The organism is Streptomyces sp. NPDC016562, assembly GCF_043076955.1.
In the GTDB taxonomy this organism is placed as follows: domain Bacteria; phylum Actinomycetota; class Actinomycetes; order Streptomycetales; family Streptomycetaceae; genus Streptomyces.
This window is the reverse complement of sequence record NZ_JBIBRZ010000008.1, coordinates 57,672-111,388: the sequence shown is the minus strand read 5'-3', so window position 1 is coordinate 111,388 and position 53,717 is coordinate 57,672. Positions and strand designations below refer to the sequence as shown.

The following is a 53,717-nucleotide window of genomic DNA, read 5'->3' as shown; positions in this document are numbered from 1 at the left end:
ACATCGCCGAGGTTCGCGCCGAGAACGCTGCGGCCCGTGCGGGTAACCGCCCGGCCCGTGGCGCGCAGGGCGCAGGCGACCGTCCCGCCGGCCGTGGTGGCCGTGGTGGCGAGCGCGGCGGCCGTGGTGGCCGCAAGCCGCAGCAGGCTGCTGGTGCCGAGGCCCCCAAGGCCGACGCTCCCGCCGCCGCTCCGGCTGAGAGCACCGGAACGGAGGCCTGACCGACATGCTGATCCCTCGTAGGGTCAAGCACCGCAAGCAGCACCACCCCAAGCGCAGTGGTATGGCGAAGGGCGGTACTGAGGTCACGTTCGGCGAGTACGGCATCCAGGCGCTGACCCCGGCGTACGTGACGAACCGCCAGATCGAGGCGGCTCGTATTGCGATGACCCGCCACATCAAGCGTGGCGGCAAGGTCTGGATCAACATCTACCCGGACCGCCCGCTGACGAAGAAGCCTGCCGAGACCCGCATGGGTTCCGGTAAGGGTTCTCCCGAGTGGTGGATCGCCAACGTGCACCCGGGTCGGGTCATGTTCGAGCTGTCCTACCCGAACGAGAAGATTGCTCGTGAGGCGCTCACCCGCGCTGCTCACAAGCTTCCGATGAAGTGCCGGATTGTTCGGCGCGAGGCAGGTGAGTCGTGATGGCGACGGGAACCAAGGCGTCCGAGCTGCGTGAGCTCGGCAACGAGGAGCTCGTTGGCAAGCTGCGCGAGGCCAAGGAGGAGCTGTTCAAGCTCCGCTTCCAGGCGGCCACGGGTCAGCTGGAGAACAACGGCCGGCTCAAGTCCGTCCGTAAGGACATCGCTCGCATCTACACCCTGATGCACGAGCGTGAGCTCGGTATCGAGACGGTGGAGAGCGCCTGATGAGCGAGAACAACGTGACTGAGAAGACCGAGCGCGGCTTCCGCAAGACCCGTGAGGGTCTGGTCGTCAGCGACAAGATGGACAAGACCGTCGTCGTCGCCGTCGAGGACCGCGTCAAGCACGCCCTGTACGGCAAGGTCATCCGCCGTACGAACAAGCTCAAGGCGCACGACGAGCAGAACGCTGCCGGCGTCGGCGACCGCGTCCTCATCATGGAGACGCGTCCGCTGTCGGCGAGCAAGCGCTGGCGCATCGTCGAGATCCTCGAGAAGGCCAAGTAAGCACCTGAGGGGTTTCCCTTAGGTTCGTTCCGCCAGGCTCGGTGGGGGCCCAGCTCCTCGGAGTGAAGCCCCCGCCGGGAACCGGCAGACAAACAGGAGATACACGTGATCCAGCAGGAGTCGCGACTGCGTATCGCCGACAACACTGGTGCAAAGGAGATCCTTTGCATCCGTGTTCTCGGTGGTTCCGGTCGCCGCTACGCGGGCATCGGTGACGTCATCGTCGCCACCGTCAAGGATGCGATCCCCGGTGGCAACGTGAAGAAGGGTGACGTCGTCAAGGCGGTCATCGTTCGCACCGTCAAGGAGCGCCGCCGCCAGGACGGCTCGTACATCCGCTTTGACGAGAACGCCGCCGTCATTCTCAAGAACGACGGCGACCCTCGCGGCACCCGTATCTTCGGCCCGGTGGGCCGTGAGCTGCGCGAGAAGAAGTTCATGAAGATCATCTCGCTCGCGCCGGAGGTGCTGTAAGCATGAAGATCAAGAAGGGCGACCTGGTTCAGGTCATCACCGGTAAGGACAAGGGCAAGCAGGGCAAGGTCATCGTTGCCTTCCCCGCTGAGAACCGCGTCCTCGTCGAGGGTGTCAACCGGGTCAAGAAGCACACCAAGGCCGGCCAGACCGCTGGTGGCTCGCAGACCGGTGGCATTGTGATCACCGAGGCGCCGATCCACGTCAGCAACGTTCAGCTGGTTGTGGAGAAGGACGGCCAGAAGGTCGTTACCCGCGTCGGTTTCCGCTTCGACGACGAGGGCAACAAGATCCGCGTTGCCAAGCGGACGGGTGAGGACATCTGATGGCTACCACTCCGCGTCTCAAGACGAAGTACCGCGAGGACATCGCGGGCAAGCTGCGTGAGGAGTTCTCCTACGAGAACGTCATGCAGATCCCCGGTCTCGTGAAGATCGTGGTCAACATGGGTGTGGGCGACGCCGCCCGCGACTCCAAGCTGATCGACGGCGCCATCAAGGACCTGACGACGATCACCGGTCAGAAGCCGGCCGTCACGAAGGCCCGGAAGTCCATCGCGCAGTTCAAGCTGCGCGAGGGTCAGCCGATCGGCTGCCACGTCACCCTCCGTGGTGACCGCATGTGGGAGTTCCTGGACCGTACGCTGTCGCTCGCGCTGCCGCGTATCCGTGACTTCCGTGGTCTGTCGCCGAAGCAGTTCGACGGCCGTGGCAACTACACCTTCGGTCTCACGGAGCAGGTCATGTTCCACGAGATCGACCAGGACAAGATCGACCGTACCCGGGGTATGGACATCACCGTGGTCACCACGGCGACCAACGACGACGAGGGCCGTGCCCTCCTTCGTCACCTCGGCTTCCCCTTCAAGGAGGCGTAAGCGAGATGGCGAAGAAGGCTCTCATCGCGAAGGCTGCCCGTAAGCCCAAGTTCGGTGTGCGTGCGTACACCCGCTGCCAGCGCTGCGGTCGCCCCCACTCCGTGTACCGCAAGTTCGGCCTGTGCCGCGTGTGCCTTCGTGAGATGGCTCACCGTGGCGAGCTGCCGGGCGTGACCAAGAGCTCCTGGTAATTCCCTTCCGTCCGTAAGGACTTGGGAAGTTCCAGAGACTCTCGGTAAGCATCTGGCCGGTGGGTGCCCTGCTCCGCATGCCGTAGGCTTGTGGGGTTGGGCGTCCGCCGTCCATAACGACTTACTACGCCGTAGGTCCCCGCACCGCACCCGTCCCGCCACTGAGTGGGGAGAGGGATGGCGCATACAGGAAACCCCGGCGAGAGAGGCCGAAGGCCACTTCATGACCATGACTGACCCGATCGCAGACATGCTCACGCGTCTGCGTAACGCCAACTCGGCGTACCACGACACCGTCGTGATGCCGCACAGCAAGATCAAGTCGCACATCGCAGAGATCCTCAAGCAGGAGGGTTTCATCACCGGCTGGAAGGTCGAGGACGCCGAGGTCGGCAAGAACCTCGTCCTCGAGCTGAAGTTCGGGCCGAACCGCGAGCGCTCCATTGCGGGCATCAAGCGGATCTCGAAGCCCGGTCTGCGCGTGTACGCGAAGTCCACCAACCTGCCCAAGGTGCTCGGCGGCCTGGGCGTGGCGATCATCTCCACGTCCCACGGTCTCCTCACCGGCCAGCAGGCAGGCAAGAAGGGCGTAGGTGGGGAAGTCCTCGCCTACGTCTGGTAGTCGGGAACGGAGGAAAAGCAATGTCGCGAATCGGCAAGCTCCCCATCCAGGTTCCCGCCGGTGTGGACGTCACCATCGATGGCAGCACGGTCGCGGTGAAGGGCCCCAAGGGTTCCCTCTCCCACACCGTCAAGGCTCCCATCGCCGTCGTGAAGGGTGAGGACGGCGTTCTGAACGTCACCCGCCCGAACGACGAGCGTCAGAACAAGGCCCTGCACGGCCTGTCCCGCACGCTGGTGGCGAACATGATCACCGGTGTGACCACGGGATACGTCAAGGCTCTCGAGATCAGCGGTGTCGGTTACCGTGTCCTGGCGAAGGGCTCCGACCTGGAGTTCCAGCTGGGTTACAGCCACCCGATCCTGGTGGAGGCGCCCGAGGGCATCTCCTTCAAGGTCGAGTCGCCGACCAAGTTCACGGTCGAGGGCATCGACAAGCAGAAGGTCGGCGAGGTCGCCGCCAACATCCGCAAGCTGCGGAAGCCCGACCCGTACAAGGCCAAGGGTGTCAAGTACGCCGGCGAAGTCATCCGCCGCAAGGTCGGAAAGGCTGGTAAGTAGCCATGGCATACGGTGTGAAGATCGCCAAGGGCGACGCGTACAAGCGCGCTGCCAAGGCTCGCCGCCACATCCGCATCCGCAAGAACGTCTCGGGTACGGCGGAGCGTCCGCGCCTCGTCGTGACGCGTTCCAACCGCAACATCGTTGCTCAGGTCATCGACGACCTCCAGGGTCACACCCTGGCGTCCGCGTCGACCCTGGACGCTTCGATCCGCGGTGGCGAAGGCGACAAGAGCTCGCAGGCCCAGGCTGTCGGCGCGCTCGTCGCCGAGCGTGCCAAGGCTGCGGGTGTCGAGACCGTCGTGTTCGACCGCGGTGGCAACCGATACGCCGGGCGCATTGCCGCTCTGGCTGACGCCGCCCGCGAAGCCGGGCTGAAGTTCTAAGCCCCGGTTCCGGGACTCACGGACGTAACAGAGAGAGGTAATCCAATGGCTGGACCCCAGCGCCGCGGAAGCGGTGCCGGTGGCGGCGAGCGGCGGGACCGGAAGGGTCGCGACGGTGGCCCTGCCGCCGAGAAGACCGCTTACGTTGAGCGCGTTGTCGCGATCAACCGCGTCGCCAAGGTTGTCAAGGGTGGTCGCCGCTTCAGCTTCACCGCGCTGGTCGTGGTGGGCGACGGTGACGGCACGGTAGGTGTCGGTTACGGCAAGGCCAAGGAAGTTCCCGCGGCCATCGCCAAGGGTGTCGAGGAAGCCAAGAAGAACTTCTTCAAGGTTCCGCGCATCCAGGGCACCATCCCTCACCCGATCCAGGGCGAGAAGGCGGCGGGCGTCGTCATGCTGAAGCCGGCTTCCCCGGGTACCGGCGTTATCGCCGGTGGTCCGGTGCGTGCCGTGCTGGAGTGCGCCGGCGTTCACGACATCCTGTCGAAGTCGCTCGGCTCTTCCAACGCGATCAACATCGTGCACGCGACCGTGGCGGCCCTCCAGGGCCTGCAGCGTCCCGAGGAGATCGCGGCTCGCCGTGGTCTGCCCCTCGAGGACGTCGCCCCCGCGGCTCTGCTTCGTGCACGTGCTGGGGCGGGTGCGTAATGGCTCGCCTCAAGATCACGCAGACGAAGTCGTACATCGGCAGCAAGCAGAACCACCGCGACACGCTGCGTTCGCTCGGGCTCAAGCGCCTGAACGACGTGGTCGTCAAGGAGGACCGCCCCGAGTTCCGCGGAATGGTGCAGACCGTCCGCCACCTCGTGACGGTTGAGGAGGTTGACTAACATGGCTGAGAACAGCCCGCTGAAGGCCCACAACCTCCGTCCCGCCCCCGGTGCCAAGACCGCGAAGACCCGTGTCGGTCGTGGTGAGGCGTCGAAGGGTAAGACGGCCGGTCGTGGTACGAAGGGCCAGAAGGCCCGCTACCAGATCCCGCAGCGCTTCGAGGGCGGGCAGATGCCCCTCCACATGCGTCTGCCGAAGCTCAAGGGCTTCAAGAACCCGTTCCGCACCGAGTTCCAGGTCGTGAACCTGGACAAGCTCGGCGCTCTCTACCCCGAGGGTGGAGAGGTCACGGTGGCCGACCTGGTCGCCAAGGGCGCGGTTCGCAAGAACAGCCTCGTCAAGGTCCTGGGCCAGGGCGAGCTCTCCGTGGCGCTGCAGGTTTCGGTTGACGCCGTCTCCGCTTCCGCCAAGGAAAAGATCGCCGCTGCCGGCGGCACTGTCACCGAACTCGTCTAAGACGGATCAAGTGACTAAATAGCTCGAAACCCGACCGGGGATGCCTCACATATGGGGCATCCCCGGTTGGTCGTTCCACGGAAGGCACACTCGCCGGTAAGGTGGCGTGCACCTTTGCTTTGTCGTATACGTCGATCCCTCAGACCGTCACCCTTGACGCAGTAGCGCGGGGGTCGCAGGAGGCACCGTGCTCACCGCGTTCGCCCGGGCGTTCAAGACGCCCGACCTGCGCAAGAAGCTGCTTTTCACGCTCGGCATCATCGTGCTGTTCCGGCTCGGGTCCCACATCCCCGTCCCCGGCGTGAGCTACAAGAACGTTCAGATCTGTGTCGACCAGGCAGGCAGCAGCAACGGGCTGTTCGGTCTCGTCAACATGTTCAGCGGCGGTGCGCTGCTGCAGATCACGATCTTCGCGCTCGGCATCATGCCGTACATCACGGCGAGCATCATTCTGCAGCTGCTGACCGTGGTCATCCCGAAGCTGGAGACCCTCAAAAAAGAGGGCCAGTCCGGCACGGCGAAGATCACTCAGTACACGCGCTATCTGACGGTCGCGCTCGCGATCCTGCAGGGCACCGGCCTCGTCGCCACCGCCCGCACCGGCGCCCTGTTCCAGGGTTGCCAGGTCGCCAGCCAGATCGTCCCCGACCGGTCGATCTTCACCACGGTCGTCATGGTGATCACCATGACCGCTGGTACCTGCGTCGTCATGTGGCTCGGTGAGCTCGTCACCGACCGCGGCATCGGCAACGGCATGTCGATCCTCATGTTCATCTCGATCGCCGCCGGCTTCATCGGCGCCATGTGGCAGATCAAGCTCCAGGGCAAGATCGCCGACGGCTGGGTCGAGTTCGGCGTCGTCATCCTGGTCGGCCTCGCGATGGTGTGCCTGGTGGTCTTCGTCGAGCAGGCGCAGCGCCGGATCCCGGTCCAGTACGCGAAGCGCATGATCGGCCGCCGTGCCTACGGCGGTACCTCGACCTACATCCCGCTCAAGGTGAACCAGGCGGGCATCATCCCCGTCATCTTCGCCTCGTCGCTGCTCTACATCCCGGCGCTGGTCGTACAGTTCAGCGGTTCCACCGCCGGCTGGGCCACCTGGATCCAGAAGCACTTCGTCAAGGGCGACCACCCGTACTACATCGCGACCTACTTCCTCCTGATCGTCTTCTTCGCGTTCTTCTACGTGGCGATCTCGTTCAACCCCGAGGAAGTTGCAGACAACATGAAGAAGTATGGTGGGTTCATCCCGGGCATCCGCGCCGGTCGGCCCACCGCCGAGTACCTCAGCTACGTACTCAACCGGATCACCTGGCCGGGGTCGCTGTACCTGGGTCTCATCGCTCTTGTGCCGACGATGGCGTTGGCGGGCTTCGGAGCGAACCAGAACTTCCCGTTCGGCGGGACGAGCATCCTGATCATCGTGGGTGTGGGTCTGGAAACCGTGAAGCAGATCGAGAGCCAGCTCCAGCAGCGTAATTACGAAGGGTTCCTCCGCTGATGCGTATCGTCCTCGTCGGACCGCCCGGTGCGGGCAAGGGAACGCAGGCGGCGTTCCTTGCCAAGAACCTGTCGATCCCGCACATCTCCACGGGCGACCTGTTCCGGGCCAACATCAGCCAGGGCACCGAGCTGGGCAAGCAGGCGAAGGCGTACATGGACGCCGGCGACCTGGTCCCCGACGAGGTGACCATCGGCATGGCCAAGGACCGGATGGAGCAGCCCGACGCCGTGGGCGGCTTCCTGCTCGACGGCTTCCCGCGCAACGTCTCGCAGGCCGAGGCGCTCGACGTGATGCTCCAGGCGGAGGGCATGAAGCTCGACGCCGTCCTCGACCTGGAGGTCGAGGAGGACGAGGTCGTCAAGCGGATCGCCGGCCGCCGGATCTGCCGCAACGACTCCGCGCACGTCTTCCACGTGACGTACGCCCCGCCGAAGGCCGAGGGCGTTTGCGACACCTGCGGCGGCGAGCTGTACCAGCGCGGCGACGACTCCGAGGCGACGGTCCGCAACCGGCTGGAGGTCTACCACACGCAGACCGAGCCGATCATCGACTACTACAAGGCCCAGGGCCTGCTGGTGACCATCCCCGCCCTCGGCGAGGTCAAGGACGTCACCAAGCGTGCGATGGACGCCCTCAAGAAGTAGTGCCCCCTGTTGTGCAAGGTACGGCCGCGGTGTCCCCAGGGCACCGCGGCCGTACTGTTGAGAAGACTTGCAAGATCCCGGTTCCGAAGGTGGAAGGTTCGTCATGGTCCAGATCAAGACCCCCGAGCAGATCGCGAAGATGCGCGAGGCGGGGCTGGTCGTCGCCGCGATCCACGCGGCGACCCGTGAGGCGGCCGTGCCGGGCGCCACGACGCGGGATCTGGACATGGTCGCCCGCAAGGTCATCGCGGACGCGGGGGCCAAGTCGAACTTCCTGGGCTACGGCGGCTTCCCCGCGACGATCTGCACCTCGGTGAACGAGGTCGTGGTCCACGGCATCCCGGACGACAAGACGGTCCTCAAGGACGGCGACATCATCTCGATCGACGCCGGCGCGATCGTGGACGGCTGGCACGGCGACGCCGCGTACACGGCCTTCGTGGGCACCGGGCACGCCCCTGAGCTCCTGGAGCTGTCCCGGGTGACCGAGGAGTCCATGTGGGCCGGTATCGCCGCCATGAAGCTCGGCAACCGCCTCGTGGACATCTCCAAGGCCATCGAGACGTACATCAAGCGCCAGCCGCGCCCGTCGACCGGTGAGCACAGCCTCGGGAAGTTCGGGATCATCGAGGACTACGGCGGCCACGGCATCGGGTCCGAGATGCACATGGACCCCCACCTGCTGAACTACGTCTCGCGCAAGCGGGGCAAGGGGATCAAGCTCGTCCCGGGCGTCTGCCTGGCGATCGAGCCGATGGTCTCCCTGGGCACCGCCCAGACGGAGGTCCTGGCGGACGACTGGACGGTCATCACCACGGACGGCACCTGGTCCTCGCACTGGGAGCACTCCATCGCCCTGACGGAGGACGGGCCCATCGTCCTGACCAGCCCGGACTGCGGCAAGGCGAAGCTGGCGGAGTACGGGGTCACCACGGCCCCGGACCCTCTGGCGTAATGATCTACACTCTGGGGCAAACTTTCCGGATTCGTCTTTCTGGGTGCCCTGACGTAGACTGACTCGTCGGCTCTCGTGCACTTCCATGCCTGCATGGCGCACGGGGCCGATCAAGGTAGCCGATTCGAAAGGCGAAGCGTGGCCAAGAAGCAAGGTGCCATCGAAATCGAGGGCACCGTGATCGAGTCCCTCCCGAACGCGATGTTCAAGGTGGAACTCCAGAACGGTCACAAAGTCCTCGCGCACATCAGCGGCAAGATGCGCATGCACTACATCCGCATCCTCCCTGATGACCGGGTCGTCGTGGAGCTGTCTCCGTACGACCTGACGCGTGGCCGGATCGTCTACCGATACAAGTAGATCTTGTCCTCACTCCTGCCTGGGCGTCCGTCCCGGTGCGGGTGGTGGCACTGACCCGGAGAACCTCACCAACATGAAGGTCAAGCCGAGCGTCAAGAAGATCTGCGACAAGTGCAAGGTGATCCGCCGTCACGGTCGGGTCATGGTCATCTGCGACAACCTGCGCCACAAGCAGCGCCAGGGCTGACGCACGCCGACCGACCTGCCTTCCGCAGTTCTTCGCGCGACGTAAGAAAACGTACATACGCAGAACCCGCCCAGCCCTGAGAGGGGCCGGCGGTACCTCCGGCGGGGGCCGGGGACCCGGACGTACCACCACCCATCAAGGGTGGTCGGCGGTCGGGAGTGGTTCTGCGGAAGACCCCCGAACACACAGGAGCCATTTGTGGCACGCGTTTCCGGTGTTGACATCCCGCGCGAAAAGCGCGTGGAGATCGCACTCACCTACGTCTTCGGTATCGGGCGCACCCGGTCCAAGGAGATCCTCGCCTCCACCGGCGTGAACCCGAACACCCGCGTTCGTGACCTGGCCGAAGAGGACCTCGTCAAGATCCGCGAGTACGTGGACGCCAACCTCCGTACCGAGGGTGACCTCCGCCGCGAGATCCAGGGCGACATCCGTCGCAAGATCGAGATCCAGTGCTACCAGGGCATCCGCCACCGTCGTGGCCTGCCGGTGCACGGTCAGCGCACCAGCACGAACGCGCGTACCCGCAAGGGCCCGCGTCGCGCGATCGCCGGTAAGAAGAAGCCGGGCAAGAAGTAGTCCTGTTCAGCGGTCTTGCGCTGTAGGACCGACCACCTCCCGTAGGAGATTTAGATGCCCCCCAAGGGTCGTCAGGGCGCTGCCAAGAAGGTGCGCCGCAAGGAAAAGAAGAACGTCGCTCACGGGCACGCCCACATCAAGAGCACGTTCAACAACACCATCGTTTCGATCACCGACCCCTCGGGCAACGTGATCTCCTGGGCCTCCGCCGGCCACGTCGGCTTCAAGGGCTCGCGCAAGTCCACCCCCTTCGCCGCGCAGATGGCCGCTGAGTCGGCCGCCCGCCGCGCGCAGGAGCACGGCATGCGCAAGGTCGACGTCTTCGTCAAGGGTCCGGGCTCCGGCCGCGAGACCGCGATCCGCTCCCTCCAGGCCACCGGCCTCGAGGTCGGCTCGATCCAGGACGTCACCCCCACCCCGCACAACGGCTGCCGCCCGCCGAAGCGCCGCCGCGTCTGACGCAGCGGACGCACCTGTGCGTTCTTGAGTGTCCGGGCGGTACGACCCCTTCGGGGGACGTGCCGCCCGTACCCTTGCAGTAGCCGTACTCCGGTACGGCATCCCGTCGGGCGTCAAATAGTGGGCGTCCACGAATGAAGGAACACAGACATGCTGATCGCTCAGCGTCCCTCGCTGACCGAAGAGGTCGTCGACGAGTACCGCTCGCGGTTCGTGATCGAGCCGCTGGAGCCGGGCTTCGGCTACACCCTCGGTAACTCCCTGCGCCGTACGCTCCTGTCCTCGATCCCGGGTGCCGCTGTCACCAGCATCCGCGTGGACGGCGTCCTGCACGAGTTCACCACCGTGCCGGGTGTCAAGGAAGACGTCACCGACATCATCCTGAACATCAAGCAGCTGGTCGTCTCCTCGGAGCACGACGAGCCGGTCGTGATGTACCTGCGCAAGCAGGGTCCCGGCCTGGTCACCGCCGCCGACATCGCGCCCCCGGCCGGTGTCGAGGTGCACAACCCGGACCTGGTCCTCGCCACGCTCAACGGCAAGGGCAAGCTGGAGATGGAGCTGACCGTCGAGCGCGGTCGCGGCTACGTCTCCGCCGTCCAGAACAAGCAGCTGGGCCAGGAGATCGGCCGCATCCCGGTCGACTCCATCTACAGCCCGGTCCTCAAGGTCACCTACAAGGTCGAGGCGACCCGAGTCGAGCAGCGCACCGACTTCGACAAGCTGATCGTCGACGTCGAGACCAAGCAGGCCATGCGCCCGCGCGACGCCATGGCGTCCGCCGGCAAGACCCTGGTCGAGCTGTTCGGTCTGGCGCGCGAGCTCAACATCGACGCCGAGGGCATCGACATGGGCCCCTCGCCGACGGACGCGGCCCTGGCCGCCGACCTGGCGCTGCCGATCGAGGAGCTGGAGCTCACCGTTCGGTCGTACAACTGCCTCAAGCGCGAGGGCATCCACTCCGTGGGTGAGCTCGTCGCCCGCTCCGAGGCCGACCTGCTCGACATCCGCAACTTCGGTGCGAAGTCGATCGACGAGGTCAAGGCGAAGCTGGCCGGCATGGGCCTGGCCCTCAAGGACAGCCCGCCCGGATTCGACCCGACCGCCGCCGCCGACGCCTTCGGCGCCGACGACGACGCGGACGCCGGTTTCGTCGAGACCGAGCAGTACTAGAAAGCTTGTGGGGGGCTCGCGCCCCCCACACCCCCTCTCGCGACCGCCTGAGGGAACTGACTCCGGTACCTGACACGGCCGGTGCAGATTTGAAGGAGTAACAATGCCGCGTCCCGCAAAGGGTGCCCGCCTGGGCGGCTCTGCCGCGCACGAGAAGCACCTCCTCGCGAACCTCGCGAAGGCGCTCTTCGAGCACGGCCGCATCACCACCACCGAGGCCAAGGCCCGCCGCCTGCGTCCCTACGCCGAGCGTCTGGTCACCAAGGCCAAGAAGGGCGACATCCACAACCGTCGCCTGGTGCTGCAGACGATCACGGACAAGAGCATCGTGCACACGCTGTTCACCGAGATCGCCCCGCGCTACGAGAACCGCCCCGGTGGTTACACGCGCATCACCAAGATCGGCAACCGTCGTGGCGACAACGCCCCGATGGCCGTGATCGAGCTGGTCGAGGCCCTTACGGTCGCCCAGCAGGCCACCGGTGAGGCCGAGGCCGCCACCAAGCGCGCGGTCAAGGAGGCGGAGGCTGTCGAGACCCCCGCCGAGGAGACCAAGGAGGCCTGATCCCGTTCCGGGATCGAGCCCGCTTGATCGGCTCTGAACGGGCCCGCCCCCTTCCGGGGCGGGCCCGTTCTGCATGTCCGCACGTCTGAGAGGATCTGTCACGTGAGTGACGAGGTGGAGCCCGGGCACGTCCGGGTGCGGCTGGACCTGAGTTACGACGGCAAGGACTTCTCGGGCTGGGCGAAGCAGCGCGTGCTGCGGACCGTGCAGGGCGAGCTGGAATCGGCCCTGCAGACCGTGATGCGGCTGCCCGAGCCCGTCGAGCTGACCGTGGCCGGGCGGACCGACGCCGGGGTGCACGCCCGCGGGCAGGTCGCGCAGTTCGACCTCGCCGAGGAGGTGTGGGCCGAACACCACGACAAGCTCCTGCGCCGTCTCGCCGGACGGCTGCCGCACGACATCCGGGTCTGGAAGGCCGCCGAGGCCCCCCCGGGCTTCAACGCGCGCTTCTCGGCCGTCTGGCGCCGCTACGCCTACCGCGTCGGCGACCACCAGGGCGGCGTCGACCCGCTGCGCCGCGGGCACGTGCTGTGGCACCAGTGGCCGCTCGACGTGGACGCCATGAACGAGGCCGCCGCCCCGCTGCTGGGCGAGCACGACTTCGCCGCGTACTGCAAGAAGCGCGAGGGCGCCACGACCATCCGTACGCTCCAGCAGCTCAGCTGGGAGCGGGCCGAGGACGGGATCATCACCGCGACCGTCCGCGCCGACGCCTTCTGCCACAACATGGTCCGCTCGCTGGTGGGCGCCCTGCTGCACGTGGGGGACGGGCACCGGCCCACCGACTGGCCCGGCAAGGTGCTGGAGGCCGCCGTACGGGACTCCTCGGTGCACGTCGTCAAGCCGCACGGGCTGACCCTGGAGGAGGTCGGCTACCCGGCCGACGAGCTGCTGGCCGCGCGCAGCAAGGAGGCCCGCAACATGCGGACCCTCCCCGGAGCCGGCTGCTGCTGACCCACCGGGCACCCCCTAATCCGTTTGGGCGGATCGGCCGCGGACCTGGACAATGCCCGGCATGGGACATCTCGAAGCCAGCCACCTGGAGTACTACCTTCCCGACGGGCGGGTCCTGCTCCCTGACGTCTCCTTCCGGGTGGGGGAGGGGTCGGTCGTCGCCCTGGTCGGGGCGAACGGGGCCGGCAAGACCACACTGCTGAAGATGATCTCCGGCGAGCTCCAGCCGCACGGGGGCGCCGTCACCGTCAGCGGCGGGCTCGGCGTCATGTCGCAGTTCGTGGGCTCGGTGCGCGACGAGACGACCGTGCGCGACCTGCTCGTGTCGGTGGCGCAGCCGCGGATCCGGGAGGCGGCCCAGGCCGTGGACCGGGCCGAGCAGCTGATCCTGACGGTCGACGACGAGGCCGCGCAGATGGCGTACGCGCAGGCGCTGAGCGACTGGGCCGACGTCCAGGGGTACGAGGCGGAGACCCTGTGGGACGTCTGCACCATGGCCGCGCTGGCCATCCCGTACGACTCCGCGCAGTTCCGCGAGGTGCGCACGCTGTCGGGCGGTGAGCAGAAGCGGCTGGTGCTGGAGGCGCTGCTGCGCGGGCCGGACGAGGTGCTGCTGCTCGACGAGCCGGACAACTACCTCGACGTCCCGGGCAAGCGGTGGCTGGAGGAGCAGCTGAAGGCCACCCGCAAGACCGTGCTGTTCGTGTCGCACGACCGGGAACTGCTGTCCCGGGCCGCCGAGAAGATCATCAGCCTGGAGCCGAGCCCGATGGGCACGGACGTGTGGGTGCACGGCGCGGGTTTCGACACCTACCACCAGGCCCGCAAGGAGCGCTTCGCCCGCTTCGAGGAGCTGAAGCGGCGCTGGGACGAGGAGCACGCCCGGCTCAAGGCCCTGGTGCTGCGGCTGCGCAACCAGGCCGCGAGCAGCCCCGACATGGCCTCGCGCTACAAGGCGATGCAGACCCGCTTCCAGAAGTTCGAGGAGGCCGGCCCGCCGCCGGAGCCGCCGCGCGAGCAGGACATCCGGATGCGGCTGAAGGGCGGCCGTACCGGGGTGCGCGCGCTCACCGTGGAGAACCTGGAGCTCACCGGCCTGATGAAGCCCTTCTCGCTGGAGGTCTTCTACGGCGAGCGGGTCGCGGTGCTCGGCTCGAACGGCTCCGGCAAGTCGCACTTCCTGCGGCTGCTGGCGGGCGAGGACGTCCGGCACACGGGCACCTGGAAGCTGGGCGCCCGGGTGGTCCCCGGGCACTTCGCGCAGACGCACGCCCATCCGGAGCTCTTCGGGCGCACCCTCGTCGACATCCTGTGGACGGAGGCCGCCAAGCCCCTGGGCGCGGCGATGGGGGTGCTGCGCCGCTACGAGCTGGAGCGCCAGGGCGAGCAGCCGTTCGAGAAGCTCTCGGGCGGCCAGCAGGCGCGGTTCCAGATCCTCCTGCTGGAGCTGGCCGGCACCACGGCGCTGCTGCTGGACGAGCCGACGGACAACCTGGACCTGGAATCGGCGGAGGCGCTCCAGGACGGCCTGGAGGCGTACGAGGGCACTGTGCTGTGCGTCACGCACGACCGCTGGTTCGCGCGCACATTTGACCGCTACCTGGTCTTCGGTTCGGACGGTGTTGTGCGGGAGACTCAGGAACCCGTCTGGGACGAACGTAGAGTCGAGCGCAAGCGCTAGGACCGAAGGAGAGGCGACGTGGGCCTGAGGCCTGGCATCTGGCTCATGAAGCAGGAGGACAACGGCTCCGGATCAGGGGACCGGCTGGTCCGGTGGCTGCTGCGGCCGGCCTCACGGCCCTGGCAGGTCGTCTCCCTCGCGGTGCTCCTCGGGGTCTGCGTCTCCACGAGCCTGCGGGCGAACTGGGGCTCGGACAACGCCTTCGTGGTCAAGGCCGCGCAGACGCTGCTGGCGGGCGGGTCGCCGTACGAGGACAAGCGCTTCCTGTACCTGCCCAGCGCCGTGATCATGGCGATTCCGGAGGCGCTGCTGCCGCGCGGGGTGCTGCGGTGGCTGCTGCCGGTCGGGATGTCGGGGATGCTCGGCATCGGCTGGCTGGCCGCGCTGCGCATGTTCGCGGTGCCGCTGCGCTCCCGCTTCGCCTTCGGCGGTTTCGCGGTGTTCGCCCTCGCCTACAAGCCGTACGTGAACCTGGTGCTGATCGGCAACTGGACCGCGATCTCCGCGGCCGCGCTGCCGGTGGCGCTGCTGCTCGCGCAGCGGCGCTCGTGGGTCGCGGCCGGTGTGGTGGTCGGGGTGGCGATCGCGTGCAAGCCGATGCTGGTGCCGATCGGGCTGCTCTTCCTGATCGCCCGGCAGTGGCGGGGGCTGGCCGCGGCCGTGCTGGTGCCGCTGGGGCTGTCGCTGGCCGGCGCGCTGGTGATGCCGAGCCCGATGCTGTTCTTCACCAAGACCCTGCCGTTCCTGTTCCAGGGGCAGGACGCCTACGCGCTGCCCTGGGACGCCTCGCCGATCGCGGTGCTGCCGCGGCTGGGGGTGCCGGAGCCGCTGGCCGTACTGGTCGCCTTCGCGGGGGCCGGGGCGGGGCTGTGGGCGGCCTGGACGCGGTGGCGGCGCGCGGACGACGCCGACGGGGGCGAGCTGCGGCTCGTGGAGACGGCCTGCATGGTGATGCTCGCCGCATTCCTGGTCTCCCGGCCGTCCTTCGACCACTACCTGCTGGTGGTGCTGCCGCTGCTGCTGGCCTCGGCGGTGCGAGCGGGTTCGATGCCGCGCTCGCCCTGGTTCTGGCTGGCCCTGACGCCCCAGGTGGCCCTGCTCCCGTGGCCCTCGGAGCTGGCCCACAAGCGGCGCGCGTACAAGGACATGGCGACCCTGTGCGGGCTCGCTTTTCTGCTGGCGCGTCGTGGGCTGCGCTCCGGTCGGGTTACCCTGGATCCAGTAACAACTGCGGGGTCCCCACCCAGGACCGAACCGGAGTGCGCCGCGACGCCAGCAGAATCGGCATCGCGGACCGCGTTTTGACCCGTACGGGTCCTCTTGGGTACTCTGCTGGTTTGTTATGCGTATTGGCTTTCTCATTCTCACGTGAAAGGGCCTTACGCCGGTCCACCGGGCCGATGACCAGCGGTTCACACGGGTTGCGTCCCCGTTGTGGAGTAAGGGCTGTCGTGATCGTCCGTGGTGACCCTGTCAGGACCCGTCCCTGGGGCTCGCGCCTCGTGGGATGACCCACCACTGAAGAAGCGAAGGCATACGCGTGCGTACGTTCAGCCCCAAGCCCGGCGACATCTCGCGCCAGTGGCTCGTCATCGACGCCCAGGACGTTGTCCTCGGCCGTCTGGCGACCCAGGCCGCTGCCCTCCTGCGGGGTAAGCACAAGCCGACTTACGCCCCCCACATGGACATGGGCGACTTCGTCATCATCGTCAACGCCGACAAGGTTCACCTGTCCGGCAACAAGGCGACCCAGAAGATGGCGTACCGCCACTCCGGCTACCCGGGCGGTCTCCGCTCCGTGCGCTACGACGACCTCCTCGCGAACAACCCGGAGAAGGCCGTCGAGAAGGCCATCAAGGGCATGCTCCCCAAGAACACCCTGGGCCGTCAGATGCTCTCGAAGCTGAAGGTCTACTCGGGCGACCAGCACCCCCACGCTGCCCAGCAGCCGGTGCCGTTCGAGATCACCCAGGTCGCGCAGTAGTTCCGGCCACCCCCTAAGACGTAGAAAATTCTGAGGAGCATCGTGGCCGAGACCACCGCCGAGACGACCCCCGTCGACGAGTTCGAGGGCAACGTCGAGGAGTACACCAGCGAGTCTGAGGTCGTCGTCGAGGGCGACTACACCTCCGAGTCCCTTGCCGGTCGCTTCGGCGACCCCCAGCCGGCCGCCGGCCTGGGCCGTCGCAAGAACGCCATCGCCCGCGTCCGGATCGTTCCGGGCACCGGCAAGTGGAAGATCAACGGTCGCACCCTTGAGGACTACTTCCCCAACAAGGTGCACCAGCAGGAAGTCAACGAGCCCTTCAAGCTCCTCGAGCTTGACGGCCGCTACGACGTCATCGCCCGCATCTCGGGTGGCGGCGTGTCCGGCCAGGCCGGCGCCCTGCGCCTCGGTGTGGCTCGTGCGCTGAACGAGGCGGACGTGGACAACAACCGCCCGGCGCTGAAGAAGGCCGGCTTCCTCTCCCGCGACGACCGTGCGGTCGAGCGCAAGAAGGCCGGTCTCAAGAAGGCCCGTAAGGCTCCGCAGTACAGCAAGCGTTAATCTGCGCCTGCTGTTCTGCAACGAAACCGCCCCGGCAGCACTCTCTGTGCTGCCGGGGCGGTTCGTTTACCGCCACAAGCGGCACATACATGTCACAAGCGGTCACAAGCGAAGCGCAACACTCGGGAGGACAACAGTGGGACGACTCTTCGGGACGGACGGTGTACGCGGCGTCGCCAACGCGGATCTGACGGCGGAGCTCGCGCTCGGCCTCTCCGTGGCGGCTGCCCACGTACTGGCCGAGGCGGGCACCTTCGCGGGCCACCGGGCGACCGCCGTGGTCGGCCGGGATCCCCGCGCCTCCGGCGAATTCCTGGAAGCCGCGGTCGTGGCCGGGCTCGCGAGCGCGGGCGTGGACGTCCTGCGCGTCGGTGTGCTGCCCACCCCCGCGGTGGCGTATCTCACCGGTGCGCTGGGTGCCGACCTCGGCGTGATGCTCTCGGCCAGCCACAACGCCATGCCCGACAACGGCATCAAGTTCTTCGCGCGCGGCGGCCACAAGCTCGCCGACGAGCTGGAGGACCGCATCGAGTCCGTCTACGAGGAGCACCGCACCGGCGCTCCCTGGGACCGGCCCACCGGCGCGGGCGTCGGCCGGGTCTCCGACTACACCGAGGGCTCCGAGAAGTACGTCGCCCACCTGATCAGCGCGCTGCCCAACCGCATCGACGGCCTGAAGATCGTCCTGGACGAGGCGCACGGCGCGGCCGCGTACGTGTCGCCCGTCGCCTTCGCCCGGGCCGGTGCGGAGATCGTCACCATCGGCGCCGAGCCCGACGGCCTGAACATCAACGACGGCTGCGGCTCCACCCACCTGGACCTGCTCAAGGCCGCCGTCGTCGCGCACGGTGCCGACTTCGGCATCGCCCACGACGGTGACGCGGACCGCTGCCTGGCCGTGGACGGCACCGGCGCGGAGGTCGACGGCGACCAGATCCTCGCGGTGCTGGCGCTGGCCATGCGCGAGGCCGGACAGCTGCGCGAGAACACCGTGGTCGGCACCGTGATGTCCAACCTGGGCTTCAAGCTGGCCATGGAGGGCGAGGGCATCCAGGTCGTGCAGACCGGGGTCGGCGACCGGTACGTGCTGGAGGCGATGAAGGAGCACGGCTACGCGCTGGGCGGCGAGCAGTCCGGCCACGTGATCATCCTCGACCACGCGACGACCGGGGACGGCACGCTCACCGGCCTGCTGCTCGCGGCGCGCGTCGCGGCCACCGGCCGGTCCCTCGCCGAGCTGGCGGGGGTCATGCAGCGGCTGCCCCAGGTGCTGATCAACGTTCCCGACGTGGACAAGTCCCGCGTCACCACCTCGGCCGAGCTGGCCGCGGCCGTGACCGACGCCGAGCGCGAGCTGGGCGCCACCGGCCGGGTGCTGCTGCGTTCCTCCGGTACGGAGCCGCTCGTACGGGTGATGGTCGAGGCCGCCGACATCGAGCAGGCCCGCGCGATCGCCGGGCGGCTCGCGGACGTCGTGAAGTCGGCGCTCGGCTAGACCGGCTCCTCGCCTGCGTTCATGCCTGTGGCGCACCCGGCTTCCGGATCATCCGGTCGTGCTGGGTGCGCCACAGCAGTTTCCAGGCGATGAGGGTCAGCGTCCCGGCGAGGATGATGCCGCCCAGGTTGACCGCCAGCTGGACGGCCGAGCCCCACATCTGGGCGAAGCCCCCGTAGCTGAGCGCCACGGCGGCGTTGGCGCCCGCCGGGACGGTGGTGACGGAGATCGCCACGCCGACCAGCGCCCCGGCCTTCGCCGACGTCAGCGACAGCATGCCGGCGACGCCGGCGAGCAGCGCCACCACGAAGGAGAACGGGTCCGGCTGCCAGATGAAGCTGGTGTTCGGGCGCGGGTCGTCGAGCATGCCCTCGTGGAAGAGGTCGAGGGCGTCCATCCCGAGGCTGAAGAGCGTCGTCGCCACGATCGCCGCCGTGAAGCCGACCACCAGCGCCACCAGGGAACGGCCGGCGAGCCTCGGCCGGCGCTGGACCAGTCCCGTGCAGATGCCGGCGAGCGGGCCGAACTCCGGGCCGACCGCCATGGCGCCCACGATCAGGATCGCGTTGTCGAGGACCACGCCGCAGGCCGCGATCATCGTCGCCAGGATCATGAAGGCGCTGTAGGTGATCGTGAGGGTGGACTCCTCGTGGGTCGCCTCGGCGAGCTGTTCCCAAACCACCGCGTCGGCGGCCTCGCCCGGTGCCTCCTCCTCCGCTTCGTCGGCGCGCCGGGAGATCGACAAGTCGATGTTCTCGACGGCGATCGAGCCGGTCTTGTCGACGCCGAGCGTGCGCATCTCCTGGAGGAGCTCGTCCGCCGCCTCGCGGGCGACGTCGCACAGCACGAGGTCGCCCTCGGGGTCGCGCGCCGCGCCGGGCAGCACGACCAGGTGGGTGGTCCCGACCGTTTGGTCGATCAGCTCCACCACCCGGTCCGTGAGGTGGTGCGGGGTGATCATCCGCAGATGCAGCATGCCCGCACCATAGCCACTGACGGGCCGCCCGGCCCCCTGCCCTACAGCTTGCGCAGGCTCAGTTTCTGCACCTTGTGGTCCGGACCCTTGCGCACGACGAGGGTGGCGCGGCCGCGGGTGGGCGCCACGTTCTCCAGAAGGTTGGGCTTGTTGATGGTCCGCCACATCGTCTGCGCGTACTCCATGGCCTCCTCCTCGGAGACCTGGGTGTACTTGCGGAAGTAGGAGAAGGGGTTCTGGAACGCGGTCGCGCGCAGCTTGCGGAAGCGGCCCAGGTACCAGCGCTCGATGTCCTCGGGGCGCGCGTCCACGTACACGCTGAAGTCGAAGTAGTCGGCGAGCGCGACGCGGGTGCGGCCGTCCGTGCCGGGCAGCGCCGGCTGGAGCACGTTGAGGCCCTCGACGATCAGGATGTCCGGGCGGCGCACGACGAGCTCCTCGCCCGGCACGATGTCGTAGATCAGGTGCGAGTAGACCGGGGCCCGGACCTCGTCCTTGCCGGCCTTGATGTCGGCGACGAAGCGGGTGAGCGCGCGGCGGTCGTAGGACTCGGGGAAGCCCTTGCGGGAGGTCAGCCCCCGGCGCTGGAGCTCCTTCATCGGGTAGAGGAACCCGTCGGTGGTGACCAGTTCCACACGCGGGTGCTCGGGCCAGCGGGCGAGGAGCGCCTGGAGCAGGCGCGCCACGGTGGACTTGCCGACGGCGACCGATCCGGCGACCCCTATGACGAAGGGGGTGCCCTGCTGGGCGCCGTGGCCGTTGCCCGCGTCGCCGAGGAAGGTGTTGAGGGTGCCGCGCAGGTTGCTGGTGGCGCCGACGTAGAGGTTCAGGAGGCGGGAGAGCGGCAGGTAGACGTCGCGGACCTCGTCGAGGTCGATGACGTCGCCGAGCCCGCGCAGCCGCTCCACCTCCTCGGCGGTCAGCGGCAGCGGGGTGCGCTCGCGCAGGGCGCTCCACTCGGCGCGCGTGAGGTCGACGTACGGCGAGGCGTCGGGACTGCGGCGGGGGGCGGGGCGCACGGGGTGCCCCTCCCCGCCGGCGCGCTCCGTTGCGTCGTCCGGCGTGCTGCTTCGTGGCGGCGAAGTGATCACACCGCCATTGTCGGCGCTCGGGGGCGGTTGTGGGTGGTGTGGTCGGTCACGTGGCCGGTCACCCGGGAGCGCCCCGGCCCCGGTCCCGGCCCCGTATCGGCCAGGGCCTGGCCGGGACGGGCGCGGTTGTACGGCGGTCGGTTTCGATTGGAGGCTCATGAGGTCTCACCCCGGTCACGATTCGCCCCGGGGGCGGGCTGAGGCGGGCCGGTGATCCATCTGCCCGTAGATTGTTCCGATCACCGCGGCTCGGACCTGCGCCCCCTTCCGGGGTGCCGTCCGGGCTGCCCTGCTGTTTTTTCCGCTCCATGGGGGAGATCTTTCGTGCGTACCGCTCTTGTCCGTCGTGCCGTCCTGACCGCGTCCGCGGTGTCCCTGTCCCTGCTGGCCACCGCGTGCGGCTCCGACAAGGCCGACACGAAGACGGACGCCAAGACGTCCGCCCCGGCGACCTCCGCGGCCCCGGCCGCCAAGGGGAAGACCGCCGCCGAGCTGACCCCGCTGCTGGTCACCCAGGCGGAGCTGCCGGACTTCAAGGTGGAGGCCGACGAGGCCGCCGCCGCGGCCGCCAAGGGCCCGGCCGCCGAGAGCGACAAGCCCGAGTGCAAGCCGCTGGTCCAGCTCCAGTCGTACGTGGCGCAGGGCAAGCCCGTCGGCACCGCGCAGGTGGCCGCCACCTCCAAGCCGAAGCCGGCCGCCGAGGGCGCCACCGCGGAGGAGAAGGTGGAGGCGGCCTTGAAGGGCTTCAGCGTGACGCGGACCTCCGTCGCCCTGAACTCCTACGACGGCAAGGGCGCCGAGGAGGCCTTCACCGCGCTGAAGACCGCGGTCACGGCCTGCGCCGGCGGCTACACGGTCAGCGCCGAGGGCGAGAAGACGAAGATCGAGAAGGTCACGCCCGGCGCCCCGGCCGCGGGCGGCGACGAGTCCCTCACCTTCGCCCTGGTCCTGGACCTGAAGGACGGCGACAAGGCCACCTGGCAGTACGCCGTGGTGCGCAAGGCCGACACGCTGGCCACCTTCAGCAGCATGAACCTCACCGGTGACGCCGAGCAGCCGAAGCCGGTCATCGAGGCTCAGGTCAAGAAGCTCGGCTGAGGCTCCCGAGGGCCTGTTCGAACGTCCGTCAAACCCGCTCCGGTGCATTCACCGGGGCGGGTTTTTCGTCTTGTTCAGGTACGGGGCAGACGGCCGGCCACGGCGTACGCTGCCGCCTATGTGCGGAATTGTGGGTTACGTGGGAGCGCAGTCGGCGCTCGATGTGGTCATCGCCGGACTCAAGAGGCTGGAGTACCGCGGCTACGACTCGGCCGGGGTCGCCGTGCTCGCCGACGGTGGCCTGGCCGCCGCCAAGAAGGCCGGGAAGCTCGTCAATCTGGAGAAGGAGCTGGTCGGTCACCCGCTGCCGGCCGGCTGCGCGGGGCTCGGGCACACCCGGTGGGCGACCCACGGCGGGCCCACCGACGTCAACGCCCACCCGCACCTCGACAACGCGGGGCGCGTGGCCGTCGTACACAACGGCATCATCGAGAACTTCGCCGCCCTGCGGGCCGAACTGACCGAACGCGGGCACCTGCTGGAGTCCGAGACGGACACCGAGGTCGTGGCGCACCTGCTGGCCGAGGGGTTCGAGCGGACCGGTGACCTCGCGGCGGCCATGCGGGAGGTGTGCCGGCGGCTGCAGGGTGCCTTCACGCTGGTCGCGGTGCACGCCGACGCGCCGGACGTGGTGGTCGGCGCGCGCCGGAACTCGCCCCTGGTGGTGGGCGTTGGAGAGGGTGAGAACTTCCTCGCCTCGGACGTGGCCGCGTTCATCGCCCACACCCGGTCCGCGATCGAGCTGGGGCAGGACCAGGTCGTCGAGCTCCGCCGCGACGGGGTCTCGGTGACCAACTTCGACGGTTCGCCCGCGTCGGTGCGGGCCTACCACGTGGACTGGGACGCCTCGGCGGCCGAGAAGGGGGGATATGACTACTTCATGCTCAAGGAGATCGCCGAGCAGCCGAAGGCCGTCGCCGACACCCTCCTGGGCAGGATCGACGCGAGCGGCTCGCTGACCCTGGACGAGGTGCGCATCCCCGTCTCGGTGCTCAGGGAGGTCGACAAGGTCGTGATCGTCGCGTGCGGTACGGCGTACCACGCGGGCATGATCGCGAAGCTGGCCATCGAGCACTGGACCCGCATCCCGTGCGAGACGGAGCTGGCGAGCGAGTTCCGCTACCGCGACCCGATCCTGGACCAGCGGACGCTGGTGGTCGCGATCTCGCAGTCTGGCGAGACCATGGACACCCTGATGGCGCTGCGGCACGCGCGCGAGCAGGGGGCCAAGGTGCTGGCCGTCTGCAATACGAACGGGTCGACGATCCCGCGCGAATCGGACGCCGTGCTCTACACGCATGCCGGTCCGGAGGTCGCCGTCGCCTCGACGAAGGCGTTCCTGACGCAGCTGGTGGCCTGCTACCTGGTCGCGCTGTACCTCGGGCAGGTCCGGGGCACGAAGTGGGGCGACGAGATCGAGGCGGTGATCCGCGAGCTGTCGGACATCGCCGCGGCGGTGGACACCGTACTGGAGACCATGGAGCCGGTACGGGAGCTGGCGCGCTCCCTCGCCGACAAGAACACCGTGCTGTTCCTGGGGCGGCACGTCGGGTACCCGGTGGCGCTGGAGGGTGCGCTCAAGCTCAAGGAGCTGGCGTACATGCACGCCGAGGGGTTCGCGGCGGGCGAGCTCAAGCACGGGCCGATCGCGCTGATCGAGAAGGACCTGCCGGTGGTGGTGGTCGTGCCGTCGCCGCGGGGCCGCTCGGTGCTCCACGACAAGATCGTGTCGAACATCCAGGAGATCAGGGCGCGCGGGGCGCGGACCATCGTGATCGCGGAGGAGGGCGACGAGGCCGTCGTCCCCTACGCCGACCACCTGATCCGGATCCCGGCCACGCCGACGCTGCTCCAGCCGCTGGTGGCGACGGTGCCGCTCCAGGTCTTCGCGTGCGAGCTGGCGACCGCCCGGGGCAACGAGGTGGACCAGCCGCGTAACCTCGCAAAGTCGGTGACCGTGGAGTGAGCGAGTAAGCGGGGCTGTTGTTGTGATTATCGGCGTCGGGATCGACGTGGCGGAGATCGATCGGTTCGCAGCGGCGCTGGAGCGTACGCCGAACATGGCGCAGCGCCTGTTCCTGGACGCCGAGTTGACGCTGCCGAGCGGTGAGCGGCGCGGAATCGCCTCGCTCGCCGCCCGGTTCGCGGCCAAGGAAGCACTGGCCAAGGCGCTCGGCGCGCCCGGCGGGCTGCTGTGGACCGACGCCGAGGTGTACGTGGAGGACTCCGGGCAACCAAGGCTGCGGGTGTCGGGGACGGTCGAGGCGCGGGCGCTCGCGCTCGGCGTGAAGTCCTGGCACATCTCGCTGAGCCACGACGCCGGTGTGGCCTCCGCCGTCGTGATCGCCGAAGGCTAGGGGCCGTCATGCGTACTGCGTACAGCGTGGAGACCGTACGGGCCGCCGAGCGGGAGCTGATGGCCCGGCTGCCGGAAGGCGCCCTGATGCAGCGGGCGGCGGCCGGGCTGGCCGCCGTCTGCGCGGGGCTGCTGGCGCGGCGGCGACGGGTGTACGGGGCGCGGGTGGTGCTGCTGGTCGGGCCCGGGGACAACGGCGGCGACGCGCTGTACGCGGGTGCGCGGCTGGCGCGGCGCGGGGCCGCGGTGACGGCCGTGGCGATGGACCCGGAGCGGATGCACCCGGGCGGGCTGGCCGCGCTGCGCGCCGCCGGGGGCCGGGTGGCGGACGCCGTTCCCGCCCGGGCGGACCTCGTCCTGGACGGGCTGCTCGGGATCGGCGGGCGGGGCGGGCTGCGGCCGGCGGCCGCCGCGCTCGTGGAACGGATCCCGGCGGGCGCCCTCGTGGTCGCGGTGGACCTGCCGAGCGGGGTGGACGCGGACACCGGGGAGGTCGCGGGAGCGGCCGTGACGGCCGACGTGACGGTGACCTTCGGGGCGTACAAGCCCGGTCTGCTGATCGACCCCGGCGCCTCGCGGGCGGGTGCGGTGCACCTCGTGGACATCGGGCTGGAGCTGCCGGCGCCGCAGGCGGAGGCCTTGCAGCACGCCGATGTGGCGGCGCTGCTGCCGCAGCCGACGGCGACGAGCGACAAGTACCGGCGGGGCGTCGTCGGGATCGTGGCGGGGTCCGCGCAGTACCCGGGCGCGGCGGTGCTGGCCGTGGCGGGAGCGCTGCGGGGCGGTGCGGGTGCGGTGCGGTACGTGGGCCCGGCGGCGGACGCGGTGCTGGCCCGTTTCCCGGAGACGCTGATCGGCCGGGGCCGCGTGCAGGCGTGGGTGGTCGGGCCGGGGCTGGGGGAGGGGCGGGCCGGGGAGGTCGCGAAGGTCCTGGCGGACGCGGGCTCTGGCTCGGACTCGGTGCCGGTGCTGGTCGACGCGGACGGGCTGCGCGGGCTGGACCCGGCGGTGCTGCGGGCCCGGACGGCCCCGACCCTGCTGACCCCGCACGCGGGGGAGGCGGCGGCGCTGCTGGGGGTGCCGAGGGAGTCGGTGGAGGCCGGGCGGCTGGCCGCCGTGCGCGAGCTGGCGGGGCGGTACGGGGCGACCGTGCTGTTGAAGGGCTCGACGACGCTGGTCGCCTCCGGCGGGTCGCCTGTGCGGGTGAACCCGACGGGGACGCCGTGGCTGGCCACCGCGGGGAGCGGGGACGTGCTGTCCGGGCTGGCCGGGTCTTTGCTGGCGGGTGGGTTGTCGGGGGCCGATGCGGGTGCGGTGGCGGCGTATCTGCATGGGCTGGCCGCCCGGCTGTGCGGGGGGCCGTTGGTGGCGCAGGACGTGGCTGCGGCCTTGCCCCGGGCTTGGCGGGACGTCCGCCGGCCGTGAGGCCGCACCGTGCGGCGCCGTTGCCGGGGGCGCCGCCGCCGGACCCCCGCGCCTCAAACGCCGGCGAGGCTGGAAGAGCCGGCGGGGCTGGATGGGGGGCGGGGCTGGAAGCGTGCCGGCCCGGGGGGAGGAGTGAGCGCAGCGGCAGGGGCTCGGATGGGGTTCTGAGAGACTGGGGGCGATGAACGAGACACCGACGCGCGTGTACGCCGAGATCGACCTTGACGCCGTGCGGGAGAACGTGCGCGCGTTGCGCGAGCGGGCGCCGCGGGCCCAGTTGATGGCCGTGGTCAAGTCGAACGCCTACGGGCACGGCGCTTTGGCGTGCGCCAAGGCCGCCCAGGAGGCCGGTGCCACCTGGCTCGGGACCGCCACGCCCGAAGAGGCGCTCGCGCTGCGCGCCGCCGGGGTCGGGGGGCGGATCATGTGCTGGCTCTGGACCCCCGGCGGGCCCTGGCGGGAGGCCGTGGAGGCCGACGTCGACGTGTCCGTCAGCGGGATGTGGGCCCTGGACGAGGTGCGGCAGGCCGCACGCGCCGCCGGGCGGACCGCCCGCATCCAGCTCAAGGCCGACACCGGCCTCGGCCGCAACGGCTGCCAGCCCGCCGACTGGGAGGAACTGGTCGGGGCGGCCGTCGCCGCGCAGGCCGAGGGGACCGTCCGGGTCACCGGCGTCTGGTCGCACTTCGCCTGCGCCGACGAGCCCGGCCACCCCTCCATCCAGCTCCAGCTGGACGCCTTCCGCGACATGCTCGCCCACGCCGAGAAGGAGGGCGTGGAGCCCGAGGTCCGGCACATCGCGAACTCGCCCGCCACCCTCACGCTCCCCGAGTCCCACTTCGACCTGGTGCGCTGCGGCCTGGCGGTCTACGGGGTGTCGCCCGCGCCCGAGCTCGGCACCCCCGCCCAGCTCGGCCTGCGCCCCGCCATGACGCTCAAGGCCTCCCTGGCCCTGGTCAAGACCGTCCCGGCCGGGCACGGGGTCAGCTACGGGCACCACTACGTCACCGACGCCGAGACGACCCTCGCGCTGATCCCGGCCGGTTACGCCGACGGCATCCCGCGGCACGCGTCCGGCGCCGGCCCGGTGCTCGTCGGCGGCAAGCTCCGCCACGTCGCCGGGCGCGTCGCCATGGACCAGTTCGTGGTCGACTTGGGCACGGACCACGCCCGCGTCGGCGACGAAGCCGTCATCTTCGGGGACGCCGAGCGCGGCGAACCCACCGCCGAGGACTGGGCACGGGCGGCGGGCACGATCGCGTATGAGATCGTCACCCGTATCGGTGTACGCGTGCCCCGGGTGTACCTGGGCGGCTGAGCGGAGTGAGGGCGGCGGCGTGAGCGAGAACTGGCGCAGGGCCGGCTGGGCGGGCGCCGCCATCGGCGTGATCGCCGCGGGCGCGGCGGCCGGCGTCGCGGTCGAGCGGATCACCGTCGGGCGCGGCATGCGCATGAGGGCGCGCCTCGCACTCGACGCCGCCGGGGACTACGGGTCCCTGCGCGGGACGGCGGGAGCCTGCCGCGCCGAGGACGCCACCGAGCTCCACTACGAGGTCGACGAGCTCCCCGAGGAGCAGCAGCGGCCCCGTCCGCGGCTGCGGCGCAAGGCCTCCGAGCCCCCGGTCACCGTCGTCTTCTGCCACGGCTACTGCCTGTCCCAGGACGCCTGGCACTTCCAGCGCGCCGCGCTGCGCGGACAGGTCCGGGCGGTCTACTGGGACCAGCGCAGCCACGGCCGCAGCGCCCGCGGCCTCGCCCAGGCGGACGGCGAGCCGGTGACCATCGAGCAGCTCGGCCGGGACCTCAAGGCCGTCATCGACGCCGCCGCGCCCGAGGGCCCCCTGGTACTGGTGGGTCACTCGATGGGCGGAATGACCATCATGGGATTCGCCGAGCAGTTCCCCGAGCTGGTCCGCGAGCGCGTGCTCGGCGTGGCGCTGATCGGCACCTCCAGCGGCCGCCTCGGCGAGGTGACGTACGGGCTGCCCGCCCTGAGCGTGGGCGCCGTGCGCAAGCTCCTGCCGGGTGTGCTCAAGGCGCTGGGGTCCCAGGTGGAGCTGGTGGAGAAGGGCCGCCGGGCCACCGCGGACCTGTTCGCCGGCATGATCAAGATGTACTCGTTCGGCTCCCGGGACGTCGATCCGGGCGTCACGCGCTTCGCGGAGCGGCTCATCGAGGCCACGCCGATCGACGTGGTCGCCGAGTTCTTCCCGGTGTTCCAGACGCACGACAAGACCGCCGCCCTGCGGCTGTTCGCGGACCTCCCGGTGACCGTCATCGCGGGGGACAAGGACATGATCACCCCGCCCGGGCACAGCGCGGCCATCAAGGAGGCGCTGCCGGGCGCCGAGCTGGTGGTCCTGGAGTCCACCGGGCACCTGATGATGCTGGAGCGACCGGAGACGGTGACGCGCCTGCTCACCGGGCTGCTGGCGCACACCGGCGCCGTCGCGCTCCCCGCACCGACTAACGTTGGCGGGCATGGAAGAAGTACCGCTGGAAGCACAGCGCAGCCAGGCAGCACCGGCACCTGAGGCAGGGGCGCGGCCCGAGGGCGCGCAGACCCGGATCACCGTCGATTCCCCGGACGCGATGCAGGAGTTGGGCCGCCGGATCGCCGGCCTGCTGCGGCCCGGCGACCTCGTCCTGCTGACCGGTGAGCTGGGTGCGGGCAAGACCACGCTCACCCGCGGCCTGGGCGAGGGCCTGGGCGTGCGCGGGGCCGTGACCTCGCCGACCTTCGTGATCGCCCGCGTGCACCCCTCGCTGACCGGCGGGCCGGCGCTGGTGCACGTGGACGCGTACCGCCTGGGCGGCGGGCTGGACGAGATGGAGGACCTGGACCTCGACGTCTCGCTGCCCGAGTCCGTGGTCGTCGTCGAATGGGGCGACGGCAAGGTGGAGGAGCTCTCCGACGACCGCCTGCACGTGGTGATCGCGCGTGCGGTCGGCCACGAGGAGGTCCTGGACGACGTCCGGGAGGTGTCGGTGCACGGCATCGGGGCGCGCTGGGGCGCCGGCGCCGGCGCCGGGCTGGACGCGCTGGCCGGGGCCCGCTCGGAGTAAACGTACCGACAACTCGTCGGCAACATATTGCGCTGCTGGTAGCGCTCGTGATGACATGGTACCGAGAGTTTCTTAGGTATGCCTAAGTACGGTGTCCCCCGGTCCAGGAGGCAGCCATGTCGGCACCAGCAGGAGCCCCGCGCGATCCCCGCCCGTCCGCCGTCTCCATGCGGACGCTGCTCGCCGCCGGCCTGGCCGCCACCGCCGTCTCCACGCCGCCGGCGCGCGCGGAGGCGGGGGACGCGGGCGGGGACGGGGCCGGAGCGGGGGACGGCGTACGCGAAGAGGCCGCCTCGGCGTCCGAAGCGGCCTGAGCCACCACACGTACGGGTGAAACCGCCGGGGCGTCCGGTGTCCGGCGCCCCGGGTGCCCGCCGGGTCCGTCAGGGGACGACGATGACCCGCGAACTGATCGTCGCGAAGGCCCACATCGCGTCGCCGTCGGCGCGCGTCATGCGGATGCCGCCGGTCTTCTTGCTCGGGTCGGGCTCCGGCGTCGTGCCGTCCGCCCGGGCGCTGAAGCCGATCGCCACGCCCTCCGCGCTGGCGAACCGTACGACGTGCTCGATCGGCACCCCGTCCGAGCCGGTGACCGAGCCCGAGCGCGAACCGACCATGTAGGTGCCGGGCTTCGGGTGGACCGTGCTCGGCATCACCGTGAAGGACTTCGGCTCCTGCCCCTCGGCGCCCACCAGCCACACCCGCTTCTGGCCCACCGAGTACACGACGCGCACCCCGGTGCCGGAGTCCGCCGGCACGGGGACCGGCTTCGTCGGCTCCTGCTTGGCGGCGGAAGGGCTCGGGGCGGGGGCCGCGCCCTGCGCGGGCGCCTTCGGGGGATGCGCGGGGGCCGTAGCGGAGGCCTGGTAGCCGAGGAAGCCGACGGCGGCGATTGCCGCGGCGGTGAGCCCGGCCACGATTCCCGAGCTGCTGCGTGCCACCTTGCTCCACCTCTCCGACCGGACCGACACCTGGGTCGAAAGGTAGCAGCCGGGCCGCCGTTCGACCGGCCGCGAGGCCCCGGTCCCCAGGAGTCGTAGGCTGTTCGCGTGCTCTTGCTCGCTGTAGATACCGCCACGCCCGCCGTCACCGTCGCCCTGCACGACGGCGAGTCCGTCCTCGCCGAGTCCGGCCAGGTCGACGCCCGCCGCCACGGGGAGCTGCTGCTGCCCTCCGTGGACAAGGTGCTCGCCGCCGCCGGGCTGAAGCTCGACGCCGTCACCGGCATCGTCGTCGGGGTCGGCCCCGGCCCCTACACCGGTCTGCGCGTCGGCCTCGTCACCGCCTCCACCTTCGCCGCCGTCCTGGGCGTGCCCGTGCACGGCCTGTGCACGCTCGACGGCCTGGCCTACGCCGCGGGCGCCGCCGGGATCGAGGGCCCCTTCACCGTCGCCACCGACGCACGGCGCAAGGAGGTCTACTGGGCGCGCTACGAGGACCCGCGCACGCGCGTCGGCGAGCCCGCCGTGGACCGCCCGGCCGACATCGCCGAACAGGTCGCCGGGATGCCCGCGGTCGGCCAGGGCGCGCTCCTGTACCCGGACGTCTTCACGGACGCGCGGGGCCCCGAGCACCAGTCCGCCGCCGCCCTGGCCGCCCTGGCCGCCGAACGGCTGGCGGCCGGGGAGGAGTTCCTCGCGCCGGTCCCGCTCTACCTGCGCCGCCCCGACGCGCAGGTGCCCAAGAACTACAAGGTGGTCACCCCGCAGTGACAGCCACCCCTGCCGTCGTCCTGCGCGAGATGCGCTGGTGGGACATCGGGCCCGTGCTGGAACTGGAGCACGAGCTGTTCCCCGAGGACGCCTGGTCCGCCGGGATGTTCTGGTCCGAACTGGCCCACGCCCGCGGCCCGCGGGCCACGCGCAGGTACGTCGTCGCGCAGGACGCGGACGGCCGCCTGGTGGGCTACGCCGGGCTGGCGGCCGCCGGCGACCTGGCCGACGTACAGACCATCGCGGCCGCCCGCGACCAGTGGGGGACCGGGCTCGGCGCCCGGCTCCTGACCGACCTGCTGCGCGCCGCCACCGCCTTCGAATGCGCCGAGGTGCTGCTGGAGGTGCGGGTGGACAACACCCGCGCCCAGAAGCTGTACGAGCGCTTCGGCTTCGAGCCCATCGGCTTCCGGCGCGGCTACTACCAGCCCGGCAACGTCGACGCGCTCGTCATGCGACTGACCGACCCCGCACAAGCACGAACTGAGAGCAGTGAGAGCAATGGCTGACGAACCGCTCGTCCTCGGCATCGAGACGTCCTGCGACGAGACCGGCGTCGGCGTCGTCCGCGGCACCACCCTGCTCGCGGACGCGGTCGCGTCGAGCGTCGACGAGCACGCGCGCTTCGGCGGCGTCGTGCCCGAGGTGGCCTCGCGCGCCCACCTGGAGGCGATGGTCCCGACCATCGAGCGCGCCCTGAAGCAGGCCGGGGTCAGCGCCCGTGACCTCGACGGCATCGCGGTCACGGCCGGCCCGGGCCTCGCGGGGGCGCTGCTGGTGGGCGTCTCGGCGGCCAAGGCGTACGCCTACGCCCTGGGCAAGCCGCTGTACGGGGTGAACCACCTGGCCTCGCACATCTGCGTGGACCAGCTGGAGCACGGGCCGCTGCCGGAGCCGACGATGGCGCTGCTGGTGTCCGGCGGGCACTCCTCGCTGCTGCTGGCACCGGACATCACCTCCGACGTACGGCCGCTCGGCGCGACCATCGACGACGCGGCGGGCGAGGCCTTCGACAAGATCGCGCGCGTGCTGCAGCTGGGCTTCCCCGGCGGTCCGGTCATCGACCGGCTCGCGCGCGAGGGTGACCCGAAGGCGATCGCCTTCCCGCGCGGGCTGACCGGGCCGCGCGATCCGGCGTACGACTTCTCCTTCTCCGGGCTCAAGACGGCCGTCGCCCGCTGGATCGAGGCGAAGCGGAGCGCGGGCGAGGAGGTGCCGGTGCGCGACGTGGCCGCGTCCTTCCAGGAGGCCGTCGTGGACGTGCTGACGCGCAAGGCCATCCGCGCCTGCAAGGACGAGGGCGTGGACCACCTGATGATCGGCGGCGGCGTGGCGGCCAACTCCCGGCTGCGCTCGCTGGCGCAGGAGCGGTGCGACGACGCCGGGATCATCCTGCGGGTGCCGCGGCCGGGGCTGTGCACCGACAACGGCGCGATGGTGGCGGCGCTGGGTGCCGAGATGGTCAAGCGCAACCGCGCGGCCTCCGACTGGGACCTGTCGGCGGACTCCTCGCTGCCGGTCACGGACCCGCACGTGCCGGGCGCCCAGGCAGCCGGGCACGACCCCGACCAGGAGCACGCCCACGGGCACGCGCACGGGCACGGCCACAACCACGACCACGATCACGTGCACGAGCTGAGCAAGGACAACCTGTACTCGTGAGCACGGTCGCGCTGATGTGGGAGGCCCGGGCGGTCTCCGGCCGGGGCAACGAGCTGCTGGAGTGGGCCCGGGCCCAGGTCCTCGCGCGCGAACCGGTGCGCCGCGAGGTGTTCCGGGCCCCGCAGGACCGGGTGCTGGTCATCACCTGGTGGGAGGCGGCCGAAGGGGTGGCCGCGGACCTCCCCGAACTGCCCGAACCGGAGCCGGACCTGATCACGCGGGCGGTGCACCGCTGGCGGTTCGAGTCGGTGGAGGTCGACGGGGGCTGACCGGACGCGCGCGGATATGGTCATGTGCATGCTCCGCCGTGACCTGCCGCCTCCGCCGCCTCCCGCGCACGTGCTCGCCCAGCTGGACGAAGACACCGTACGGGCCGACCGCGCGCGCTTCCTGCGCGAGCTCGACCGACGCAGCCTGGGCATCGGGGGGTTGCTGCTCCTCTGGGCCGTCTCGGCGCTCTTCGCGCTGGGCTGGGGCTTCGTCGGCATGGCCTGGATGGCCTTCGAGACGCACGACGGGCTCTCCCTCGCCCTCGCGTACGCCTGCGCCACGCTCGGCGCCGGCGTGCTCGCCCCGGCCGGGATCTGGTTCGCCTCGCTCGCCCGCAGGGACCGCCAGGTGCGCGGGCTGCTGCGCGCCTGGGCCGGGGTGTACCGGGACGCGGCCGCCGACGCCCGGCTGCGCGCGCCGTGGCGGAGCCTGACCTGGCTGCTGGCCTCCCTGCCCCTGGCCGCGGCGGGACTGGGGCTGAGCTACTGGACCGCCTCGACGGCCCGCCCGGGCTACGACACGTACGGCGAGGTCGGGTCCGTCATGGGCCTGGGCATGATCTTGTGGATCACCGGCCTGCTGGGCGTCGCCAAGGCGGCGGTGCACTTCCGCTGGGCCGTACGCGCCTTCCCGCGCGCGCAGTAGCCCGGGGCCGCACCGCAGGTCACTCGCCGCCGGCGGGCCGTCCGATCAGCATCGAGGGGGCGCCCGCCACCCGGGTCAGGAAGACGGTCGCGGAGTGCGGCCCCTGCGGTTTGACCTTCCTGCGCAGCTCCTCCGGCTCGATCGCGGAGCCGCGCTTCTTCACCGTCAGGACGCCCACCCCGCGCTCGCGCAGCAGCGCCTTCAGCTTCTTCAGGCCGAAGGGCAGCACGTCGGTGATCTCGTACGCGGTCGCGTACGGCGTCTCCCGCAGCTCGTCCGCGGTGATGTAGGCGATCGTCGGGTCGATCAGCCGGCCGTCCAGCTGCTCGGCCACCTCCGCGACCAGGTGCGCCCGGATCACGGCGCCGTCGGGCTCGTAGAGCCAGCGGCCCACGGGACCGGCCTGCGGGTCGGGCAGCGGAGCGGTGGTGCGCAGGGCGCGCGGCCCGGGCAGGAGGGTGGCGCGCACGGTCCCGGGCGCGGTCCCGAACCAGAGCACGGCCTCCTTGACGTCCCCGTGGTCGGAGATCCACTCGGCCTCGGCCCCGTCCGGCACGGCCTCGTGCGGGATCCCGGGGGCGATCTTGATGGCGGCGTGCTTCGCCGTACGGGCGCTCTCCACGGCCCAGGACAGCGGCGGGGAGTACGACTCCGGATCGAAGATCCTCCCGCGGCCCCCGCGCCGGGCCGGGTCGATGAAGACGGCGTCGTAGTCGGAGGTGTCCACCTGCGTCACGTCCGCCTCCCTGACCTCGATCAGGTCCGCCAGGCCCAGGGCCTCGGCGTTGGCCCGTGCGACGGCGACGGTCAGCGGGTCGTGGTCCACCGCGAGCACCCGGATGCCCAGCCGTGCCAGCGCGAGGGCGTCTCCGCCGATGCCGCAGCACAGGTCGGCGACGCTGCGCACGCCGAGGTCCGCGAGCCGCCGGGCGCGGTACGAGGCCACGGAGGCGCGGGTGGCCATCTCACCGCCGCCGGGGGTGAAGTACATCCGGAAGGCGTCCTGCGGGCCGAACTTCGCCACCGCGCGCTGCCGCAGCCGGGCCTGGCCGAGCGCGGCCGAGACCAGCCCGGCGGGGTGCTCGCGGCGCAGCCGGGTGGCCACGGCCAGCTCCTGCGCGGGGTCGTAGTCGCGCAGCGAGTCCAGGAGGGCGCGGCCCTCGGAGGTGAGGAGGGCGGCGAAGTCTTCGGGGGTCACGGGTCCATTGTCGGCGACGGGGCGACGGGCGCTGTGGGCCACTCGAAGGAAGGTCGGGGCCCCCTCGCGGTGTCTTCCTGGGTGCCGGTGTGTCGGGTGCCAGGATGCGCAGCTATGCAGCTAGTAGGACAAAAGCAAGATAACGCGCAACAAGGTCACCGGTACGCGGCGGGTCCGCGCGGCCGGTTCGGGGTGGCCCTGGCCGCCCTGTTGGTCGCGGCCCTGGGGACGGCGTGCGGCTCCGGTGGGTCCGCGACGCCCGACAAGGCGCAGAAGGCGAAGGCCGGCCAGGGCGCGGAGGCGGCCGGCGCGGCCGGCGCGCTCAGCGCCGCCGAGAAGGCCAAGGCGGCCCAGCAGGCGCGCATCGCCGCGGCGAAGAAGTGGGGCCTGGCCAAGGTCCCGCTCAGCGCCCCGGCGGCGCCGAAGCACAAGCCCGAGATCACCACCCGCGACGGCTTCGAGGTGGAGGACCAGGAGGAGTACCCGCCGGTCTTCACCACCATCCCCACGGAGGACAAGGTCGTCTTCCTGACGATCGACGACGGGTCCGAGAAGGATCCCGAGTTCCTGAGGATGATGCGGGAACTGAAGATCCCGTACACGGCCTTCCTCAGCGACTACCTCGTCAAGGACAACTACCCGTACTTCAAGGACATGCAGGCCGCGGGCGTCACGCTGAACAACCACACGCTCAACCACCGCTACATGCCGGGCCTGTCGTACGAGAAGCAGCGCCAGGAGATCTGCGGCCAGCAGGACACCATCCAGAAGCAGTTCGGCAAGCGGCCGACCCTCTTCCGGCCGCCGTACGGCAACTACAACCAGGACACGCTGCGCGCAGCCAAGTCCTGCGGCATCAAGGCGGTTCCGCTGTGGAACGCCGAGGCGTTCACGAACCGGATGGACTACCGGGAGTGGGACCGCGATCTGCACCCCGGTGACATCATCCTCACGCACTTCCGCGGCAAGGAGGACTGGAAGGGCACGATGCCTGACATGATCCGTCATGTCATGAAGACCGTCACGGACAAGGGGTATGCCGTGGCTCGCCTGGAGGACTATCTGTGAAGTGCGCGCGCCGGTTGGTAGCCGGAACGCTGGCGGCCGGCGTGCTCGCGCTGTCCCTGACGGGGTGCGGGGACAGCGTGGAGCCCATCGAGCGACTGGGCCGCAAGGCGTCCCAGGAACCGTCGGGGGCCAAGGACCCGAAGGACTCGAAGGAGCCGAAGGGCGCCGCCACGCCGTCGGCGTCCGCGGCGTCGCCGGGGGCCGGCTCCGCCTCCGACGAGGCGTACAGGAAGTGGGGCCTGACGGCCCCCCTCGCGTACGCGCCCAAGCCCGCCCAGAAGCCGCAGATACCGAAGGCGGCCCCGGGCAAGGTGCCCGTGATAGACCGAATACCCGTGCCGCCCCAGGACAAGGTCGTCTTCCTGACCTTCGACGACGGCGCGGAGAAGGACCCCGAGTTCCTGAAGATGGCGGCCGACCTGAAGCTGCCGATCAGCATGTTCCTGACGGACAGTGTGGCCTCGTCGGACTACGGGCACTTCGAGAAGCTCCGCGACAACGGCTCGGCGAGCACCGTGAACAACCACACGCTGACGCACCCGAACCTGCGGACCCTGTCCTACGAGGGGCAGAAGAAGGAGATATGCGGCCAGCAGGACCGCCTGGAGAAGCGCTTCGGCCAGCGCCCGCCGCTCTTCCGCCCGCCGTTCGGCAACTACAACGACGACACCCTCCGGGCAGCCTCGGAGTGCGGGGTCTCGTCCCTGGTCCTGTGGCGGGTCTCGATGCAGATCAACGACTTCCAGTACGCCGCGGGCTCCACCCTCACGCCGGGCGACATCATCCTGGCCCACTTCCGCGGCCCCTCCGAGCTCAAGGGCTCGACGGAAACCCAGATGACGACCCGCATGCTCCAGCGCATCCAGGAACAGGGCTACCGGATAGGGCGCCTGGAGGACTACCTGTGAGGGCTACGGGTGAGGACTACCTGTAGGGCGCGGCTTCCGCGACCGGAAGCCCACCGGCCTGAAGCCCCCCGGCCGCCTCGCGGATGTCCGCCTCGCGTTGGCGCTCCGCGCTGTCGCTGATGCGCAGGAGCAGGGCGATCATGATCCAGTTCGCCAGGAGCGAGGAGCCGCCCTTCGCCAGGAAGGGCAGGGCCTTGCCCGTCAGGGGGATCAGGCCGGTGACGCCGCCCGCGACCACGAAGACCTGGAGGGCCAGCGCCGAGGCCAGGCCCACCGCCAGCAGTTTGCCGAAGGGGTCGCGCGCGCCGAGCGCCATGCGCAGCCCCCGCTGCACCAGGAGCGCGTAGAGGATCAGGACGGCCATGACCCCGGCCAGGCCGAGCTCCTCGCCCACCGTGGTCAGGATGAAGTCGCTGCGCCCGGCGAACGCGATCAACTCGGGGTGGCCCAGGCCCAGGCCGGTGCCCGAGACGCCGCCCGTGCCGAAGCTGAACAGCGCCTGCGCCGACTGGTCCGAGGTGACCCCCGGCGGCCGCACCTCCCAGTAGTACGAGAGCGGGTTCAGCCACGCCGCCACGCGCGCCTTGACGTGCGGCTCCGTCGAGCCGACCACGAAGGCGCCCACCGCGGCCATGAGCACGCCGCACACGATCCAGCCGGTGCGTTCGGTGGCCACGTACAGCATCACCACGAACACGCCGAAGAAGATCAGTGACGTGCCGAGGTCGCGTTCGAAGACCAGCACGAGCATCGAGACGACCCACACGGTGACGATCGGGCCGAGCTGGCGCATCGGGGGCAGGCGCACGCCCATGAACCTGCGGCCGGTCAGGGCGAGGGAGTCCCGGTGGACGACCAGGTATCCGGCGAAGAAGACCGCGATCATGATCTTCACGAACTCGCCGGGCTGGAGTGAGAAGCCGAAGAGTTTGATCCAGCGTTTGGCGCCGTAGGTGTCCGCGCCGAAGAAGGCCGGTGCGATCAGCAGCACCAGCGCGACGGCCATCGTGATGTAGATGAACCGTTGCAGCAGCCGGTGGTCGCGCAGCAGCGCCAGGACCAGGAGGCAGGCGGCGACCCCGACCACCGTCCACACCAGCTGTCCGGGGGCGTTCGCCTCCGAGTTGTAGCGCTCGATGTAGCCCTGGTCCAGGCGGTGCAGGAGCACCAGCCCGAGCCCGGACAGCAGCATGGCGAGCGGGAAGACCAGCGGATCCGCGTGGGCGGCGAAGCGGCGCACGCCCAAGTGCCCGACCAGCGACAGCAGGGTCATGCTGACGGCGAAGCCGGCGAGGTTCGGCGGGAGCTCGTCGTTCATGGCGAGGCCGGCGCCGGCGTGGCCGAGGACGGCGATGACGATGACGAAGGCCAGCAGGAGCGCCTCGGTGCGGCGTCGGGCGCCCGCCGGCGTCAGCGGTTTCAGGCCGCGCACGGGACACCGGGTCCGATCTGCTCGGCTATCAGCCGCTTTATCTTCATATTATCTACGACGCCGACACCCTCCCCATGGTTCCTTCCGGGGGTGAATTCGAACGCACGTACGCCATTTTCGGCGGCTCACCGGCGCGATCCGCGCAACGCCGACGGCGAGAATTGGCACTCCGCTTGACCGAGTGCTAATCGCCGGAATAGTGTCGCATCTGGCACTCGCCACTGGTGAGTGCCAACACAGCGACAGGCAGATCCGGCACCCGCGACGACGGATCGACCTGGTCGCCACCTCAGACAGTTAACCCCGGATCTCCGAAGGGGGAGGTCGGATCGTGACGACCACCAGCTCCAAGGTTGCCATCAAGCCGCTCGAGGACCGCATTGTGGTCCAGCCGCTCGACGCCGAGCAGACCACGGCCTCTGGCCTGGTCATCCCGGACACCGCGAAGGAGAAGCCCCAGGAGGGCGTCGTCCTTGCGGTGGGCCCGGGCCGCTTCGAGGACGGCCAGCGTCTCCCGCTGGACGTCAACGTCGGCGACATCGTGCTCTACAGCAAGTACGGCGGCACCGAAGTGAAGTACAGCGGCGAGGAGTACCTCGTCCTCTCGGCCCGCGACGTGCTCGCGATCGTCGAGAAGTAAGTCACTTCTCCAGTTTTGCTTTGAGCTACGCCCCTGGTCACCCCTGCTGATGCCGGGCGGCGAGGGGCGTAGTTCGTTCTAGGCGGTCGCGGTGAGCGGCCGGGGATCGCAACGAGAGGGCTAACCGCTCCCATGCCGAAGATTCTTAAGTTTGACGAGGACGCCCGTCGCGCCCTCGAGCGCGGCGTCAACAAGCTTGCCGACACGGTCAAGGTGACGATCGGCCCCAAGGGCCGCAACGTCGTCATCGACAAGAAGTTCGGCGCGCCCACCATCACCAACGACGGTGTCACCATCGCCCGCGAGGTCGAGCTGGACGACCCGTACGAGAACCTGGGCGCGCAGCTCGTGAAGGAGGTGGCGACCAAGACCAACGACATCGCGGGTGACGGCACCACCACCGCCACCGTGCTGGCCCAGGCGCTGGTCCGCGAGGGTCTGCGCAACGTCGCCGCGGGTGCCTCCCCGGCCGCCCTGAAGAAGGGCATCGACGCCGCGGTCAAGGCCGTGTCCGAGGAGCTCCTCGCGACCGCCCGCCCGATCGAGGACAAGTCCGACATCGCCGCCGTGGCCGCGCTCTCCGCGCAGGACGCCCAGGTCGGCGAGCTCATCGCCGAGGCGATGGACAAGGTCGGCAAGGACGGTGTCATCACCGTCGAGGAGTCCAACGCCTTCGGCCTGGAGCTGGAGTTCACCGAGGGCATGGCCTTCGACAAGGGCTACCTCTCCCCGTACATGGTCTCCGACCAGGAGCGTATGGAGGCCGTCCTCGACGACCCGTACATCCTGATCAACCAGGGCAAGATCTCCTCGATCCAGGACCTCCTGCCCCTGCTGGAGAAGGTCATCCAGGCCGGCGGCTCCCGCCCGCTGCTGATCATCGCCGAGGACGTCGAGGGCGAGGCGCTCTCCACCCTCGTCGTCAACAAGATCCGCGGCACCTTCAACGCGGTCGCCGTCAAGGCCCCCGGCTTCGGTGACCGCCGCAAGGCGATGCTCCAGGACATGGCCACCCTCACCGGTGCCACCGTCATCGCCGAGGAGGTCGGCCTCAAGCTCGACCAGGCCGGTCTGGACGTACTGGGCTCCGCCCGCCGCGTGACGATCTCCAAGGACGACACCACCATCGTCGACGGTGGCGGCAACTCCGAGGACGTCGCGGGCCGCGTCAACCAGATCAAGGCCGAGATCGAGTCCACCGACTCGGACTGGGACCGCGAGAAGCTGCAGGAGCGCCTGGCGAAGCTCGCCGGCGGCGTCTGCGTCATCAAGGTCGGCGCCGCCACCGAGGTGGAGCTCAAGGAGAAGAAGCACCGCCTCGAGGACGCCATCTCGGCGACCCGCGCCGCGGTCGAGGAGGGCATCGTCTCCGGCGGTGGCTCCGCCCTCGTCCACGCCGTCAAGGTCCTGGAGGGCAACCTCGGCCTGTCGGGCGACGAGGCCACCGGTGTCGCGGTCGTGCGCCGCGCCGCCGTCGAGCCGCTGCGCTGGATCGCCGAGAACGCCGGTCTCGAGGGGTACGTCATCACCTCGAAGGTCGCCGAGCTCGACAAGGGCCAGGGCTTCAACGCCGCCACCGGCGAGTACGGCGACCTGGTCAAGGCCGGCGTCATCGACCCGGTGAAGGTCACCCGCTCCGCGCTGGAGAACGCCGCTTCCATCGCCTCCCTGCTGCTCACGACCGAGACCCTGGTCGTCGAGAAGCCGGCGGAGGAAGAGGCCGACGCGGGCCACGGTCACGGTCACGGCCACAGCCACTGACGCTGTCGCCGCATAGCCGAAAGGCCCCCGTCCCGCCGTTTCGTACGGCGGGGCGGGGGCCTTCGCGTGGGCCGGGGGAGTGCGCGCTCAGGCGGGCATCTCGGTGATGCCCAGCTGGCGCATCACGCTCATGACGTCGTAGTTCCACCAGCCCTCGGCGAGCTGGCCGTCCTTGCAGCGGAAGGTCGTCGTGCCGGTCGTGCTGACCTTCTTGCCGGTCGGGGCCATGCCCATGAACTCGCCCGTGTGCGTGGCGTTCCACGTCCACAGGGTGGTGACGAAGTCGCCTTCGGCAATCTGCTGGTCCTTGGTGAAGGACATGTCGTCGAAGGCGGACCGCCACATGGTCAGGTCGGCCATGACGCTGTCGATCCCCTGGGCGTTGGGGTCGGCCTGGACGATGTCGTGGTCGACGTAGTCGGAGGCGAAGATCTCCTCGGCGGTCGCGCGGTCGCCCGTCATGGCGAGCTCGTCGAACATGCGGTCCACGAGCATCTTGTTGAGGTTCTCGTCGCGGACCACGTCCAGGTTGGTGAAGCTGGGCATCCCGTCACAGAGGGCCACCATCTCCTGGAACATCTTGTCCGTCTCCGGGAGCTGAGAGTTCTTCATGGCCTCTTCGTACGAGGGGAATTCGACCACGTCCACGTAGTGGTTCTCGTTCGCGCGGTCCCGGCCCACGATGCTGTGGGTGACGGTCCGCTTGCCCTGGCTCTGCGAGACGTACCGGTCGAGCAGCTGGTTGAGGTCGTCCTGCCGACTGGTCTTGTAATCGATGATCTGTACGAATGTCATGGCGTCTCCCGGGCTGGATGGGACACGTCCATTTTAGGGAGATATCACCCATTCGGCGGGTTGGGGGAGAGGACGGAGGGCCCGTACCGCTGCGCCCTCCTCCTGCGGCCCGTCCCGCTGCGGCCCCTCCTATTGCGGCCCGTACTTGCGGCCCGTGCGCGAGGTCATCCCGCCCAGCAGTCCGCGCGGCGTCAGCTTCACCACGCCCATCAGCGCCTTGTACCGCGGGTCCGGGACGGACACGGTCTTGCCTCGGGCCAGATCGGCCAAGGCCGCGGCCACCAGCTTGTCGGCGTCCAGCCACATCCAGCCGGGGATGTTGTCCGTGCCCATGCCGGCGCGCTCGTGGAACTCCGTGCGCACGAAGCCGGGGCACAGCGCCATCAGCCGCACCCCGGATCCGGACAGGTCCCGCGCCGCGCCCTGGGTGAACTGCACGACCCAGGCCTTGCTCGCCCCGTACGTACCGCGGGGTACGAAGGCGGCCACCGAGGCGACGTTGATGACGCCGCCCCGGCCGCGCGAGCGCATCGACCCGGTGGCCGCCGAGGTCAGCCGCAGCACCGCCTCGATGTGCACCTTCAGCATGGTCAGCTCGTCGGCCATGGGGACTTCGAGGTAGCGGCCCTTGTTGCCGAAGCCCGCGTTGTTGACCAGCAGGTCGACCGGGTGGGTGCGGTCGCCGAGGCGCTGCTCGACCGCCGCGATGCCCTCCTCCGTGGAGAGGTCGGCGGCCAGCACGTCGGCCTCGATGCCGTGCCGGTCGTGCAGTTCGGTGGCCTGTTCGCCGAGCCGCTTGGTGTCGCGCGCCACCAGCACGAGGTTGTGCCCCTGGGCGGCCAGCCGCCGGGCGAATGCGGCGCCGATGCCCGCCGTGGATCCCGTAATCAACGCAGTCGTCATAGGCGCAACCTAGACGAGTGAGATAACGGCGCTACCTCGCCCCGGCCTCGGCCCGGCACTTCTCCATGTACTGGCGCACGTGCTCGTGCGCCTCCGGCCGCATCGCCCCGCCCGCCGCCAGGGTGCGCGGCAGCAGCGAGCGCTCGGTGGTGAAGGCGCGGAACCACAGCTCCACGGTCACCTCGTGGTCCGGCCGGTGGATGACCTCGACGGGGTCGCCGGCCGCGATCGAGCCCTCCCGGATCACCCGCAGGTACGCGCCCGGACGGCCCTCCCGGGTGAACCGCTTGACCCAGCCGTCCTCGTTCAGGGCGCCCTGGAAGGTCCGGCAGGGGATGCGGGCCGACGCCACTTCGAGGACGACGTCGGCGCCGACCCGCCAGCGCTCGCCGAGCAGCGCGGTGTTCAGGTCGATGCCGGAGGTGGTGAGGTTCTCGCCGAAGATCCCGCCGGGCAGCTCGCGGCCGAGCTCGCGCTCCCAGCGGTCCAGGTCCTCGCGCGCGTACGCGTAGACGGCCTGGTGGTCGCCGCCGTGGAAGCGGCGGTCGCAGACGGCGTCGCCCTCCAGGCCGCTGCCGAGGCCGGTGGCCGTGGGGCCGGGGGAGACGACGCGGACCGGCCCGGGGACCGGGCGCTTGCCGATGCCCGTCGCCCCGCTCTCGGCGTCGGTGTAGTCCACGGCCGTGGCGCGGCCGATGTTCACGGAAATCAGATGCATGGTGCCCATGGGCATCACGGTAGGGTCCTTTCGACCCAAAGCGTTACAGAGGCATTCGTGCGACGGTCAAAGCAGGCCTTATGCTCGAAGGGTGATTGAGGCACGTCATCTCCGGGTACTGCGCGCTGTCGCCGGGACCGGATCCTTCTCAGCCGCCGCACGAGAGCTCGGCTGCACCCAGCCCGCCGTCTCCCAGCAGATGAAGGCGCTCGAACAGTCGGCCGGAACCCCGCTGCTGATCCGCACCGGCCGCGAGATGCGGCTGACCCAGGCCGGTGAGGCGCTGGTCCGGCACGCCGCCGGGATCCTGGCCGGGCTGACGGCCGCCGAGGAGGAGGTCGCCGCCATCGCCGGGCTGCGCGCCGGCCGGGTCCGGCTCGTGTCCTTCCCCAGCGGCAGCTCCACGCTGGTGCCCACCGCGCTCGCGGCCATGCGCGCCGAGCATCCGGGGACCCGCATCTCGCTGGTCGAGGCGGAGCCGCCGCGCTCGGTGGAGATGCTGCGCGAGGGCGACTGCGACCTGGCGCTGGCCTTCCGCTACGGCGGGGCGGCCGGATCCGCCGCCGAGTGGGACGACCTCGTGGTGCGGCCGCTGCTGACCGACCGTCTCATCGGGCTGGTCCCCGAGGGGCACCGGCTGGCCGGAGCCGCACGCGTGGGCATGGCGGAGCTCGCCGACGAGCCCTGGATCGCGGGCTGCCCGCGCTGCCGCCGCCATCTGGTGGAGGTGTGCGAGGGCGTCGGCTTCACCCCGCGCATCGACTTCGCCACCGACGACTACCCGGCGGTGGTCGGCCTGGTCGCCGCGGGCCTGGGCGTCGCGGTGCTGCCCGAGCTCGCGGTGGAGTCCGTACGGGCCAAGGGCGTGAGCACGGTCGCGGTGGAACCCGCCGTCGAGCGGGAGGTCGTGGCGCTGACCCTGCCGGACCTGGCCCGGGTGCCCGCCGTGGCCGCGACCCTGGCCGAGCTGGAGCGGGCCGGCGCGCGCTGACCGCGCGCGACGGGCCGCCCGGCCCCGCCCGGCAGGGCCGCGCGCGGTCACGCGCGGTCATTGCGGGTCACGCGGAGCCGCACGCACGGGCTGCGTTCGGCCGGACGGGTGAATTCAGGGACCGGGCGGCGACACGCCCGGGCGTGCGGAGGATTGCGGTCGATTGAGGAAACGTTCCTTCGGACGTTTCGAACAGGCGCTCAGTGCGGCGCGATCGGTCCGATCGCACTCGACGCGGGGATCAGGCGGTGCCGTGCGCGGCCCATCAGCTCCTCGCGCTCGTCCTCGGTGAGGCCGCCCCACACCCCGTAGGGCTCGCGGACGGCGAGTGCGTGCGCGGCGCATTCCGCACGCACCGGGCATCGCATGCAGACCTCTTTAGCCGAGGCCTCGCGCGCGCTCCTGGCCGCGCCCCGCTCGCCTTCCGGGTGGAAGAAGAGGGAGCTGTCGACCCCGCGGCAGGCAGCCAGCAGCTGCCAGTCCCACAGGTCGGCGTTCGGTCCGGGAAGGCGGGAGAAATCTGCCATGGGGAGTCCTCTTGGTGCCGGTACTGAGGCGGATACGGTCCATGTCTCCACACCTACTGTCCTAGTAGATGTAAATATGACTCATTCGGAATCTAGCCTCAGACATGCGCGGAAGGGAAGGAAAGCCGCCAAATAGGGCATAGCTCCAGATGGAGGACTGCTGGCTTGTGGCGCCGCCGTCGTGTTCGCTTCCTCACGTAGAGTGCCGAAGGTGTCCGTCCGACCCGTAACTCTTTCGAGTGACCATCGTTGAGAGTGCGAAGGCGGTTGAACCAATACGGTCTCGGACAGGTGTCCGGGGGCATCGACCGCACAGGTGACGATACGTACCAGCCTGGAGGCTCAAGGTGACGCGCATCAGCAGCTGCGGAGGGCGGTCATGACATCCGTCCTCGTCTGCGACGACTCCCCGCTTGCCCGAGAGGCGCTCCGTCGCGCGGTTGCCACCGTGCCCGGCGTCGAGCGTGTGACGACGGCTGCCAACGGCGAGGAAGTCCTCCGCCGCTGGGGTGCCGACCGCTCCGACCTGATTCTGATGGATGTACGGATGCCCGGGCTCGGCGGTGTGGAGACGGTCCGCCGTCTGCTCTCGGCCGACCCCGGCGCCCGCATCATCATGCTGACGGTCGCCGAGGACCTGGACGGCGTGGCCCTCGCGGTCGCCGCCGGCGCCCGGGGCTATCTGCACAAGGACGCCTCGCGCGCCGAACTGCGGGCCACGGTCACCCAGGCACTCGCCGACCCGACCTGGCGACTGGCCCCGCGCCGGCTCCGCTCGGCCGAGATGGGCGCCGCGCCCACGCTCACCGCGCGCGAGATCCAGGTCCTGGAGGGCATGAGTCACGGCCGGTCCAACGCGGAGATCGGGCGCGAGCTCTTCCTCTCCGAGGACACGGTCAAGACGCACGCCCGCCGGCTGTTCAAGAAGCTCGGCGCCTCCGACCGCGCACACGCCGTCGCGCTCGGTTTCCGCTGGGGCCTGGTCCGCTGACCTCCGGGTCGCGGCCGGGCCCGGCCCGGTCCGCCGCCCGCCGCGGACCGTCGAGAGCGGTCCCGTCCGCAGGCTGCGGACGGGGCGGCGCGCCGCCCTCGTATTCGGTGTAGCCCTGTCCCGCCGTACCCGGTGCGCACCCGGGGGTTGGCGGGGCACAATCCGGGGGACGTCTCGCTTCGTGCGCGATGCCGCATCCTTGAGGGTGTGGAGTCTCTCGGGGACTATTCGGCCGAGCGGGAGGGGAGGGTGCAGATGATGGGTTCCGGCGCACCCGCTCATAACGCTTCGATGCACAACAAGGACCACGGTGCCGCGGATGCTTCCGCGCCAAGGCACCATGGATTGATGCGCGACGACGAGGCCCAGGGGTCCCCCGCGGCCACAGGCCCGACCGGCGCCGCCAAAGGCGGCAGTGCCGGGGCCGTCAGCGCGCTCGTACGCCGGGCGGTGGAGGGCGACGAGCAGGCCACGCACGACCTGCTCGCCTTCGTACACCCCCTCGCCATCCGCTATTGCCGCACCCGGCTCTCCCGTCTTCCGGGTGACGCTCGCCACTTCGTGGAGGACCTGGCGCAGGAGGTCTGCGTCGCCGTCCTGATGGCGCTGCCGCGCTACCGGGACACCGGGCGCCCGTTCGAGGCGTTCGTCTTCGCCATCGCCGCGCACAAGGTCGCCGACCTGCAGCGGGCCGCCATGCGGCACCCGGGCAGTACGGCCGTGCCCTCCGACGAGATGCCGGAGCGGCCCGACGACTCGCTGGGCCCCGAGGAGCGCGCGCTGCTGAGCAGCGACGCCGCCTGGGCCAAGAAGCTGCTGGCGAACCTTCCGGAGAACCAGCGCGAGCTGCTCGTCCTGCGGGTCGCCGTCGGGCTGACCGCGGAGGAGACCGGGCAGATGCTCGGCATGTCCCCCGGGGCCGTGCGGGTGGCCCAGCACCGCGCGCTCAGCCGGCTGCGCGCCCTCGCCGAGCAGTAGGAAGCTACGAAACTTCTGGTTGACCTTGGTCGTGGAATGAGACGCGTCGGGATCCCGTTAGCATGGACATCCGCGCTGAGCAAGACCATTGGGAAGGTGTCATGACCGCCGACGGAGTGCCCGACAAATTCGCCACGCTCGGACTGACTTACGACGACGTGCTGCTGCTGCCGGGCGCGTCGGACATGTCGCCTGACGCCATCGACACCTCCTCCCTCATCTCGCGCAACGTGCGCGTCAACGTCCCGCTGCTCTCCGCCGCCATGGACAAGGTCACCGAGGCCCGGATGGCCATCGCGATGGCCCGCCAGGGCGGCGTCGGCGTACTGCACCGCAACCTCTCCATCGCCGACCAGGCCAACCAGGTCGACCTGGTCAAGCGCTCCGAGTCCGGCATGGTCACCGACCCGATCACGGTGCACCCGGACGCGACGCTGCGCGAGGCCGACCAGCTCTGCGCGAAGTTCCGCATCTCCGGCGTCCCGGTGACGGACCAGGCGGGCAAGCTCCTGGGCATCGTCACCAACCGCGACATGGCCTTCGAGTCGGACCGCAGCCGCCAGGTGCGCGAGGTCATGACCCCGATGCCGCTGGTCACGGGCAAGGTCGGCATCTCCGGCGTGGACGCCATGGAGCTGCTGCGCCGCCACAAGATCGAGAAGCTTCCGCTGGTCGACGACGCGGGCATCCTCAAGGGCCTGATCACGGTCAAGGACTTCGTCAAGGCCGAGAAGTACCCGAACGCGGCCAAGGACAAGGACGGCCGGCTGCTCGTCGGCGCCGCCGTCGGCGTGGCCGGCGACGCGTACGACCGCGCCCAGGCCCTGATCGAGGCGGGCGCCGACTTCATCGTCGTCGACACCGCCCACGGTCACTCCCGCCTGGTCGGCGACATGGTCGCGAAGATCAAGTCGAACTCCGGTGTCGACGTCATCGGCGGCAACGTCGCCACCCGCGACGGCGCCCAGGCGCTGATCGACGCCGGCTGCGACGGCATCAAGGTCGGCGTCGGCCCCGGCTCGATCTGCACCACCCGCGTGGTCGCCGGCATCGGCGTCCCGCAGGTCACCGCGATCTACGAGGCCTCGCTCGCCGCCAAGGCGGCCGGCGTCCCGGTCATCGGCGACGGCGGCCTCCAGTACTCCGGTGACATCGCCAAGGCCCTGGTCGCGGGCGCCGACACGGTGATGCTCGGCTCGCTGCTCGCGGGCTGCGAGGAGTCCCCGGGCGAGCTGCTCTTCATCAACGGCAAGCAGTTCAAGTCGTACCGCGGCATGGGTTCGCTCGGCGCGATGCAGTCCCGCGGCGACCAGCGCTCCTTCTCCAAGGACCGCTACTTCCAGGAGGGCGTGGGCGGCGACGACAAGCTCATCCCCGAGGGCATCGAGGGCCAGGTGCCCTACCGCGGCCCGCTCTCCGCGGTGGTCCACCAGCTCGTCGGCGGCCTGCGCCAGTCGATGTTCTACGTCGGTGGCCGCACCGTGCCCGAGCTGCAGGACCGGGGCCGCTTCGTGCGGATCACCTCGGCCGGGCTCAAGGAGAGCCACCCGCACGACATCCAGATGACGGTCGAGGCGCCGAACTACTCCCGCAAGGGGTAGCGGCTGAGCTGAGGTGGGGCGGGCCCGGGTGACCGGGCCCGCCCTTCGCCGTTGCCGGGGGCCGCGCCCGCCGTCCCGTACAGCGGTCACCGGAACGCATGCACCCGGCGTTCGGGGATACTGGACGGGCAGACCCAGAGGAAAGGCCACCACACGTGACTGAGATCGAGATCGGGCGCGGCAAGCGCGGCCGCAGGGCGTACGCGTTCGACGACATCGCCATCGTCCCGAGCCGGCGTACCCGGGACCCGAAGGAGGTCTCGATCGCCTGGCAGATCGACGCGTACCGCTTCGAGCTCCCCTTCCTGGCCGCCCCCATGGACTCGGTCGTCTCCCCGCAGACCGCGATCCGCATCGGCGAGCTCGGCGGCCTCGGCGTGCTGAACCTCGAAGGTCTGTGGACCCGGTACGAGGACCCGCAGCCGCTGCTCGACGAGATCGCGGAGCTGGACGAGGAGGCCGCCACCCGCCGCCTCCAGGAGATCTACGCCGCGCCGATCCAGGCGGACCTGATCCGCCGGCGCATCAAGGAGGTGCGCGACTCGGGCGTCGTCACCGCCGCCGCGCTCTCCCCGCAGCGCACCGCCGAGTTCTCCAAGGCGGTCGTCGACGCGGGCGTCGACATCTTCGTGATCCGCGGCACCACCGTGTCGGCGGAGCACGTCTCCGGCGCCGCCGAGCCGCTGAACCTCAAGCAGTTCATCTACGAGCTCGACGTCCCGGTCATCGTGGGCGGCTGCGCCACCTACACCGCGGCCCTGCACCTGATGCGCACCGGCGCCGCGGGCGTCCTGGTCGGCTTCGGCGGCGGCGCCGCGCACACCACGCGCAACGTGCTCGGCATCCAGGTCCCGATGGCGACCGCCGTCGCGGACGTGGCCGCGGCCCGCCGCGACTACATGGACGAGTCGGGCGGCCGTTACGTGCACGTCATCGCCGACGGCGGCGTGGGCTGGTCGGGCGACATCCCGAAGGCCGTCGCCTGCGGCGCTGACGCCGTGATGATGGGCTCCCCGCTGGCCCGTGCCACCGACGCGCCCGGCAAGGGCAACCACTGGGGCATGGAGGCCGTCCACGAGGACGTGCCGCGCGGCAAGAAGGTGAACCTCGGCACGGTCGGCACCACCGAGGAGATCCTCACCGGCCCGTCGCACTCCCCGGACGGCTCGATGAACATCTTCGGCGCCCTGCGCCGCTCGATGGCCACGACCGGCTACAGCGAGCTCAAGGAGTTCCAGCGGGTCGAGGTCACGATCGCGGACTCGCAGCACAGCCGCTGACGGTTCCCGTACGCACGCCGGAGGGCCGGCACCCCAGGCGGGGTGCCGGCCCTCCGGCGTACGCGTGCGAGGCGCCGACGTCAGTCGCTGACCTTCTTGGCCGCGCCGAAGGCGGCGAAGCCGCCGATGCCGAGGAAGACGTAGGACATGAAGTCCACGCTCTCCTTCCAGAGGTCGTTCAGGCCGCCGATGCCGACCTCGCTGAACACCTCGCCCACGCCGACCTTGCCGTAGTCGGCGATGGCGAGCGCGATGAAGAACATCTGGCCGAGGTAGACGGCGCCGACGGACAGCAGGACGGCGACGACGGGCAGGATCGGGTTGCGGCCGCCGACCTTGCCGGCGGCGAGACCGACGAGGAGGCCGACGCCGATCGCGGCGTAGCCGATCTCGCGGTCGATGGCGTTCATGATGCCGCCGTAGGCGCCGGCCGCGACGAGGGCCGCGACGACGGCCGCGACGATGCCGAGGCCGACGTTGCCGGTGCGGGCCGGGGCCGGGGCGGGGGCCGCGGTGAAGGAGTCGGGCGCCGGCGGCGTGAAGTTCTGGCTCATGGGAAATCCCCCCCAGGGATGCGTGGGGCACATCTGTCCAGGGGGACGTATGTGCGAAATAAGTGACGTCGCAGGCTAGCAGCCGCAGCCGACATCCACAGGGGGGAATTTCGGGGCTCAGAGCCGGTGGGCCGCGCCCGCCGGGCTGGCGCCGCGGGTGTCCAGCAGCAACTGGGCCTTCACGGCGAGACCTTGGAGGTCGTACGTGCGGTGGTGCTGGAGCAGGATCGTCAGATCGGCGTTGGCGGCGGCCTCGTACAGGGATTCGGCTCGCGGGACCGGCTGGTCCCGGACGCGCCAGCCCGTGATGTACGGGTCGTGATAGCTGATCAGCGCCCCCAGGTCGAGGAGGCGGCTGGCGATCTCGCGGGCGGGTGAGCCCTCCTGGTCGGCGAGGTCGGGCTTGTAGGTGACGCCCAGCAGGAGGACGCGGGCGCCGCGGGCAGACTTGCCGTGTTCGTTGAGCAGGGTGGCGGAGCGCTGGATGACGTACTGCGGCATCCGGTTGTTGATCTCCTGCGCCAGGCCGACCATGCGCAGGGGGTGGCCGGGGGTGCGGGTGGTGTGCGGGAGGTAGTTGGGGTCGAGGGGGACGCCGTGGCCGCCGACCCCCGGGCCGGGGCGGAAGGCCTGGAAGCCGTACGGCTTGGTCTCGGCGCAGCGGACCACGTCCCAGAGGTCCACGCCGAGGTCGTGGCAGAGCACCGCCATCTCGTTCATGAGGGCGATGTTGACGTGCCGGTAGTTCGTTTCGAGGAGCTGTACGGTCTCGGCCTCGCGCAGGCCGCGGGCGCGGACCACCTTCTCGGTGAGGCGGGCGTAGAAGGCGTGCGCGGACTCCGTGCAGGCGGGGGTGAGGCCGCCGATCACCTTGGGGGTGTTGGAGATGCCGTGCGTCCGGTTGCCGGGGTCGTGGCGGCTGGGGGAGTAGGCCAGATGGAAGTCCCGGCCGGCCCGCAGTCCGGAGCCCTCTTCGAGGATCGGTCGCAGGTAGTCCTCGGTGACGCCGGGATGCACGGCGGATTCGAGGATCACGGTGGTGTGGGGGCGCAGCCGGGCGGCCAGCGCGTGGCCGGCCTCGCCGACGGCGGAGAGGTCGAGTGCGCGATCGGCGCCGAGCTGGGTGGGGGCGCAGATGACGGCGGTGCGGACCCGGCCGAGTTCGGCGGGGTTGGTGGTGACCCGGAAGCCGGCCGCCGACATGCGGCGGATCTCGGCGGCGGTGAGGGTGGAGTCCGTGACCGGACCGCTGTCGTAGCCGACCGTCTCGATCCCGGCGGCGACGGCCGCCTGGGCGAGGGGGAGGCCGAGATGGCCGAGTCCGATGACGGCGAGATCTGCGGGCATGGGGGTGCCGTCCCTTCCCTGAAATGAGGGGGCTGCCGCGCACGTCCTCCCGGGGCAGGGGAGCTGGCGCAATGTCAGACTAGGCGTATATATGAAAGATATGTCGCATTCTGGAGTGAACATCACCGTTGTGTTGTCCACAGGCGGTGGCTGATGTGGGTGCGGGCGGTCAGAATCGTGGGACGGGGCATGTGAGCGGGATCCCGCCGGGGATCTCACCCACACCAAACGGGAGGCAGCCGTGAGGACAGCGACACTGGGGCCGGAGCAGCGGGCCGAGGCCCTCACCCGGATGGCCGAGCGTGAGCTGGACGTGCTCGTGGTCGGCGCGGGCGTGGTGGGCGCCGGCACCGCGCTGGACGCCGCGACCCGGGGCCTGTCGACCGGCCTGGTGGAGGCGCGGGACTGGGGCTCGGGCACCTCCAGCCGGTCGAGCAAGCTGATCCACGGCGGCCTGCGGTATCTGGAGATGCTCGACTTCGCCCTCGTGCGCGAGGCGCTGAAGGAGCGCGGCCTGCTGCTGGAGCGGCTCGCCCCGCACCTGGTGAAGCCCGTGCCGTTCCTCTACCCCTTGCAGCACAAGGGCTGGGAGCGGCTGTACGCGGGCTCGGGCGTCGCGCTGTACGACGCGATGTCGGTCTCCAGCGGCCACGGGCGCGGCCTGCCCGTCCACCGCCACCTCTCGCGCAAGAAGGCGCTGCGGGTGGCGCCGGCGCTGCGCAAGGACGCGCTCGTGGGCGCCCTGCAGTACTACGACGCCCAGATGGACGACGCGCGGTACGTCACCACGCTGGTGCGCACGGCCGCGGCGTACGGGGCGCACTGCGCCAACCGGGCGAGGGTGATCGGCTTCCTGCGCGAGGGCGAGCGGGTGGTCGGCGCGCGCGTGCAGGACGTGGAGGGCGGGGGCGAGTACGAGATCCGCGCCAAGCAGGTCGTCAATGCGACGGGGGTGTGGACGGACGACACCCAGGCGCTGATCGGGGAGCGCGGGCAGTTCCACGTACGGGCCTCGAAGGGCATCCACCTGGTCGTGCCGAAGGACCGGATCCATTCCAGCACCGGGCTGATCCTGCGGACCGAGAAGTCGGTGCTGTTCGTCATCCCGTGGGGGCGGCACTGGATCGTGGGGACCACGGACACCGACTGGGACCTGGACAAGGCCCACCCGGCGGCGTCGAGCGCGGACATCGACTACCTGCTGGAACACGTGAACTCGGTGCTGGCCGTGCCGCTGACGCGCGACGACGTCCAGGGCGTCTACGCCGGCCTGCGGCCGCTGCTGGCCGGGGAGTCGGACGCGACGAGCAAGCTGTCGCGCGAGCACACCGTGGCCCATCCGGTGCCGGGGCTGGTGGTGGTGGCGGGCGGCAAGTACACGACGTACCGGGTCATGGCCAAGGACGCCGTCGACGAGGCGGTGCACGGGCTGGACCAGCGGGTGGCGCAGTGCGTGACGGAGGACGTGCCGCTGGTGGGGGCGGAGGGGTACCGGGCGCTGTGGAACGCGCGGGCGCGCATGGCGGACCGGACGGGGCTTCACGTCGCGCGGGTGGAACACCTGTTGAACCGCTTCGGGTCGCTGACGGAGGAACTGCTGGACCTGATCACCGCGGACCCGGGGCTGCGGCAGCCGGTGACGGGGGCGGAGGACTACCTGCGGGCGGAGATCGTGTACGCGGCCTCGCACGAGGGCGCGCGGCACCTGGACGACGTCCTGACGCGGCGCACCCGGATCTCGATCGAGACCTTCGACCGGGGGACGCGGTCTGCGCGGGAGTGCGCCGAGTTGATGGCGCCGGTGCTGGGGTGGGACGAGCAGCAGATCGCGAAGGAAGTGGAGCACTACGAGAAGAGGGTGCAGGCGGAGCGGGAATCACAGCGCCAGCCGGACGACCAGACGGCGGACGCGGCGCGGTTGGGGGCGCCCGACATCGTTCCGTTGTAACTCCGCGATGCGGAAAGGGGAACCGCGGACCCGGGGGGCCCGTCCGTTGCGGAGTGAGGAACAATGGGGGTTCTGCCGGGGTGGGTTACCGCGGGCCCCGGCCGCCGGGTCGCTCAGCCGCTGGGGCAGGCGGAGCAGCGGCAGGATTGCAGAGGGGACGCATGTCGAAGCCGGAGCACGGGACTGCCGGGACGCCTGCCGGGACGCCTGCGGCGAAGCCTGACGGTGAGGGCGCGGCCGCAGTGCCTGCGGCGGAGCCGGGGGATGCGCAGTCCGCCGTGTCGCCTGCGGCGAAGCCTGACGGTGCGGGGTCCGCTGCCGCCGAGGCGGGGGCGGGCGAGCCCGAGGATGCGAAGCCTGAGGCTGCCAAGCCTGAGGGTGCGTCTGCCGATGCCGATGCCGATGCCGCTGCGCCTGCGGCGGGGCCTGAGGGTGCGAAGTCCGCTGCCGCCGAGGCGGGGGCGGGCGAGCCCGAGGACGCGAAGCCTGGGGTGAGCAAGGCTGCCGCGCCTGCGGCGGAGCCGGGTGAGCCCGAGGATGCGAAGCCTGTCGCGAAGGTGGTCAATCCTGTCGTCGAGAAGGCCGATGCCATGGCGGCGGCCGTCAAGGCGGCTGCGGCCAAGGCGGCCGGGGACGGGCAGGACCAGGGGCGGTTGCTGGCCGGGCGGTACCGGCTCGGGGCCGTGCTCGGCAAGGGCGGGATGGGGACGGTCTGGCGGGCCCAGGACGAGACCCTGGGCCGGACGGTCGCCGTCAAGGAGCTCCGCTTCAGCACCGGCGTCGACGAGGACGAGAAGCGCCGCCTGATCACCCGTACCCTCCGCGAGGCCAAGGCCATCGCGCGGATCCGCAGCGGCGGCGCCGTCACCGTCTACGACGTCGTCGACGAGGACGGCCGTCCCTGGATCGTCATGGAGCTCATCGAGGGCTCCTCGCTCGCCGAGTTCGTACGCGAGAACGGCCCCCTCACCCCGCACCGCGCGGCCGAGGTCGGCCTCGCCGTGCTCGACGTCCTGCGCGCCGCGCACGGCCAGGGCATCCTGCACCGGGACGTCAAGCCGTCCAACGTGCTCATCGCCGCCAACGGCCGCGTGGTCCTCACCGACTTCGGCATCGCGCAGGTC

Annotated in this window: 64 protein-coding genes (2 of these 64 cut by a window edge); 53 read left to right on the top strand and 11 right to left on the bottom strand. The window is 70.4% G+C overall.

The window, feature by feature from the left end:
* From rpsC to glmM, 29 genes are all read left to right on the top strand, one after another.
* Positions 1–221 carry the 3' portion of a 30S ribosomal protein S3 gene (rpsC, locus tag ACF059_RS27745; RefSeq protein ID WP_008739710.1) on the top strand. Its footprint begins 622 nt before the window's first position, so 221 of the gene's 843 nt are visible here — the last part of the coding sequence; the start codon falls outside the window, past its left edge; its stop codon occupies positions 219–221.
* A 5-nt stretch (positions 222–226) separates the two neighbouring features.
* Entirely contained in the window at positions 227–646 is a 420-nt protein-coding gene (gene rplP, locus ACF059_RS27740) for a 50S ribosomal protein L16 (RefSeq protein ID WP_008739704.1), read from the top strand.
* Positions 646–870 carry a 50S ribosomal protein L29 gene (gene rpmC, locus ACF059_RS27735; RefSeq protein ID WP_008739703.1) on the top strand — a complete coding sequence of 75 codons (225 nt, stop codon included), beginning with the start codon at positions 646–648 and terminating at the stop codon, positions 868–870. Before rplP ends, rpmC begins: the two co-directional genes overlap by 1 nt.
* Positions 870–1,151, top strand: a complete 282-nt coding sequence (gene rpsQ, locus ACF059_RS27730) for a 30S ribosomal protein S17 (RefSeq protein WP_030008467.1) — start codon at positions 870–872, stop codon at positions 1,149–1,151. The genes rpmC and rpsQ overlap by 1 nt, the downstream gene beginning before the upstream one ends.
* A 105-nt stretch (positions 1,152–1,256) precedes the next feature.
* Positions 1,257–1,625: a 50S ribosomal protein L14 gene (rplN, locus tag ACF059_RS27725; protein ID WP_008739701.1), complete on the top strand. Its 369-nt coding sequence runs from the start codon at positions 1,257–1,259 to the stop codon at positions 1,623–1,625.
* Positions 1,626–1,627: 2 nt separating this feature from the next.
* A complete protein-coding gene (gene rplX, locus ACF059_RS27720; RefSeq protein WP_073912889.1) occupies positions 1,628–1,951 on the top strand; it encodes a 50S ribosomal protein L24 in 324 nt (107 codons plus the stop codon).
* The gene (gene rplE / locus ACF059_RS27715; protein ID WP_030388859.1) at positions 1,951–2,502 is read left to right on the top strand and encodes a 50S ribosomal protein L5; all 552 of its coding nucleotides are present in this window, start codon (positions 1,951–1,953) and stop codon (positions 2,500–2,502) included. Before rplX ends, rplE begins: the two co-directional genes overlap by 1 nt.
* A gap of 5 nt (positions 2,503–2,507) precedes the next feature.
* Positions 2,508–2,693, top strand: coding sequence for a type Z 30S ribosomal protein S14 (locus ACF059_RS27710; protein ID WP_003956452.1), 186 nt, complete (start codon positions 2,508–2,510; stop codon positions 2,691–2,693).
* Positions 2,694–2,916: 223 nt separating this feature from the next.
* Complete coding sequence (gene rpsH / locus ACF059_RS27705) at positions 2,917–3,315, top strand: 30S ribosomal protein S8 (RefSeq protein WP_007265911.1); 399 nt, start codon at positions 2,917–2,919, stop codon at positions 3,313–3,315.
* Between the two features lie 20 nt (positions 3,316–3,335).
* The gene (rplF, locus tag ACF059_RS27700) at positions 3,336–3,875 is read left to right on the top strand and encodes a 50S ribosomal protein L6 (RefSeq protein ID WP_189733357.1); all 540 of its coding nucleotides are present in this window, start codon (positions 3,336–3,338) and stop codon (positions 3,873–3,875) included.
* Positions 3,876–3,877: 2 nt separating this feature from the next.
* On the top strand, positions 3,878–4,261 hold the full coding sequence (gene rplR / locus ACF059_RS27695) for a 50S ribosomal protein L18 (protein ID WP_030008471.1): 384 nt from the start codon (positions 3,878–3,880) through the stop codon (positions 4,259–4,261).
* A 45-nt stretch (positions 4,262–4,306) separates the two neighbouring features.
* On the top strand, positions 4,307–4,909 hold the full coding sequence (gene rpsE / locus ACF059_RS27690) for a 30S ribosomal protein S5 (RefSeq protein WP_319725421.1): 603 nt from the start codon (positions 4,307–4,309) through the stop codon (positions 4,907–4,909).
* Positions 4,909–5,091 carry a 50S ribosomal protein L30 gene (gene rpmD / locus ACF059_RS27685; protein WP_053682614.1) on the top strand — a complete coding sequence of 61 codons (183 nt, stop codon included), beginning with the start codon at positions 4,909–4,911 and terminating at the stop codon, positions 5,089–5,091. Before rpsE ends, rpmD begins: the two co-directional genes overlap by 1 nt.
* Before the next feature lies 1 nt (position 5,092).
* Positions 5,093–5,548, top strand: a complete 456-nt coding sequence (gene rplO / locus ACF059_RS27680) for a 50S ribosomal protein L15 (RefSeq protein WP_008739693.1) — start codon at positions 5,093–5,095, stop codon at positions 5,546–5,548.
* A 187-nt stretch (positions 5,549–5,735) separates the two neighbouring features.
* Entirely contained in the window at positions 5,736–7,049 is a 1,314-nt protein-coding gene (gene secY, locus ACF059_RS27675) for a preprotein translocase subunit SecY (RefSeq protein WP_392062139.1), read from the top strand.
* Positions 7,049–7,696: an adenylate kinase gene (locus ACF059_RS27670; protein WP_392062136.1), complete on the top strand. Its 648-nt coding sequence runs from the start codon at positions 7,049–7,051 to the stop codon at positions 7,694–7,696. The genes secY and ACF059_RS27670 overlap by 1 nt, the downstream gene beginning before the upstream one ends.
* Positions 7,697–7,799: 103 nt before the next feature.
* Complete coding sequence (gene map / locus ACF059_RS27665; protein WP_360890998.1) at positions 7,800–8,651, top strand: type I methionyl aminopeptidase; 852 nt, start codon at positions 7,800–7,802, stop codon at positions 8,649–8,651.
* Between the two features lie 138 nt (positions 8,652–8,789).
* The gene (gene infA, locus ACF059_RS27660) at positions 8,790–9,011 is read left to right on the top strand and encodes a translation initiation factor IF-1 (protein WP_003956442.1); all 222 of its coding nucleotides are present in this window, start codon (positions 8,790–8,792) and stop codon (positions 9,009–9,011) included.
* Between the two features lie 73 nt (positions 9,012–9,084).
* Positions 9,085–9,198 (top strand): 50S ribosomal protein L36, encoded by a 114-nt coding sequence (gene rpmJ, locus ACF059_RS27655; protein ID WP_003956441.1) that lies wholly within the window; start codon positions 9,085–9,087, stop codon positions 9,196–9,198.
* Between the two features lie 198 nt (positions 9,199–9,396).
* The gene (gene rpsM, locus ACF059_RS27650; RefSeq protein ID WP_007265919.1) at positions 9,397–9,777 is read left to right on the top strand and encodes a 30S ribosomal protein S13; all 381 of its coding nucleotides are present in this window, start codon (positions 9,397–9,399) and stop codon (positions 9,775–9,777) included.
* A gap of 54 nt (positions 9,778–9,831) precedes the next feature.
* The gene (gene rpsK / locus ACF059_RS27645; protein WP_003956432.1) at positions 9,832–10,236 is read left to right on the top strand and encodes a 30S ribosomal protein S11; all 405 of its coding nucleotides are present in this window, start codon (positions 9,832–9,834) and stop codon (positions 10,234–10,236) included.
* A 150-nt stretch (positions 10,237–10,386) separates the two neighbouring features.
* Positions 10,387–11,409: a DNA-directed RNA polymerase subunit alpha gene (locus ACF059_RS27640; RefSeq protein WP_007265920.1), complete on the top strand. Its 1,023-nt coding sequence runs from the start codon at positions 10,387–10,389 to the stop codon at positions 11,407–11,409.
* 103 nt (positions 11,410–11,512) lie between these two features.
* Positions 11,513–11,974: a 50S ribosomal protein L17 gene (gene rplQ, locus ACF059_RS27635; protein ID WP_030154710.1), complete on the top strand. Its 462-nt coding sequence runs from the start codon at positions 11,513–11,515 to the stop codon at positions 11,972–11,974.
* A 102-nt stretch (positions 11,975–12,076) separates the two neighbouring features.
* Positions 12,077–12,928, top strand: coding sequence for a tRNA pseudouridine(38-40) synthase TruA (gene truA / locus ACF059_RS27630; protein WP_360891002.1), 852 nt, complete (start codon positions 12,077–12,079; stop codon positions 12,926–12,928).
* A gap of 52 nt (positions 12,929–12,980) precedes the next feature.
* The gene (locus ACF059_RS27625) at positions 12,981–14,609 is read left to right on the top strand and encodes an ABC-F family ATP-binding cassette domain-containing protein (protein ID WP_392062130.1); all 1,629 of its coding nucleotides are present in this window, start codon (positions 12,981–12,983) and stop codon (positions 14,607–14,609) included.
* Between the two features lie 18 nt (positions 14,610–14,627).
* The gene (locus ACF059_RS27620; protein ID WP_392062127.1) at positions 14,628–15,914 is read left to right on the top strand and encodes a glycosyltransferase family 87 protein; all 1,287 of its coding nucleotides are present in this window, start codon (positions 14,628–14,630) and stop codon (positions 15,912–15,914) included.
* A 235-nt stretch (positions 15,915–16,149) separates the two neighbouring features.
* Positions 16,150–16,593: a 50S ribosomal protein L13 gene (gene rplM / locus ACF059_RS27615; RefSeq protein WP_073912858.1), complete on the top strand. Its 444-nt coding sequence runs from the start codon at positions 16,150–16,152 to the stop codon at positions 16,591–16,593.
* A 42-nt stretch (positions 16,594–16,635) separates the two neighbouring features.
* Positions 16,636–17,157 carry a 30S ribosomal protein S9 gene (gene rpsI, locus ACF059_RS27610; protein ID WP_150258789.1) on the top strand — a complete coding sequence of 174 codons (522 nt, stop codon included), beginning with the start codon at positions 16,636–16,638 and terminating at the stop codon, positions 17,155–17,157.
* A 136-nt stretch (positions 17,158–17,293) separates the two neighbouring features.
* Positions 17,294–18,652 (top strand): phosphoglucosamine mutase, encoded by a 1,359-nt coding sequence (gene glmM / locus ACF059_RS27605; protein ID WP_392062124.1) that lies wholly within the window; start codon positions 17,294–17,296, stop codon positions 18,650–18,652.
* Positions 18,653–18,671: 19 nt separating this feature from the next.
* On the opposite strand, the gene ACF059_RS27600 is transcribed toward glmM, so the two are convergent.
* Together ACF059_RS27600 and coaA are read right to left on the bottom strand one after the other, a co-directional pair.
* Positions 18,672–19,628: a DUF389 domain-containing protein gene (locus ACF059_RS27600; protein WP_392062121.1), complete on the bottom strand. Its 957-nt coding sequence runs from the start codon at positions 19,626–19,628 to the stop codon at positions 18,672–18,674.
* 41 nt (positions 19,629–19,669) lie between these two features.
* A complete protein-coding gene (gene coaA, locus ACF059_RS27595) occupies positions 19,670–20,647 on the bottom strand; it encodes a type I pantothenate kinase (protein WP_361941108.1) in 978 nt (325 codons plus the stop codon).
* 396 nt (positions 20,648–21,043) lie between these two features.
* Here coaA and ACF059_RS27590 point away from each other — a divergent pair, with 396 nt between their 5' ends.
* From ACF059_RS27590 to ACF059_RS27555, 8 genes are all read left to right on the top strand, one after another.
* Positions 21,044–21,817: a hypothetical protein gene (locus ACF059_RS27590; protein ID WP_392062118.1), complete on the top strand. Its 774-nt coding sequence runs from the start codon at positions 21,044–21,046 to the stop codon at positions 21,815–21,817.
* 118 nt (positions 21,818–21,935) lie between these two features.
* Positions 21,936–23,783 (top strand): glutamine--fructose-6-phosphate transaminase (isomerizing), encoded by a 1,848-nt coding sequence (glmS, locus tag ACF059_RS27585; protein WP_392062115.1) that lies wholly within the window; start codon positions 21,936–21,938, stop codon positions 23,781–23,783.
* 22 nt (positions 23,784–23,805) lie between these two features.
* Positions 23,806–24,174: a holo-ACP synthase gene (locus ACF059_RS27580; protein ID WP_361941099.1), complete on the top strand. Its 369-nt coding sequence runs from the start codon at positions 23,806–23,808 to the stop codon at positions 24,172–24,174.
* 8 nt (positions 24,175–24,182) lie between these two features.
* Positions 24,183–25,598 carry an NAD(P)H-hydrate dehydratase gene (locus ACF059_RS27575; protein ID WP_392062113.1) on the top strand — a complete coding sequence of 472 codons (1,416 nt, stop codon included), beginning with the start codon at positions 24,183–24,185 and terminating at the stop codon, positions 25,596–25,598.
* A 181-nt stretch (positions 25,599–25,779) separates the two neighbouring features.
* Positions 25,780–26,916: an alanine racemase gene (gene alr / locus ACF059_RS27570; RefSeq protein WP_392062110.1), complete on the top strand. Its 1,137-nt coding sequence runs from the start codon at positions 25,780–25,782 to the stop codon at positions 26,914–26,916.
* On the top strand, positions 26,861–28,132 hold the full coding sequence (locus ACF059_RS27565; RefSeq protein WP_392062107.1) for an alpha/beta fold hydrolase: 1,272 nt from the start codon (positions 26,861–26,863) through the stop codon (positions 28,130–28,132). The genes alr and ACF059_RS27565 overlap by 56 nt, the downstream gene beginning before the upstream one ends.
* On the top strand, positions 28,080–28,664 hold the full coding sequence (gene tsaE / locus ACF059_RS27560) for a tRNA (adenosine(37)-N6)-threonylcarbamoyltransferase complex ATPase subunit type 1 TsaE (protein WP_392062104.1): 585 nt from the start codon (positions 28,080–28,082) through the stop codon (positions 28,662–28,664). The genes ACF059_RS27565 and tsaE overlap by 53 nt, the downstream gene beginning before the upstream one ends.
* Positions 28,665–28,780: 116 nt before the next feature.
* A complete protein-coding gene (locus ACF059_RS27555) occupies positions 28,781–28,978 on the top strand; it encodes a hypothetical protein (RefSeq protein ID WP_366865858.1) in 198 nt (65 codons plus the stop codon).
* 69 nt (positions 28,979–29,047) lie between these two features.
* Here ACF059_RS27555 and ACF059_RS27550 read toward each other — a convergent pair whose 3' ends face one another.
* The gene (locus tag ACF059_RS27550) at positions 29,048–29,605 is read right to left on the bottom strand and encodes a hypothetical protein (protein ID WP_366865857.1); all 558 of its coding nucleotides are present in this window, start codon (positions 29,603–29,605) and stop codon (positions 29,048–29,050) included.
* 108 nt (positions 29,606–29,713) lie between these two features.
* Between ACF059_RS27550 and tsaB the strand changes: the two genes are divergently transcribed.
* The 5 genes from tsaB to ACF059_RS27525 are packed head-to-tail and all read left to right on the top strand — an operon-like array spanning position 29,714 to position 32,953.
* Positions 29,714–30,376, top strand: a complete 663-nt coding sequence (gene tsaB / locus ACF059_RS27545; RefSeq protein WP_392062100.1) for a tRNA (adenosine(37)-N6)-threonylcarbamoyltransferase complex dimerization subunit type 1 TsaB — start codon at positions 29,714–29,716, stop codon at positions 30,374–30,376.
* Between the two features lie 29 nt (positions 30,377–30,405).
* Positions 30,406–30,885, top strand: coding sequence for a ribosomal protein S18-alanine N-acetyltransferase (gene rimI, locus ACF059_RS27540; protein ID WP_361944957.1), 480 nt, complete (start codon positions 30,406–30,408; stop codon positions 30,883–30,885).
* Positions 30,878–32,038, top strand: a complete 1,161-nt coding sequence (gene tsaD, locus ACF059_RS27535) for a tRNA (adenosine(37)-N6)-threonylcarbamoyltransferase complex transferase subunit TsaD (RefSeq protein ID WP_392062097.1) — start codon at positions 30,878–30,880, stop codon at positions 32,036–32,038. The genes rimI and tsaD overlap by 8 nt, the downstream gene beginning before the upstream one ends.
* Positions 32,035–32,307: a hypothetical protein gene (locus ACF059_RS27530; protein WP_392062094.1), complete on the top strand. Its 273-nt coding sequence runs from the start codon at positions 32,035–32,037 to the stop codon at positions 32,305–32,307. Before tsaD ends, ACF059_RS27530 begins: the two co-directional genes overlap by 4 nt.
* A 28-nt stretch (positions 32,308–32,335) precedes the next feature.
* Positions 32,336–32,953 (top strand): hypothetical protein, encoded by a 618-nt coding sequence (locus ACF059_RS27525; protein ID WP_392062091.1) that lies wholly within the window; start codon positions 32,336–32,338, stop codon positions 32,951–32,953.
* 19 nt (positions 32,954–32,972) lie between these two features.
* Here the strand turns inward: ACF059_RS27525 and ACF059_RS27520 are convergent, their stop codons facing one another.
* Positions 32,973–34,193: a methyltransferase domain-containing protein gene (locus ACF059_RS27520; protein WP_392062089.1), complete on the bottom strand. Its 1,221-nt coding sequence runs from the start codon at positions 34,191–34,193 to the stop codon at positions 32,973–32,975.
* Between the two features lie 72 nt (positions 34,194–34,265).
* On the opposite strand from ACF059_RS27520, the gene ACF059_RS27515 reads away from it, so the two are divergent.
* Both ACF059_RS27515 and ACF059_RS27510 read left to right on the top strand, forming a co-directional pair.
* The gene (locus ACF059_RS27515; protein ID WP_392062086.1) at positions 34,266–35,219 is read left to right on the top strand and encodes a polysaccharide deacetylase family protein; all 954 of its coding nucleotides are present in this window, start codon (positions 34,266–34,268) and stop codon (positions 35,217–35,219) included.
* Positions 35,216–36,127 (top strand): polysaccharide deacetylase family protein, encoded by a 912-nt coding sequence (locus ACF059_RS27510; protein ID WP_392062083.1) that lies wholly within the window; start codon positions 35,216–35,218, stop codon positions 36,125–36,127. Before ACF059_RS27515 ends, ACF059_RS27510 begins: the two co-directional genes overlap by 4 nt.
* 16 nt (positions 36,128–36,143) lie before the next feature.
* On the opposite strand, the gene ACF059_RS27505 is transcribed toward ACF059_RS27510, so the two are convergent.
* Positions 36,144–37,559: an FtsW/RodA/SpoVE family cell cycle protein gene (locus tag ACF059_RS27505; RefSeq protein WP_392062080.1), complete on the bottom strand. Its 1,416-nt coding sequence runs from the start codon at positions 37,557–37,559 to the stop codon at positions 36,144–36,146.
* A gap of 331 nt (positions 37,560–37,890) precedes the next feature.
* Between ACF059_RS27505 and groES the strand changes: the two genes are divergently transcribed.
* The gene (gene groES / locus ACF059_RS27500) at positions 37,891–38,199 is read left to right on the top strand and encodes a co-chaperone GroES (RefSeq protein ID WP_360891066.1); all 309 of its coding nucleotides are present in this window, start codon (positions 37,891–37,893) and stop codon (positions 38,197–38,199) included.
* Between the two features lie 132 nt (positions 38,200–38,331).
* The gene (groL, locus tag ACF059_RS27495; protein WP_361944852.1) at positions 38,332–39,960 is read left to right on the top strand and encodes a chaperonin GroEL; all 1,629 of its coding nucleotides are present in this window, start codon (positions 38,332–38,334) and stop codon (positions 39,958–39,960) included.
* 87 nt (positions 39,961–40,047) lie between these two features.
* Here the strand turns inward: groL and ACF059_RS27490 are convergent, their stop codons facing one another.
* The 3 genes from ACF059_RS27490 to ACF059_RS27480 form a co-directional block, all read right to left on the bottom strand.
* Positions 40,048–40,755, bottom strand: a complete 708-nt coding sequence (locus tag ACF059_RS27490) for an ester cyclase (protein ID WP_392062075.1) — start codon at positions 40,753–40,755, stop codon at positions 40,048–40,050.
* Positions 40,756–40,884: 129 nt separating this feature from the next.
* On the bottom strand, positions 40,885–41,658 hold the full coding sequence (locus ACF059_RS27485) for an SDR family oxidoreductase (protein WP_361944858.1): 774 nt from the start codon (positions 41,656–41,658) through the stop codon (positions 40,885–40,887).
* Between the two features lie 31 nt (positions 41,659–41,689).
* A complete protein-coding gene (locus ACF059_RS27480) occupies positions 41,690–42,376 on the bottom strand; it encodes an MOSC domain-containing protein (protein ID WP_392062545.1) in 687 nt (228 codons plus the stop codon).
* Positions 42,377–42,467: 91 nt separating this feature from the next.
* Here ACF059_RS27480 and ACF059_RS27475 point away from each other — a divergent pair, with 91 nt between their 5' ends.
* Positions 42,468–43,367, top strand: a complete 900-nt coding sequence (locus ACF059_RS27475) for a LysR family transcriptional regulator (RefSeq protein ID WP_392062072.1) — start codon at positions 42,468–42,470, stop codon at positions 43,365–43,367.
* A 200-nt stretch (positions 43,368–43,567) separates the two neighbouring features.
* Here ACF059_RS27475 and ACF059_RS27470 read toward each other — a convergent pair whose 3' ends face one another.
* Positions 43,568–43,894: a WhiB family transcriptional regulator gene (locus tag ACF059_RS27470; protein ID WP_031145825.1), complete on the bottom strand. Its 327-nt coding sequence runs from the start codon at positions 43,892–43,894 to the stop codon at positions 43,568–43,570.
* Positions 43,895–44,273: 379 nt separating this feature from the next.
* Here ACF059_RS27470 and ACF059_RS27465 point away from each other — a divergent pair, with 379 nt between their 5' ends.
* The 4 genes from ACF059_RS27465 to ACF059_RS27450 all read left to right on the top strand — a co-directional run bounded on the left by ACF059_RS27465 (position 44,274) and on the right by ACF059_RS27450 (position 48,744).
* On the top strand, positions 44,274–44,885 hold the full coding sequence (locus tag ACF059_RS27465; protein WP_003948568.1) for a response regulator transcription factor: 612 nt from the start codon (positions 44,274–44,276) through the stop codon (positions 44,883–44,885).
* Between the two features lie 348 nt (positions 44,886–45,233).
* Entirely contained in the window at positions 45,234–45,863 is a 630-nt protein-coding gene (locus tag ACF059_RS27460) for a sigma-70 family RNA polymerase sigma factor (RefSeq protein WP_392062069.1), read from the top strand.
* Positions 45,864–45,964: 101 nt separating this feature from the next.
* Positions 45,965–47,464, top strand: a complete 1,500-nt coding sequence (guaB, locus tag ACF059_RS27455; protein ID WP_360891089.1) for an IMP dehydrogenase — start codon at positions 45,965–45,967, stop codon at positions 47,462–47,464.
* 155 nt (positions 47,465–47,619) lie between these two features.
* Complete coding sequence (locus tag ACF059_RS27450; RefSeq protein ID WP_392062066.1) at positions 47,620–48,744, top strand: GuaB3 family IMP dehydrogenase-related protein; 1,125 nt, start codon at positions 47,620–47,622, stop codon at positions 48,742–48,744.
* Between the two features lie 80 nt (positions 48,745–48,824).
* On the opposite strand, the gene ACF059_RS27445 is transcribed toward ACF059_RS27450, so the two are convergent.
* Together ACF059_RS27445 and ACF059_RS27440 are read right to left on the bottom strand one after the other, a co-directional pair.
* Positions 48,825–49,298, bottom strand: coding sequence for a hypothetical protein (locus ACF059_RS27445; RefSeq protein WP_392062064.1), 474 nt, complete (start codon positions 49,296–49,298; stop codon positions 48,825–48,827).
* Between the two features lie 117 nt (positions 49,299–49,415).
* Positions 49,416–50,645, bottom strand: coding sequence for a nucleotide sugar dehydrogenase (locus tag ACF059_RS27440; protein ID WP_360891098.1), 1,230 nt, complete (start codon positions 50,643–50,645; stop codon positions 49,416–49,418).
* A 241-nt stretch (positions 50,646–50,886) separates the two neighbouring features.
* On the opposite strand from ACF059_RS27440, the gene ACF059_RS27435 reads away from it, so the two are divergent.
* Together ACF059_RS27435 and ACF059_RS27430 are read left to right on the top strand one after the other, a co-directional pair.
* On the top strand, positions 50,887–52,593 hold the full coding sequence (locus tag ACF059_RS27435; RefSeq protein ID WP_392062061.1) for a glycerol-3-phosphate dehydrogenase/oxidase: 1,707 nt from the start codon (positions 50,887–50,889) through the stop codon (positions 52,591–52,593).
* 161 nt (positions 52,594–52,754) lie between these two features.
* Positions 52,755–53,717, top strand: partial view of a protein kinase gene (locus tag ACF059_RS27430; protein WP_392062058.1) — the beginning only. 1,410 nt of this gene lie beyond the right edge of the window; 963 of the gene's 2,373 nt are visible here — the first part of the coding sequence; it begins with the start codon at positions 52,755–52,757; the stop codon falls past the right edge of the window.

Excerpts from the sequence above, each read along its gene's own strand:
- rplP (WP_008739704.1), top strand. The coding sequence starts at position 227 with ATGCTGATCCCTCGTAGGGTCAAGCACCGCAAGCAGCACCACCCCAAG.
- rpmC (WP_008739703.1), top strand. The coding sequence starts at position 646 with ATGGCGACGGGAACCAAGGCGTCCGAGCTGCGTGAGCTCGGCAACGAG.
- rpsQ (WP_030008467.1), top strand. The coding sequence starts at position 870 with ATGAGCGAGAACAACGTGACTGAGAAGACCGAGCGCGGCTTCCGCAAG.
- rplX (WP_073912889.1), top strand. The coding sequence starts at position 1,628 with ATGAAGATCAAGAAGGGCGACCTGGTTCAGGTCATCACCGGTAAGGAC.
- rplE (WP_030388859.1), top strand. The coding sequence starts at position 1,951 with ATGGCTACCACTCCGCGTCTCAAGACGAAGTACCGCGAGGACATCGCG.
- ACF059_RS27710 (WP_003956452.1), top strand. The coding sequence starts at position 2,508 with ATGGCGAAGAAGGCTCTCATCGCGAAGGCTGCCCGTAAGCCCAAGTTC.
- rpsH (WP_007265911.1), top strand. The coding sequence starts at position 2,917 with ATGACCATGACTGACCCGATCGCAGACATGCTCACGCGTCTGCGTAAC.
- rplF (WP_189733357.1), top strand. The coding sequence starts at position 3,336 with ATGTCGCGAATCGGCAAGCTCCCCATCCAGGTTCCCGCCGGTGTGGAC.
- rplR (WP_030008471.1), top strand. The coding sequence starts at position 3,878 with ATGGCATACGGTGTGAAGATCGCCAAGGGCGACGCGTACAAGCGCGCT.
- rpsE (WP_319725421.1), top strand. The coding sequence starts at position 4,307 with ATGGCTGGACCCCAGCGCCGCGGAAGCGGTGCCGGTGGCGGCGAGCGG.
- rpmD (WP_053682614.1), top strand. The coding sequence starts at position 4,909 with ATGGCTCGCCTCAAGATCACGCAGACGAAGTCGTACATCGGCAGCAAG.
- rplO (WP_008739693.1), top strand. The coding sequence starts at position 5,093 with ATGGCTGAGAACAGCCCGCTGAAGGCCCACAACCTCCGTCCCGCCCCC.
- ACF059_RS27670 (WP_392062136.1), top strand. The coding sequence starts at position 7,049 with ATGCGTATCGTCCTCGTCGGACCGCCCGGTGCGGGCAAGGGAACGCAG.
- map (WP_360890998.1), top strand. The coding sequence starts at position 7,800 with ATGGTCCAGATCAAGACCCCCGAGCAGATCGCGAAGATGCGCGAGGCG.
- rpmJ (WP_003956441.1), top strand. The coding sequence starts at position 9,085 with ATGAAGGTCAAGCCGAGCGTCAAGAAGATCTGCGACAAGTGCAAGGTG.
- rpsK (WP_003956432.1), top strand. The coding sequence starts at position 9,832 with ATGCCCCCCAAGGGTCGTCAGGGCGCTGCCAAGAAGGTGCGCCGCAAG.
- ACF059_RS27640 (WP_007265920.1), top strand. The coding sequence starts at position 10,387 with ATGCTGATCGCTCAGCGTCCCTCGCTGACCGAAGAGGTCGTCGACGAG.
- rplQ (WP_030154710.1), top strand. The coding sequence starts at position 11,513 with ATGCCGCGTCCCGCAAAGGGTGCCCGCCTGGGCGGCTCTGCCGCGCAC.
- ACF059_RS27625 (WP_392062130.1), top strand. The coding sequence starts at position 12,981 with ATGCCCGGCATGGGACATCTCGAAGCCAGCCACCTGGAGTACTACCTT.
- ACF059_RS27600 (WP_392062121.1), bottom strand. The coding sequence starts at position 19,628 with ATGCTGCATCTGCGGATGATCACCCCGCACCACCTCACGGACCGGGTG.
- glmS (WP_392062115.1), top strand. The coding sequence starts at position 21,936 with ATGTGCGGAATTGTGGGTTACGTGGGAGCGCAGTCGGCGCTCGATGTG.
- ACF059_RS27575 (WP_392062113.1), top strand. The coding sequence starts at position 24,183 with ATGCGTACTGCGTACAGCGTGGAGACCGTACGGGCCGCCGAGCGGGAG.
- alr (WP_392062110.1), top strand. The coding sequence starts at position 25,780 with ATGAACGAGACACCGACGCGCGTGTACGCCGAGATCGACCTTGACGCC.
- ACF059_RS27565 (WP_392062107.1), top strand. The coding sequence starts at position 26,861 with ATGAGATCGTCACCCGTATCGGTGTACGCGTGCCCCGGGTGTACCTGG.
- tsaE (WP_392062104.1), top strand. The coding sequence starts at position 28,080 with ATGGAAGAAGTACCGCTGGAAGCACAGCGCAGCCAGGCAGCACCGGCA.
- ACF059_RS27555 (WP_366865858.1), top strand. The coding sequence starts at position 28,781 with ATGTCGGCACCAGCAGGAGCCCCGCGCGATCCCCGCCCGTCCGCCGTC.
- rimI (WP_361944957.1), top strand. The coding sequence starts at position 30,406 with ATGCGCTGGTGGGACATCGGGCCCGTGCTGGAACTGGAGCACGAGCTG.
- tsaD (WP_392062097.1), top strand. The coding sequence starts at position 30,878 with ATGGCTGACGAACCGCTCGTCCTCGGCATCGAGACGTCCTGCGACGAG.
- ACF059_RS27525 (WP_392062091.1), top strand. The coding sequence starts at position 32,336 with ATGCTCCGCCGTGACCTGCCGCCTCCGCCGCCTCCCGCGCACGTGCTC.
- ACF059_RS27515 (WP_392062086.1), top strand. The coding sequence starts at position 34,266 with ATGCAGCTAGTAGGACAAAAGCAAGATAACGCGCAACAAGGTCACCGG.
- groL (WP_361944852.1), top strand. The coding sequence starts at position 38,332 with ATGCCGAAGATTCTTAAGTTTGACGAGGACGCCCGTCGCGCCCTCGAG.
- ACF059_RS27490 (WP_392062075.1), bottom strand. The coding sequence starts at position 40,755 with ATGACATTCGTACAGATCATCGATTACAAGACCAGTCGGCAGGACGAC.
- ACF059_RS27485 (WP_361944858.1), bottom strand. The coding sequence starts at position 41,658 with ATGACGACTGCGTTGATTACGGGATCCACGGCGGGCATCGGCGCCGCA.
- ACF059_RS27480 (WP_392062545.1), bottom strand. The coding sequence starts at position 42,376 with ATGCATCTGATTTCCGTGAACATCGGCCGCGCCACGGCCGTGGACTAC.
- ACF059_RS27470 (WP_031145825.1), bottom strand. The coding sequence starts at position 43,894 with ATGGCAGATTTCTCCCGCCTTCCCGGACCGAACGCCGACCTGTGGGAC.
- ACF059_RS27465 (WP_003948568.1), top strand. The coding sequence starts at position 44,274 with ATGACATCCGTCCTCGTCTGCGACGACTCCCCGCTTGCCCGAGAGGCG.
- ACF059_RS27460 (WP_392062069.1), top strand. The coding sequence starts at position 45,234 with ATGCGCGACGACGAGGCCCAGGGGTCCCCCGCGGCCACAGGCCCGACC.
- guaB (WP_360891089.1), top strand. The coding sequence starts at position 45,965 with ATGACCGCCGACGGAGTGCCCGACAAATTCGCCACGCTCGGACTGACT.
- ACF059_RS27445 (WP_392062064.1), bottom strand. The coding sequence starts at position 49,298 with ATGAGCCAGAACTTCACGCCGCCGGCGCCCGACTCCTTCACCGCGGCC.
- ACF059_RS27440 (WP_360891098.1), bottom strand. The coding sequence starts at position 50,645 with ATGCCCGCAGATCTCGCCGTCATCGGACTCGGCCATCTCGGCCTCCCC.